General features: G+C 44.0%; 56 protein-coding genes and 2 riboswitches (1 of these 58 running past the window's edge). Of the genes, 48 read left to right on the forward strand and 8 right to left on the reverse strand.

Going from position 1 to position 57,671, the window contains the following annotated elements:
* Positions 1-427: 427 nt before the first annotated feature.
* From prfB to CE058_RS09275, 21 genes are all read left to right on the forward strand, one after another.
* Positions 428-1,541 (forward strand): peptide chain release factor 2 gene (gene prfB / locus CE058_RS09175; protein WP_156185161.1). Its coding sequence is split into 2 segments (ribosomal slippage): positions 428-499 and positions 501-1,541, totalling 1,113 coding nucleotides; the frame shifts between segments, so codons are not numbered across the junction.
* 476 nt (positions 1,542-2,017) lie between these two features.
* A complete protein-coding gene (locus CE058_RS09180; protein WP_163142107.1) occupies positions 2,018-3,067 on the forward strand; it encodes a TRAP transporter substrate-binding protein in 1,050 nt (349 codons plus the stop codon).
* A gap of 66 nt (positions 3,068-3,133) precedes the next feature.
* On the forward strand, positions 3,134-3,667 hold the full coding sequence (locus CE058_RS09185; RefSeq protein WP_009331943.1) for a TRAP transporter small permease: 534 nt from the start codon (positions 3,134-3,136) through the stop codon (positions 3,665-3,667).
* A gap of 23 nt (positions 3,668-3,690) precedes the next feature.
* On the forward strand, positions 3,691-4,956 hold the full coding sequence (locus tag CE058_RS09190) for a TRAP transporter large permease (protein WP_163142110.1): 1,266 nt from the start codon (positions 3,691-3,693) through the stop codon (positions 4,954-4,956).
* 154 nt (positions 4,957-5,110) lie between these two features.
* Positions 5,111-6,139, forward strand: a complete 1,029-nt coding sequence (locus CE058_RS09195) for a TRAP transporter substrate-binding protein (RefSeq protein WP_163142113.1) — start codon at positions 5,111-5,113, stop codon at positions 6,137-6,139.
* A gap of 70 nt (positions 6,140-6,209) precedes the next feature.
* Positions 6,210-6,761 carry a TRAP transporter small permease gene (locus CE058_RS09200; RefSeq protein WP_163142116.1) on the forward strand — a complete coding sequence of 184 codons (552 nt, stop codon included), beginning with the start codon at positions 6,210-6,212 and terminating at the stop codon, positions 6,759-6,761.
* A gap of 30 nt (positions 6,762-6,791) precedes the next feature.
* Positions 6,792-8,066 (forward strand): TRAP transporter large permease, encoded by a 1,275-nt coding sequence (locus tag CE058_RS09205; RefSeq protein ID WP_048009836.1) that lies wholly within the window; start codon positions 6,792-6,794, stop codon positions 8,064-8,066.
* Positions 8,067-8,082: 16 nt separating this feature from the next.
* The gene (locus CE058_RS09210; protein WP_163142120.1) at positions 8,083-9,333 is read left to right on the forward strand and encodes a nickel pincer cofactor-dependent isomerase, group 22; all 1,251 of its coding nucleotides are present in this window, start codon (positions 8,083-8,085) and stop codon (positions 9,331-9,333) included.
* A gap of 57 nt (positions 9,334-9,390) precedes the next feature.
* Positions 9,391-11,601 (forward strand): dihydroxy-acid dehydratase domain-containing protein, encoded by a 2,211-nt coding sequence (locus tag CE058_RS09215; protein WP_163142123.1) that lies wholly within the window; start codon positions 9,391-9,393, stop codon positions 11,599-11,601.
* Positions 11,602-11,664: 63 nt separating this feature from the next.
* Positions 11,665-12,432: an IclR family transcriptional regulator gene (locus CE058_RS09220; protein ID WP_163142126.1), complete on the forward strand. Its 768-nt coding sequence runs from the start codon at positions 11,665-11,667 to the stop codon at positions 12,430-12,432.
* Between the two features lie 149 nt (positions 12,433-12,581).
* Positions 12,582-13,478, forward strand: a complete 897-nt coding sequence (locus CE058_RS09225; RefSeq protein ID WP_163142129.1) for a fumarylacetoacetate hydrolase family protein — start codon at positions 12,582-12,584, stop codon at positions 13,476-13,478.
* 4 nt (positions 13,479-13,482) lie between these two features.
* Entirely contained in the window at positions 13,483-13,782 is a 300-nt protein-coding gene (locus CE058_RS09230) for a UxaA family hydrolase (RefSeq protein ID WP_048009831.1), read from the forward strand.
* Positions 13,730-14,944, forward strand: coding sequence for a UxaA family hydrolase (locus CE058_RS09235; protein WP_263599366.1), 1,215 nt, complete (start codon positions 13,730-13,732; stop codon positions 14,942-14,944). Before CE058_RS09230 ends, CE058_RS09235 begins: the two co-directional genes overlap by 53 nt.
* 374 nt (positions 14,945-15,318) lie before the next feature.
* The gene (gene gucD / locus CE058_RS09240; RefSeq protein WP_163142135.1) at positions 15,319-16,785 is read left to right on the forward strand and encodes an alpha-ketoglutaric semialdehyde dehydrogenase GucD; all 1,467 of its coding nucleotides are present in this window, start codon (positions 15,319-15,321) and stop codon (positions 16,783-16,785) included.
* Between the two features lie 90 nt (positions 16,786-16,875).
* On the forward strand, positions 16,876-18,024 hold the full coding sequence (gene dgoD / locus CE058_RS09245; RefSeq protein ID WP_163142138.1) for a galactonate dehydratase: 1,149 nt from the start codon (positions 16,876-16,878) through the stop codon (positions 18,022-18,024).
* Between the two features lie 16 nt (positions 18,025-18,040).
* Positions 18,041-18,952, forward strand: a complete 912-nt coding sequence (locus CE058_RS09250) for a dihydrodipicolinate synthase family protein (protein WP_163142141.1) — start codon at positions 18,041-18,043, stop codon at positions 18,950-18,952.
* Complete coding sequence (locus CE058_RS09255) at positions 18,949-19,896, forward strand: U32 family peptidase (protein ID WP_163142144.1); 948 nt, start codon at positions 18,949-18,951, stop codon at positions 19,894-19,896. Before CE058_RS09250 ends, CE058_RS09255 begins: the two co-directional genes overlap by 4 nt.
* 67 nt (positions 19,897-19,963) lie before the next feature.
* Positions 19,964-20,923, forward strand: coding sequence for a C-terminal binding protein (locus CE058_RS09260; RefSeq protein ID WP_286167954.1), 960 nt, complete (start codon positions 19,964-19,966; stop codon positions 20,921-20,923).
* A 19-nt stretch (positions 20,924-20,942) separates the two neighbouring features.
* Positions 20,943-21,827 carry a fumarylacetoacetate hydrolase family protein gene (locus CE058_RS09265; RefSeq protein ID WP_163142150.1) on the forward strand — a complete coding sequence of 295 codons (885 nt, stop codon included), beginning with the start codon at positions 20,943-20,945 and terminating at the stop codon, positions 21,825-21,827.
* 5 nt (positions 21,828-21,832) lie between these two features.
* A complete protein-coding gene (locus CE058_RS09270; protein ID WP_163142153.1) occupies positions 21,833-22,789 on the forward strand; it encodes a sugar kinase in 957 nt (318 codons plus the stop codon).
* A gap of 15 nt (positions 22,790-22,804) precedes the next feature.
* Positions 22,805-23,434 carry a bifunctional 4-hydroxy-2-oxoglutarate aldolase/2-dehydro-3-deoxy-phosphogluconate aldolase gene (locus CE058_RS09275; protein WP_163142156.1) on the forward strand — a complete coding sequence of 210 codons (630 nt, stop codon included), beginning with the start codon at positions 22,805-22,807 and terminating at the stop codon, positions 23,432-23,434.
* Positions 23,435-23,532: 98 nt separating this feature from the next.
* Here the strand turns inward: CE058_RS09275 and larC2 are convergent, their stop codons facing one another.
* Complete coding sequence (larC2, locus tag CE058_RS09280) at positions 23,533-23,988, reverse strand: nickel pincer cofactor biosynthesis protein LarC2 (protein ID WP_048009821.1); 456 nt, start codon at positions 23,986-23,988, stop codon at positions 23,533-23,535.
* Between the two features lie 61 nt (positions 23,989-24,049).
* Here larC2 and larB point away from each other — a divergent pair, with 61 nt between their 5' ends.
* From larB to CE058_RS09300, 4 genes are read left to right on the forward strand one after another with little or no spacing between them, the layout of a single operon-like run.
* Positions 24,050-24,790, forward strand: a complete 741-nt coding sequence (gene larB / locus CE058_RS09285) for a nickel pincer cofactor biosynthesis protein LarB (protein WP_163142159.1) — start codon at positions 24,050-24,052, stop codon at positions 24,788-24,790.
* Positions 24,791-24,817: 27 nt separating this feature from the next.
* The gene (larC, locus tag CE058_RS09290; RefSeq protein WP_163142161.1) at positions 24,818-25,540 is read left to right on the forward strand and encodes a nickel pincer cofactor biosynthesis protein LarC; all 723 of its coding nucleotides are present in this window, start codon (positions 24,818-24,820) and stop codon (positions 25,538-25,540) included.
* A 19-nt stretch (positions 25,541-25,559) separates the two neighbouring features.
* Positions 25,560-26,384, forward strand: a complete 825-nt coding sequence (gene larE / locus CE058_RS09295) for an ATP-dependent sacrificial sulfur transferase LarE (RefSeq protein ID WP_163142164.1) — start codon at positions 25,560-25,562, stop codon at positions 26,382-26,384.
* A 60-nt stretch (positions 26,385-26,444) separates the two neighbouring features.
* Positions 26,445-27,068, forward strand: coding sequence for an urease accessory protein UreH (locus CE058_RS09300; RefSeq protein WP_163142167.1), 624 nt, complete (start codon positions 26,445-26,447; stop codon positions 27,066-27,068).
* 173 nt (positions 27,069-27,241) lie between these two features.
* On the opposite strand, the gene CE058_RS09305 is transcribed toward CE058_RS09300, so the two are convergent.
* Together CE058_RS09305 and CE058_RS25065 are read right to left on the reverse strand one after the other, a co-directional pair.
* Complete coding sequence (locus CE058_RS09305) at positions 27,242-27,538, reverse strand: hypothetical protein (RefSeq protein WP_163142170.1); 297 nt, start codon at positions 27,536-27,538, stop codon at positions 27,242-27,244.
* A gap of 36 nt (positions 27,539-27,574) precedes the next feature.
* On the reverse strand, positions 27,575-27,697 hold the full coding sequence (locus tag CE058_RS25065; protein WP_286167956.1) for a hypothetical protein: 123 nt from the start codon (positions 27,695-27,697) through the stop codon (positions 27,575-27,577).
* Between the two features lie 282 nt (positions 27,698-27,979).
* On the opposite strand from CE058_RS25065, the gene CE058_RS09310 reads away from it, so the two are divergent.
* The 7 genes from CE058_RS09310 to CE058_RS09340 all read left to right on the forward strand — a co-directional run bounded on the left by CE058_RS09310 (position 27,980) and on the right by CE058_RS09340 (position 36,138).
* Positions 27,980-28,846: a YitT family protein gene (locus CE058_RS09310; RefSeq protein WP_163142173.1), complete on the forward strand. Its 867-nt coding sequence runs from the start codon at positions 27,980-27,982 to the stop codon at positions 28,844-28,846.
* Positions 28,847-28,897: 51 nt separating this feature from the next.
* Entirely contained in the window at positions 28,898-29,251 is a 354-nt protein-coding gene (gene cccB / locus CE058_RS09315; protein WP_048009814.1) for a cytochrome c551, read from the forward strand.
* A 497-nt stretch (positions 29,252-29,748) separates the two neighbouring features.
* Positions 29,749-30,435, forward strand: a complete 687-nt coding sequence (gene ftsE / locus CE058_RS09320; RefSeq protein ID WP_163142176.1) for a cell division ATP-binding protein FtsE — start codon at positions 29,749-29,751, stop codon at positions 30,433-30,435.
* Positions 30,425-31,318 carry a permease-like cell division protein FtsX gene (gene ftsX / locus CE058_RS09325; protein ID WP_048009812.1) on the forward strand — a complete coding sequence of 298 codons (894 nt, stop codon included), beginning with the start codon at positions 30,425-30,427 and terminating at the stop codon, positions 31,316-31,318. The genes ftsE and ftsX overlap by 11 nt, the downstream gene beginning before the upstream one ends.
* Before the next feature lie 157 nt (positions 31,319-31,475).
* On the forward strand, positions 31,476-32,843 hold the full coding sequence (locus CE058_RS09330) for a murein hydrolase activator EnvC family protein (RefSeq protein WP_163142179.1): 1,368 nt from the start codon (positions 31,476-31,478) through the stop codon (positions 32,841-32,843).
* A gap of 258 nt (positions 32,844-33,101) precedes the next feature.
* Positions 33,102-34,553, forward strand: a complete 1,452-nt coding sequence (locus CE058_RS09335) for a S41 family peptidase (protein WP_163142182.1) — start codon at positions 33,102-33,104, stop codon at positions 34,551-34,553.
* Positions 34,554-34,944: 391 nt separating this feature from the next.
* Positions 34,945-36,138, forward strand: a complete 1,194-nt coding sequence (locus tag CE058_RS09340) for a PDZ domain-containing protein (RefSeq protein ID WP_163142185.1) — start codon at positions 34,945-34,947, stop codon at positions 36,136-36,138.
* A gap of 65 nt (positions 36,139-36,203) precedes the next feature.
* Here the strand turns inward: CE058_RS09340 and CE058_RS09345 are convergent, their stop codons facing one another.
* Complete coding sequence (locus CE058_RS09345; protein ID WP_156185155.1) at positions 36,204-36,365, reverse strand: hypothetical protein; 162 nt, start codon at positions 36,363-36,365, stop codon at positions 36,204-36,206.
* 244 nt (positions 36,366-36,609) lie between these two features.
* Between CE058_RS09345 and CE058_RS09350 the strand changes: the two genes are divergently transcribed.
* Together CE058_RS09350 and CE058_RS09355 are read left to right on the forward strand one after the other, a co-directional pair.
* On the forward strand, positions 36,610-37,713 hold the full coding sequence (locus CE058_RS09350) for an AI-2E family transporter (RefSeq protein WP_163142188.1): 1,104 nt from the start codon (positions 36,610-36,612) through the stop codon (positions 37,711-37,713).
* Between the two features lie 89 nt (positions 37,714-37,802).
* A complete protein-coding gene (locus CE058_RS09355) occupies positions 37,803-38,558 on the forward strand; it encodes an NRDE family protein (protein ID WP_163142191.1) in 756 nt (251 codons plus the stop codon).
* Positions 38,559-38,589: 31 nt separating this feature from the next.
* On the opposite strand, the gene CE058_RS09360 is transcribed toward CE058_RS09355, so the two are convergent.
* Positions 38,590-40,005, reverse strand: a complete 1,416-nt coding sequence (locus tag CE058_RS09360; RefSeq protein ID WP_163142194.1) for a PAS domain-containing sensor histidine kinase — start codon at positions 40,003-40,005, stop codon at positions 38,590-38,592.
* A 123-nt stretch (positions 40,006-40,128) separates the two neighbouring features.
* Positions 40,129-41,553, reverse strand: coding sequence for a MocR-like pyridoxine biosynthesis transcription factor PdxR (gene pdxR / locus CE058_RS09365; protein WP_163142197.1), 1,425 nt, complete (start codon positions 41,551-41,553; stop codon positions 40,129-40,131).
* A 132-nt stretch (positions 41,554-41,685) separates the two neighbouring features.
* On the opposite strand from pdxR, the gene CE058_RS09370 reads away from it, so the two are divergent.
* The 5 genes from CE058_RS09370 (at position 41,686) to CE058_RS09390 (ending at position 47,027) form a co-directional block, all read left to right on the forward strand.
* Positions 41,686-42,600 carry a DMT family transporter gene (locus CE058_RS09370; RefSeq protein WP_163142200.1) on the forward strand — a complete coding sequence of 305 codons (915 nt, stop codon included), beginning with the start codon at positions 41,686-41,688 and terminating at the stop codon, positions 42,598-42,600.
* Between the two features lie 72 nt (positions 42,601-42,672).
* Positions 42,673-42,771, forward strand: a riboswitch (SAM riboswitch).
* A 100-nt stretch (positions 42,772-42,871) separates the two neighbouring features.
* A riboswitch (SAM riboswitch) is annotated at positions 42,872-42,973 on the forward strand.
* A gap of 155 nt (positions 42,974-43,128) precedes the next feature.
* A complete protein-coding gene (locus CE058_RS09375; protein WP_163142203.1) occupies positions 43,129-44,160 on the forward strand; it encodes a methionine ABC transporter ATP-binding protein in 1,032 nt (343 codons plus the stop codon).
* Entirely contained in the window at positions 44,150-44,800 is a 651-nt protein-coding gene (locus CE058_RS09380; protein WP_035329251.1) for a methionine ABC transporter permease, read from the forward strand. Before CE058_RS09375 ends, CE058_RS09380 begins: the two co-directional genes overlap by 11 nt.
* Before the next feature lie 17 nt (positions 44,801-44,817).
* Complete coding sequence (locus tag CE058_RS09385; protein WP_048009805.1) at positions 44,818-45,645, forward strand: MetQ/NlpA family ABC transporter substrate-binding protein; 828 nt, start codon at positions 44,818-44,820, stop codon at positions 45,643-45,645.
* 173 nt (positions 45,646-45,818) lie between these two features.
* A complete protein-coding gene (locus tag CE058_RS09390) occupies positions 45,819-47,027 on the forward strand; it encodes a M20 family metallopeptidase (protein WP_163142206.1) in 1,209 nt (402 codons plus the stop codon).
* Between the two features lie 155 nt (positions 47,028-47,182).
* Here the strand turns inward: CE058_RS09390 and CE058_RS09395 are convergent, their stop codons facing one another.
* The gene (locus CE058_RS09395) at positions 47,183-47,458 is read right to left on the reverse strand and encodes an alpha/beta-type small acid-soluble spore protein (RefSeq protein ID WP_048009343.1); all 276 of its coding nucleotides are present in this window, start codon (positions 47,456-47,458) and stop codon (positions 47,183-47,185) included.
* A gap of 149 nt (positions 47,459-47,607) precedes the next feature.
* Between CE058_RS09395 and CE058_RS09400 the strand changes: the two genes are divergently transcribed.
* From CE058_RS09400 to CE058_RS09440, 9 genes are all read left to right on the forward strand, one after another.
* Positions 47,608-47,844 (forward strand): DUF2198 family protein, encoded by a 237-nt coding sequence (locus CE058_RS09400; protein WP_048009342.1) that lies wholly within the window; start codon positions 47,608-47,610, stop codon positions 47,842-47,844.
* A 393-nt stretch (positions 47,845-48,237) separates the two neighbouring features.
* Positions 48,238-50,217 (forward strand): excinuclease ABC subunit UvrB, encoded by a 1,980-nt coding sequence (gene uvrB / locus CE058_RS09405; protein ID WP_048009341.1) that lies wholly within the window; start codon positions 48,238-48,240, stop codon positions 50,215-50,217.
* 7 nt (positions 50,218-50,224) lie between these two features.
* On the forward strand, positions 50,225-53,101 hold the full coding sequence (gene uvrA / locus CE058_RS09410; protein WP_048009340.1) for an excinuclease ABC subunit UvrA: 2,877 nt from the start codon (positions 50,225-50,227) through the stop codon (positions 53,099-53,101).
* Positions 53,102-53,386: 285 nt separating this feature from the next.
* On the forward strand, positions 53,387-54,100 hold the full coding sequence (locus CE058_RS09415) for a DUF459 domain-containing protein (RefSeq protein ID WP_286167958.1): 714 nt from the start codon (positions 53,387-53,389) through the stop codon (positions 54,098-54,100).
* Between the two features lie 415 nt (positions 54,101-54,515).
* Positions 54,516-54,860: a hypothetical protein gene (locus CE058_RS09420; protein WP_035329260.1), complete on the forward strand. Its 345-nt coding sequence runs from the start codon at positions 54,516-54,518 to the stop codon at positions 54,858-54,860.
* A gap of 360 nt (positions 54,861-55,220) precedes the next feature.
* Entirely contained in the window at positions 55,221-55,535 is a 315-nt protein-coding gene (locus tag CE058_RS09425; protein WP_163142209.1) for a magnetosome magnetite crystal formation protein family, read from the forward strand.
* A 23-nt stretch (positions 55,536-55,558) separates the two neighbouring features.
* On the forward strand, positions 55,559-56,668 hold the full coding sequence (locus tag CE058_RS09430) for a DUF4097 family beta strand repeat-containing protein (protein ID WP_048009338.1): 1,110 nt from the start codon (positions 55,559-55,561) through the stop codon (positions 56,666-56,668).
* Between the two features lie 206 nt (positions 56,669-56,874).
* Positions 56,875-57,069: a PspC domain-containing protein gene (locus CE058_RS09435; protein WP_048009337.1), complete on the forward strand. Its 195-nt coding sequence runs from the start codon at positions 56,875-56,877 to the stop codon at positions 57,067-57,069.
* Between the two features lie 3 nt (positions 57,070-57,072).
* Positions 57,073-57,432, forward strand: coding sequence for a phage holin family protein (locus tag CE058_RS09440; protein ID WP_048009336.1), 360 nt, complete (start codon positions 57,073-57,075; stop codon positions 57,430-57,432).
* A 39-nt stretch (positions 57,433-57,471) separates the two neighbouring features.
* On the opposite strand, the gene CE058_RS09445 is transcribed toward CE058_RS09440, so the two are convergent.
* Positions 57,472-57,671 carry the end of an N-acetylmuramoyl-L-alanine amidase gene (locus CE058_RS09445; protein ID WP_163142212.1) on the reverse strand. It continues 466 nt past the right edge of the window, so 200 of the gene's 666 nt are visible here — the last part of the coding sequence; the start codon falls outside the window, past its right edge; it ends in the stop codon at positions 57,472-57,474.

The following is a 57,671-nucleotide window of genomic DNA, read 5'->3' on the forward strand; positions in this document are numbered from 1 at the left end:
CCACGTCCTGTGGCAACGTCTGCATGACCCGCATCCTGCGGGCCTCAAGCACAAGACGAGCCTCCCGGAAAGGCGTTCTTTGCCTTTTTGGGAGGATTGCCCGAAATGTGGAGGCGACTGCTCAGGGACGACAAGCATAAGACGAGCCCTGCAAGAAGGTGTTCTTTCCTTCTGGAAGGGATTGGCTTATGTCTCGAGTCCCTAGGAGCCGAAACAAGCCAAGCTTGTGACCTCGAGGGGGTAGGCGCTGGAGCTAGACAGTTATCGACGTTAAAAATTTATTTCTCACTTAAAATAAACACCCGAGCCGGCAACAGCTTTGCCGGCTTCTCTCTTTGGAGAAAATTGAGATAAACCTATGTAGAAAATAGAGTTATACAGATAATCAAGCTATAATATGAAAATAATAATTTTTGAGGTGACCAAAATGGAATTAGCAGATATTCGAAATGAACTTGAAAAAACAGCTAAGATTTTAGCGGACTTTAGGGGGTCTCTTTGACTTAGAAAACAAAGAGGCACGCATCGCTGAGCTTGACGATGTCATGCTGCAGCCTGGATTCTGGGATGACCAGCAGGCCGCACAGGTTGTGATCAGCGAATCAAACTCACTGAAAGACCAGGTAGTTGAATTCCACGATTTATACGAAGTGTTTGAGAATCTGGAATTAACTTATGAGCTCGTAAAAGAAGAGAGCGACGCAGAATTGCAGGCCGATCTTGAGGAAGAGCTTAAGGACCTGGTAAAGCGCCTGAACGATTTTGAGCTTCAGCTTCTTTTAAGCGAAGAATATGATAAAAACAATGCCATTCTTGAACTGCATCCAGGTGCAGGCGGAACCGAGTCACAGGACTGGGGCAGCATGCTGCTTCGCATGTACACACGCTGGGCTGAAAAGAAAGGCTTCAAGGTGGAAACCCTTGATTACCTGCCGGGAGATGAAGCGGGGATCAAGAGTGTTACACTTAGCATCAAGGGACATAATGCTTATGGCTACTTGAAGGCGGAAAAAGGGGTGCACCGCCTTGTCAGGATTTCTCCATTTGATTCATCAGGACGCCGCCATACTTCATTCGTTTCCTGTGAAGTGATGCCGGAATTCAATGATGAAATTGAAATCGATATCCGTACCGAAGACCTCAAAATTGACACATACCGTGCAAGCGGCGCCGGCGGTCAGCATATCAACACAACTGACTCTGCAGTCCGCATCACCCACTTGCCGACAAATGTCGTGGTAACCTGCCAGACAGAGCGTTCCCAGATCAAAAACCGTGAACGTGCCATGAAGATGCTCCAAGCAAAGCTTTATCAAAAGAAAATCGAGGAGCAGGAAGCAGAATTGGCTGAAATCCGCGGTGAGCAAAAAGACATCGGCTGGGGAAGCCAGATCCGCTCCTATGTTTTCCACCCATATTCCATGGTGAAAGACCACCGCACCAACACGGAAGTTGGTAACGTCCAGGGAGTTATGGACGGAGATTTGGATATGTTTATTAACGCATACTTGCGGTCAAAATTGATTTTGCCTCAGGATTAATATTTGGAGATAAGAAGCCAATGCCGGCAGAGTGACCGGCATTGGCTTTTTTGTGCAGAATTAAAATATAAAATCTCTACATTCTGCCTCCCCTTCTCCAGCCAGATAAAAAATGCAGAAAATTTTTCATTGAAAATGTTTTGTCAGCATACCATTACATCCTTTCCCCATTTAATACTTCATAGCATCATATACTCCAATCATTTTATTGAAATAGTTTTAATTCCACAACTATTTTTGAATATAAAAAATAGTTTGACAAATAAAATAAGCTGACGTTAAAATACAAATATGTTCATGAATACAGAACTGAGTTTTATAATGTAAAACAAAATGAATTGAAGGAGTGATAAACTTAAAAATATTTAATGGTTTTTTGAAAGCGTTTTTATAAATTAAAAAAGTTTTGTGAGCTTCCAATGATAGCGCATACATAGAGTCACTATCATTTTTAAAAATATTGAGGGGGAAGATTGATGAAGAAGTTGTCTATATTATTTTTGAGTATTTTAATGTTCAGTACGATGGTATTGGCAGCATGCGGAGGAAATTCAAACTCGACCGGCGCTTCTGAAAAAGGGTCCGATGGTGCCAGCGGAGAAGGGGGCAAGCGGACAATCAAAGTTAGTATTGGGGTCAATGACAAGCATCCGGAATATGAGGCATCCCTGAAATTTAAAGAGCTGGTTGAAGCAGAGTCAGATGATTTAACAGTGGAAGTCTATCATTCCGGTCAGATTGCCGATGACCGTTCAGCAATTGAAATGCTTCAGTTCGGTACGCTTGATGTGACCATTCCATCTACTTCACCGCTTGTAAACTTTATACCGGCGTATGGAGTTTTCGATCTTCCGTTCACGGTTCCAAATGAAGAAGTGGCAGATAAGGTTTTGGATGGCCCTTTTGGAGATAAGATGCTTGAAATGGTTGACCAGCAAGGATTAGTTGGTTTGGCCTGGTGGGAAAATGGTTTCCGTAACTTAACAAACGATGTAAAACCAGTTGCGGGTATGGAAGATGTTAAAGGATTGAAAATCCGTACCATGGAAAATGAAATCCACTTAGATGCCTGGAAAGCCCTTGGTGCTAACCCGACTCCAATGGCATTCACTGAATTATTCACAGCTATGCAGCAGGGTACGATCGATGGACAGGAAAACCCATATCCAACAATATTGTTAAGTAAGTATCCTGAAGTTCAAAAGCATATCTCGAATACAAATCATGTGTACACACCTTTTATTTTCTTATTCAGCAAAAAGATTTGGGAAGAGCTTTCTGCTGAACAACAGGATATCATCTCGAAGGCAGCAGTAGAAGCAGGTAAGTTTAACCGTGAGCGTACACGTGAAGTAGCGGACGAATCACTCGAAACGTTAAAGAAAGAAATGACTTTTACAGAAATCGAAGAGGGAGAATTTGAAAAGTTCCAGGAAGCTGTGAAGCCGGTTATTGACAAATACAAAGATAAAATCGGCGCCGAAATTGTAGATGAGTTCCTTGCTGAGGTTGATAAGGCAAAATAAATTTGAAACGAGCAGCCGGTTGTCGCCCGATGGCCGGCCGCTTTTTGAAGAAGAGAGGCGATCAGTTTGCTAAAAGTACTAAGATGGCTGGACGAAAACTTTGAAAAATACATACTATTCGTTTTATCGTCGATCATGGTTTCCGTCATTTTTATACAGGTGTTTATGCGCTATGTGATGTCAAATTCCCTGTCATGGTCTGAAGAGCTTGCGCGGTACTGCTTCATCTGGCTTATCTATATCGGGATCAGCTACGCTGTCAAGCATCATCGCCATATCAAAGTGGATGCCGCACTCATTCTTTTTAAAGATAAAACGAAAATTTATTTTTCACTCATCTCTAATATCCTCTTTTTAGTATTTTGCGTATATGTAGTGTTCTATGGCTACGGTATTGCATCCCAGCTCTTGATGTTTGGCCAGACAACACCTGCACTTCAAATTCCGACAGGCGTTGTATATCTGGCTCCACCGGTTGGCATGGGACTTGCGGGCATCCGATTGATTCAAAATATCATAGGCAATATTATATCGATTAAAAACTTTGATAAAACTCATGAACTGCCTAAAGATGCTGAACAAAATATAAATGTGATCTAGACTTTAAAGGGGGTAGGTTCTGAATGGCAGGGGTATTATTTGGTTCATTTGCCGCATTTCTATTTTTAACTGTTCCAATAGGAATCGCAATCGGGTTAGCCGTATTATTCACCATTTTATATACCGGCAGTATGCCGGTTGAATTCCTGATGAAAGAATTAACCAACTCAGTTGACTCCTTTCCGCTGCTGGCTGTTCCATACTTTATTATCGCTGGCGAAATCATGGGGAAGGGCGGAATATCCAAGCGCCTGTTCAATGTAGCTGATTCAATGGTCGGCAATAAAACGGGCGGGATTGCCATGGCAACGATCATCACTTGTATGTTTTTTGCAGCTATATCCGGTTCCGGTCCGGCAACCGTTGCAGCGATCGGCGGAATTATGATACCGGCCATGGTTCAAAAAGGGTATGATAAACGTTTTGCGACTGCAGTTGTAGCAGCAGCGGGGTCAATTGGCGTTATTATTCCTCCTAGTATTCCAATGGTTATTTACGGTGTTTCCGGCAGTGTTTCAATAGGAGATATGTTTATTGCCGGAATCATTCCAGGGATATTAGTGGGAATTGGGTTAATGGTTTATTCTTACATCCACTCCAAAAAAATGGGCTATACGGGTTCAAATCAAGAAACAACCTTAAAAGGCATCCTAACAGCTCTTTGGCAAGCTAAATGGGCCCTCATGATTCCGGTTGTTATTTTAGGGGGCATATATGGCGGTATCTTTACACCAACTGAAGCAGCGGTTGTTGCTGTTGTATTTGGCTTAATCGTCAGTGTGTTCGTATATAAAGAATTGAAGCTCAAAGATTTGCCGCAGATTTTCGTTGATTCTGCCTTAACGACTGCATCAGTATTGGTAATTGTTGGAGCAGCTACAGCATTTGGCCGGTTATTGACACTTGAACAAATACCCAATCAAATTGCTGAAGCCATGATTTCCATTTCGAGCGAGCCGCTTATCATCATGATGCTCATTACCTTATTGCTCTTAATTGTAGGGTGTTTCATGGACACGATTGCAGCAATTATCATTTTAACGCCAATCCTCCTGCCGGTTGCCCTTCAAATCGGGTACGATCCGATTCATTTCGGGATTATTATGATCGTAAACCTGGCAATTGGGTTCATAACACCGCCGCTTGGTGTAAACCTGTTTGTAGGTGCAGGGATTTCAGGGCTGTCACTGGAACAGTTATCAAAGGCAATTGTGCCATTTTTCTTTGCAATGGTATTCACACTGCTGATCATTATTGTCATTCCGCAGATTTCACTCTTGTTCTTATAAACGGCCAAATCAGTGCTCTGCGGATATTAAACAGCAATTTTTATAAAGAGAATGGCTGTTTCCTTTTTGTGTATATTACAAAACTCGATTTTATATTATAGAACAATGAACAGCTTTAGAGATTTGCAGCAAAATTAACAAAGGGGAGATGAAGATGAAAAACAAGAAGTTATTTGGATTGGCAGCCACAGCGCTTGCAAGCTTCTTAATCCTCACTGGCTGCGGCGGGGAGGAAGCAGGAGGCGGAAATGGAGGGGGAAAGAAAAAGGTAATCAAGGTAGCCCATTACTTTGCTGAGGACCATCCCCAAAACGTGGCATTGAAAGAAAAGTTCAAAACAATAGTAGAAGAAGAAACGAACGGCGAGCTGGAAGTTCAGCTTTACCCGAACAGTACATTGGGTGCCGAGAAAGAATTCTATGATGGTGTCCGAAACGGGACAATCGAAATGGGAATTCCGGGTTTGATCATGCAGGCTGACATTCCGAAAATGGCCGCCCCGGAATGGCCATTCTTATTTAAAGATTTTGAACATGCAAAAAAGGTATTGAATGGGCCGATTGGCGATGAATTGACAGAAGACCTTGAATCTGAACATGGTGTAAAGCCCCTTGCCTGGAGTGCAAATGGATTTAGGATGATTTCCTCAAACAAAACGATTGATAGTTTAGAAGATCTTGATGGACTCCGCCTGAGAATGCCGAATATACCAAACTATATTGAGCTGGGAAAATTACTTGGCGCTAATGTGACTCCTCTTCCAATCTCTGAAGTATTCACAGCGATGGAGCAAAAAGTAGTTGATGGCCAGGACAACCCAATTGCTACAGTTAGGGCATCCGGCTGGTATGAGGTGCAAAGCGATATTTTGGAATCAAAGCATATGTTCAGCCCTAACTTATATATTATCAACAGTAATTTTTGGAACGGTTTGACGGAAGAGCAGCAGAAAATTATCGAAAAGGCTTCAAAAGAAGCTGCAGATTATGAATTTGACCTCCTTGAGAAGAGCTATGAAGAAGATAAGAAATTTCTCGAAGACAATGGCTTAAAGTTTACAGCTCCTTCAGAAGAGTTTTCAGCTGAGATGGAAGAAGCAGCACAGCCTTTGTATGAAGACATTTACAGTGAATTTGATTGGGCGAAGGATTTAGCTGATCGCATCCGTGCGGAAGCAGAGTAGCAGGAAGAAGAAGCCCGGAGGATATAACCCTGTTATTCCTCCGAGCTTAAATTGCAGGGAGGAGAAAGCTGTGTTTAGCAAAATTAACTCTTTTTCTACCAAACTATTAAACATTGCGATTGCCTTTTCACTGGCAGCCATGTCCCTCTCCGTCTTTGGAAATGTTGTTTTGAGATATGTATTCAATTCAGGTCTTACCTGGTCTGAAGAAATGTCCCGCTACTTTTTTGTCTGGATGGTCTTTCTGGGGGCCATTGCTGCATTAAAGGATAAAATGCACCTTGGCGTGGACATCGTTGTCAATGCCTTGCCAAAGGGACTCCAAAAAGCTGCCTTTCTGATCAGTAATGCAATAGTCCTTTACCTGCTATGGCTGATCTTGGAGGGAAGCTGGAAAATGACTCTTCTCAATATGAACAGTACCGGTCCGGCGACAGGCATGCCCCTTTCCTTTTTATATGGGATAGGTGTTCTGTCCAGCATTTGGATGATGATTATCATAATAGCAAGCCTCTTTAAGGCTATCCGGGGAAAATCTGATAACCTGACGATCGTTCAATCCTCTGATGATGTCTTAGCAGAAGTTAACACTGACCAGGAAGAGAAAATCATTGCAAAATAACAGCGTAGGGAAAGGAGGGGAATTTTCGCCATGATTGGAGTATTTTTAGGGTCGCTGTTTGGGTCACTGACATTAGGGGTGCCAATTGCATTTGCCCTGCTTGCCAGCGCGGTTATGCTGATGTTTGCCATGGGGACGTTTGATAGCCAGATCGTTGCCCAGAACCTGATCAATGGAGCTAACAACTTTTCATTAATGGCTATCCCGTTTTTTGTTTTAGCTGGAGAACTGATGAATGCAGGAGGAATCTCCAAGCGCATCGTAGACTTTTCCATGGCGCTGGTAGGGCACATTCGTGGCGGCCTTGGTTTTGTAGCCATTATTGCCAGTATTCTTTTTGCAGGGTTATCGGGTTCCGCTGTTGCAGATACAGCAGCACTTGGGGCAATTTTAATTCCAATGATGATCGCAAAAGGTTATAACGTAAACACCTCAACAGGCATCATCTGTGCATCAGGTATTATAGCTCCTGTTATACCGCCAAGCATTCCCATGATTTTATTTGGGGTAACCGCGGGTGTATCCATTACAGATTTATTCATGGGCGGCATCATTCCCGGAATAATGATGGGAGTCGGGCTCATGATTGGCTGGTTCTTTATGTCAAGGAAGGATACAAGTGAGCTTCCCCCGCGAAAATCAGCCAAAGAAATTTGGAAAGCAATTCAGGATGCCAGTTTTGCTTTAATGCTTCCAGTCATCATTATTGGCGGTCTGCGGGGCGGCGTTTTTACCCCTACTGAAGCTGCCGTTGTAGCTGCATTTTATGCCTTGTTTGTTGGCTTATTCATTTACCGTGAGCTGAAGCTGGAAGAGCTGTATCAGGTTTTAATTGCTTCAGCAAAAACAACGAGTGTTGTGATGTTTGTGGCCGCTGCTGCCATGGTATCAGCCTGGCTTATTACGGTCGCAAATGTTCCTGCAGAGATTGCGGGCTACATGGGATCATTAGTTGAAAGTCCTCTGATCTTAATGATGGTCATAATGATTTTCCTGCTGCTGATTGGCCTTGTGATGGATCTGACACCGGCTATTCTTATTTTCACACCAGTGCTGCTGCCGCTTGTTAAGATGGCCGGAATCGATCCAGTCTACTTCGGAATTGTCATGGTTATCAATCTATGTATTGGATTGATTACACCTCCGGTGGGCACTGTTTTATATGTTGGCTGCGGAATCAGCAAAATCAGCCTGGTTGAGTTGACGAAAGGAATTTGGCCATTCCTGGTTGTTCATGTCATTGTGCTTCTTCTATTGATCCTATTCCCGGAAATTATTACAGTGCCGCTTGCATGGCTGAATTAATGAAGGAGAAAAGGTAATGGACATTATTAAAGAAATCTTAAAGGATATTCCTATTCCCGGAATGGTAAAAGTAAGACAGAATTTCCGCGCACCCCAGCTGGAAGATGTGGCGGATGCGGTACGGAAAACCCTGAATGACACCAATGTGCTGGCCAGAATTAATCAAGGAGATTCCGTGGCGATTGCGGTTGGAAGCAGGGGACTGGCAGATTTGCCTGTTCTGGTTCGTGAAACGGTCAGAGAAATTAAACGTGTCGGAGGGCAGCCGTTTATCGTACCTGCAATGGGAAGCCATGGCGGTGCTACCTCGGAAGGCCAGATTGATGTGCTTCACCAATTGGGTGTAACGGAAGGTGCTGTTGAGGCACCGATTAAATCCTCCATGGAAGTTGTCAAGATTGGCGAGCTTCCAAATGGGCTTCCGGTCTATATTGACCGAAACGCCTATGAAGCTGACAAGATTGTTGTCATTAACAGGGTCAAACCTCATACAGCATTCCGCGGACCGGTTGAAAGCGGCCTTATGAAAATGATTACCATCGGGCTCGGAAAACAAAAAGGGGCGGAAGCCGCTCATGCCTTTAGTTTTAAATATATGGCAGAGCATGTGCCGGAAATGGCCAAAATTTCATTATCAGAAGCTCCAATCATTTTCGGCCTTGCCTCTCTCGAAAATGCTTATGACAAGATTGCAAAGGTTGTTGCAGTTCCGGCAGAAGACCTGGAGACAGTGGAGCCGGAACTTCTGAAAGCGGCCAAATCTTTAATGCCAAAAATTCACTTTGATGAGTTTGATGTCCTGATTGTCGACGAGCTTGGAAAAGATATTTCAGGTGACGGGATGGACCCGAATATTACAGGGAATTTCGCTACGCCATATGCAACCGGCGGACCGGATATAAAAAGAACCGTGGTGCTGGGCTTAACCGAAAAAACGCATGGAAATGCGAATGGCATCGGCATGGCAGACATGACTACGAAAGCGGTCGTAGATGAAATTATATGGGAAAAAGGCTATGCAAATGCTCTGACCAGCACCGTCATCGAAGTCATAAAGCTTCCAATGGTGCTTGAAACAAAGGAGCTTGCTGTCAAGGCTGCGATTAAAACCTGCAATGCCTTTGACTTAAACAAGGTAAAAGCTGTTCGAATCAAGAATACATTAGACATCGGAGAAATCTGGATCTCAGAGAGTTTGATTGAGGAAGCGAAACAAAACAGCAATTTAGAAATTATTTCCGATCTCCAGGAATTGGTGCTCGATTAATCAGAAGATTATCTGCAAAAAACTATTCTTGCAGATTGATAGATAAGGAGTGTTCATATGACACATTTATACCCGCTTATAGATAATCCTGTAAATCCATACCGTGACAATGTGCAGGGAAAAGCAAATGAACCGATTACGGTAGCTGGACTGCTGGACCGGGCAAAACAGACACTTGGTTCTTCCTATGAAGGAGGAAAGCCGGATTGGACACTCGAGGAAATTTACAACCGCCTTGAAGTAAATGCTCCGCGAATTGCCATTATCGGAGGTTCATCTGACCATCCCGCTCACATCATGGACTATCAGACCTCTGCACGTGCAGCCATCCGCATCTGGCAGAATGGCGGGGTTCCCTTTTATTTTTCCACCCCGGTTATGTGTGATGGCACTGCCCAAAGCAATCAGGGGATGAGCTATTCCCTTCAAAGCAGGAACGCTGTTGCCCAAATGGTCGTTAATCAGCTGGAAGCACATAGTTATCATGGTGCATTCGTCATTCAAGGCTGTGATAAGCAGCCGCTGGGCGTTGTCAGTGCGCTGGCACATGTTGATCGGGTAAGACGCAGCCGCGGCGAAGCTCCATTTTTTGCAACATTTGCCCCTGCACATGTTCTCGAAGGCGGATCGATTCCGGACGATGTAATCGCAGAGCTTGAAGAGCTGGCGAAAAAAGCTGAATTGAATGGAGCGGCTGATGTGGCGGCTGATTTGCGTGACACAATGGCATATATTTTGCAATGTTCATCAAATACAGCGTTCCAGGGTGTGTTCGAGCGTGCATATGAGCGGGGCATCTTAACAAAGGAACAGCATAAGTATTTTGAAATGAGGCTGGCAGTTGCGACATGTGATGGACAGGGAGGGGTTTGTGCCTTTAATGGAACTGGAAATAGCTCCAGGCATCTTGTAGCTGGACTGGGCCTTGTTCATCCGGCGGTGGAGCTTCTGACAGATCCGCCGACACAAAGGCAGATCAATTCGGTTCTTGACAGCTTTGCCACTATGATTAATGAAGAAAAGTATGGCGTTTCCAATATTGTGGCTGCCAATATCAAGAATGCGATCCGCATTCATAGTGCATCCGGCGGTTCTACTAACCTGATGATGCATATTGTTGCGGGCATGCTCTATGGCGGATACAATTTTAGTCTATGGGATTTGGACCGCATACATCATGAGCATCCTATTCCGGATTTGTTTGACTACAGTCTGACAGAAGGCCGTGATATTTACTCGCTCGCCATGCAGTGCTGCAGCGGAACGAGCAGGGGAATGGAAACGCTGTTTTACGAATTGCTTGAACATGGTGTACCGATGGATCAGGATGCGCCAACAGTTGCTGCCAGAACCTGGAGAGAGCGTCTTGCCATCACAAGAAGCCTCCAGGCATTAAATGTAAAAGAAAATCCTGTTATATTATCTGCTGAAGCACCGCGCAGGGCATTTAGCGGAGTGGATGTTCTGCAGGGCAATTTCTTTGAAAGCGCAGTGGTAAAAATCAGCGGAATGCCGACACCGCAGCTTGATCAATTCGATGATAAGCTGGCATTTGTTCTTTATTTTGAGAATGAAGATGATGCAAACAGAAGCCTGCTTGACTCGAATCTGCTTAACGATATTAAAAAGGATAAGCTATTTGACCATAACCTGCTGCTTGAAACACTGAAATATAACAACAGTGCGGAATGGGAACTTTTAAAAGAAGAATCATATGAAAAGCTATTTGACGAGATGGCTGAAAAAGGCATATTGAAAATTTCAGTTGTCATTGCCGGTCAGGGTCCGGTAGCCTTTGGAATGCCGGAAATGTTTACACCTATGCAGCATATTAATGCCAACCGGGTCATGAAAAAGGTCGCAACCATTATCAGTGACGGGCGCTATTCCGGCGTTACATACGGTGCTGCAATTGGACATATGACACCGGAAGGATATGAGGGCGGCGGCATTGGCTTCCTTCAGACAGGTGATGTTGTACATCTTCAGCTTCGGGGCCGGCGCATTGATTTTGTAGACAAAACCCAGCTTTTCGCAGGGAAGGTTGTCCATTCCTTTACTGACAGCTTAAAAGCAGATCGCCAATCTCTTGTGGAGGAGAGAAAGCAGCGAATGAAGGCACGCCAGAAACTGGTTGCAGCAAGCAATCGCATGTATGGCCATACGGATGCTGCAAACGGAGTGGTTCCGCTGGCTGTAGCCGAGGATGCAGTTCTGGATTATGAGACAGATGTTTTGCTTCAAGAAGCAGGCACTGTTGCAAATTAAAGAGGCAGGCTCGTCAAAATTCCTGTAAAATTAGGCTAAATAGAACTAGGAGAGTGAGCGGAAATGCCTATTATCCAATCAGTGGAACGTGCATTAAAAATTATGGATTTATTTGACGAGCGGGAAAGAGAATTATCCATTACAGAAATCAGCAAAAGAATGAATCTGCATAAAAGCACGGTTCATTCTCTGCTGAAGACTTTGCAGGAACAGAGATACATCTCCCAAAATGAGGAAAATGGAAAGTATCGTCTGGGGCTTAAGCTTTTCGAACGGGGCAATATGGTCCTGAGTAATCTTGATTTGCGGAAAGTTGCCAGAAAGCATCTTGAAAGGCTATCCGCCATGACGAACTTAACGGTCCATCTGGTCATTCTCGACGGACAGGAAGGTGTTTATATCGATAAGGTTGAAGGAAGCGGAGTAACGGTTCTTTACTCCCGCATCGGACGCCGGGTTCCCGTTCATACAAGCGCGGTAGGCAAATCGCTCATTTCAACGAAAACAGATGCCGAACTGGACCAGTTTCTTGAAAACTATCAGTACACAAAACAAACACCAAAATCAATCTCATCGAAAGAAGAACTGCTCTCGGAGATTGCTCATGTCCGCACCGCAGGCTATTCAGTGGATAATGAAGAAAACGAACCGGGCATTGTCTGTTATGCTGTTCCGATCAAAGACTATTCCGGTGAGGTAATAGCTGGGATAAGCATGTCCATGCCTGCTGCTAAAGTAACGGATGAAGTCCGTGAACACCACGTGGGACTCCTGAAAGAGTGCAGCACCAGCATATCGCAGGACCTCGGGTATGAGTACCAAAAAATTTAGGTGAGTAAAAGATTATCATTCCTTGCCGGCCGGGAGCCTGCTGAGAAGGGTTCCCAATGGTTGGCTTAATGCTGAAGGCATAGCTCTAATGCATGCGAAATTAATTAAAAATTTTAAAAATGGCAAATAGTCATTCAGGAGGAGTTAACATGAGAATTATCCGCTATCTAAAAGGAAATGAAAAACAACTGGCAGCTGTAACGAATGAGAATGAAGCAGCCGACCTTCCATTCAGCGATTTTATGTCACTGATTGCTAAAGCACGTGAAGATAACAAAACAGCGTTTGATATTGTAAAACAAATAGCCGATGAATCAGAAAAACTGCCGCTGGAAAATCTTCAGTTAACCACTCCAATTGATGCTCCGGAAGTTTGGGCTTCAGGTGTAACCTATAAAAAAAGCAGGGAAGCGCGAAACTATGAAGCCACACAAGGAAAGCTTGACAGAGAAACGTTCTATGACAAAGTCTACGATGCGGTGCGTCCGGAAATCTTTTTCAAGTCAACATCTGCAAGAACGGTAGGTCCCAATGATCCTGTATATCTTCGATCCGATTCCAACTGGCAAATCCCGGAGCCTGAGCTGGGGCTTGTCATTGATAAAGATGGCAAGGTGCTTGGCTATACGGCTGGAAATGATATGAGCTGCCGGGATATAGAAGGGGAAAATCCGCTGTACCTGCCGCAGGCAAAGGTTTGGAAGAATTCCTGCTCCATAGGGCCGGCTATTGTATTGGCCGAGACTGTTTCAGATCCTTATGAATTTCAGATTATTTGCCGCATCTACCGGGATGAAGAGCTTGTATTTTATGGAGATGCCGAAGTCAGCCAGCTGAAGCGCACCCTGGATGAGCTGGTCCAATACCTGGTGCTGGATAACCAAATCTTTGACGGAACGGTCCTTCTGACAGGAACCTGCGTAGTGCCGCCAAACGAATTTACTTTAGCGGAAAATGACCGGATTGAAATTGAAATTCCTGGCATTGGCATCCTTAATAACCCGGTTGTCCAAAGCCAGCAAGTAGGGCAGACAGCTAAGGGGTGAGCTGATGAGTGAATACAAGACACTTTTTTTAAATGAAAAGGATAGTGTAGCTGTAGCTCTTTCCGATATACCTGCGGGAGCGGAAGTGATTGTTAAAACAGAGGGCATCGAAAAAACAGTCAGAATTCTTGAGCCTATCCGTTTTGGCCATAAATTTGCAGTCCGGGCCATTCCCCAGGGAGACGACATTATTAAATATGGTGAGGTAATCGGGGCGGCAGTCGCCCCGATCGATGCCGGAGAACATGTGCATGTTCATAACCTTGAAGGCAAAAGAGGAAGGGGTGACAAGATTGTTCAATGAAAAACTTCAGTTTTGGGGTTACCGCCGTCCTGATGGCCGTGTTGGAGTAAGAAACCATGTGCTGATCCTGCCTACGATTACTTGTGCAACGCAAACGGCACAGCGGGTAACGGAGCTTGTAAGCGGAACGGTTACATTCATACACCAGCATGGCTGTGCACAGGTTGGAACCGATTATGACCAGACGGCCAGAACATATGCCGGCATGGGAATGAACCCAAATGTTTACGGTGTGATTGTTCTCGGCTTAGGCTGTGAAACCCATCAGGCACACCGTATCGGCGACGAAATTGCCAAATGCGGCAAGCCGGTCGAGACCGTATCGATACAGGAACATGGCGGCACACTTCAAACCATTGCCGAGGTGGCTAAAATTGCGGTGAAAATGGTTCAGGATGCATCTATGGTGCAGCGTGAGCTATGTGATTTCAGCGAATTGATTGTCGGTACAGAATGCGGGGGCTCGGATGCATGCTCCGGCCTTTCGGCAAACCCGGCTGTCGGGCGTACAAGCGACATGCTGGTTGAACAGGGCGGCACCGCCATTTTAGCTGAAACAACTGAATTAATCGGTGCAGAGCATTTGCTGGCCAACCGTGCAGCTAATGATTCGGTCGCAAAAAAAGCGTATGCCGTCATTAAAATGATGGAAAACCGCTCCATCCAGATGGGTGTTGATATCCGTACCGGCAATCCAAGCCCGGGCAACATTGAAGGCGGATTGAGCTCTCTTGAAGAAAAGTCGCTTGGAGCTGCAACAAAGTCAGGCACGACACGTTTGGAAGAAGTGATTGACTATGCAGAAAGGCCAACCAAAAAAGGGCTGGTCTGGATGGATACCCCGGGCCATGATATTGAACAGCTAACGGGTATGGTTGCAGGCGGAGCACAAATCGTTCTTTTCACCAGCGGGCGCGGAACACCAACCGGATCGCCGATTGCCCCTGTTATTAAAATCTCGACAAACACACCAATGTTCGAACGCATGAACGAAAACATGGATCTTGATGCCGGAACTATCGTTGACGGCAAAGAAACAGTCGGAGAAGTCGGCGGACGGATCATGAAGGAAATCCAGGCTGTCGCAAATGGCAAATTAACAAAAGCAGAAATATTGAAGCAGCACGACTTCGGAATTTGGCGTATTGGTCCAACATTTTAATAAAAGGTTCTGCAGTTACCGGCTGAAATTAGAAAAAAATCGGCTAAATGAACGAAATTACAAGATTTTCTGACTCCAATTAGCGGGCAGGGTAACATTTACCGGCCATTTTTAGAAAAATACCGGCCAAACCAGGGCATTTACCGGCCGAATTTAGAAAAATACCGGCCAAACCACCGGATTTACCGGCCAACGGTATTCTGCAGAAACTCAAATTTGGTTCATCTTTGCAGGGTTATTTCAGCATCCAAAGACCCGCAGACCCAAATGCGCCGAACGTCGGACCGCCACCAGTTGGAACAGCCCATGAAGCAGATATCAGCAGGCAAGTTTATAGGAGCTAAAAAAGCCTATTAAAAAGGAGAGATTATAGCATGAAAACGACAATCGAAACAAAAACATACAGCAACTTCATTAATAACGAATGGAAAGAATCCGCATCCGGAAATGTTATTGAAAGCATTAACCCTGCTACAAAGGAAGCAGTCGGCTACGTTCAAAAATCGACTGAAGAAGAGCTGAACCAGTCTGTAGAGGCGGCATTCAATGCGAAGAAAGTATGGCGCAAGCTTGGCCAGGCAGCAAGAGGACAGCTATTATTCCAGACAGCAAACATCCTTGAGTCTAGACTGGATGAAATTGCGGAAAGCATGACAAGGGAAATGGGAAAGACCCTTCCTGAAGCAAAAGGAGAAACAGCCCGAGGCATCGCCATCCTCCGTTATTATGCAGGAGAAGGAATGCGCAAAGAGGGGGACGTGATTCCATCAACTGATAAAGATGCCCTTATGTTCACAAAGCGTGCTCCCCTTGGAGTTGTAGGTGTTATCACTCCCTGGAACTTCCCGGTTGCGATTCCAATCTGGAAAATTGCGCCTGCCCTTGTGTACGGAAATACAGTTGTATTCAAGCCTGCGAGCGAAGCGGCTGTCACTGCTGCTAAGGTGGTCGAGTGCTTTGCAGAGGCCGGGTTCCCTGAAGGTGTCTTAAATTTTGTAACGGGTTCAGGCTCTGAAATCGGCCAGGGATTGATCGATCATCCTAAATTGAATGCCATTACTTTTACAGGGTCAGAAAGTGTCGGACAAAGCGTAGCGAAAGCAGCTGCTGCGCGCGGAATCAAATTCCAGCTTGAAATGGGCGGAAAGAACCCTGTTATTGTTGCGAAAAATGCCAATCTTGACCAGGCTGTTGAAGCGGTCATCAGCGGCGGATTCCGCTCATCTGGACAAAAATGTACGGCTTCAAGCCGCGTTATCGTAGAAGCCGATGTTTATAACGAATTCAAGCAAAAGCTTATCGTAGCTTCTGAAAAAATCACAGTCGGAAACGGCCTTGAAGAAGGCATCTGGATGGGGCCTTGTGCAAGTGAAAGCCAATTCAACACATTCAATAAGTACGTTGAAATCGGTAAAAATGAAGGAGCCAGACTGGTTCATGGCGGCGAAGTACTGACAGGCGGAGAATATGATAAAGGCTTTTTCGTAAAACCGGCGATTTTTGAAGAAGTGACACCAGACATGACGATTGCACAGGAAGAGATTTTCGGGCCAGTGATTGCTCTTATTAGAGCCGTTGACCTGGAAGAGGCAATTGAAGTGGCGAACAATACGAAATATGGCTTGAGCGCATCGATCTTCACTTCCGATATCAGCTCCATTCTGGAATTCATTGATGAAATCGAAGCAGGTCTTGTCCGTATCAATGCTGAAAGTGCCGGTGTAGAGCTGCAGGCGCCATTCGGCGGCATGAAAGCCTCAAGCACAGGCTCACGCGAACAGGGTGAAGCTGCAAAAGAATTCTATACAGCCATTAAAACAGTTTTCATAAAGGGCTCTTAAACCGGCTAATTGAGGAAAACCATTCAAATCTAAAAAGGAGATTTCCAAAATAGAAATCTCCTTTTTATAAAAAAGTTGCGAGGTGCCCATATGAAAATTACGAAACTTTCATTATATAAAGTTCCGCCGCGCTGGCTGTTTTTAAAGATTGAAACAGATGAAGGCATCTCCGGCTGGGGAGAGCCTGTTGTCGAAGGGCGCGCTGAAACCGTGAAGGCAGCTGTCAATGAACTATCAGATTATATCATTGGCCGCAATCCCAATGACATTGAAGATATATGGCAAACATTGTACCGTGGCGGTTTTTACCGTGGCGGCCCAATTTTGATGAGTGCGATCTCCGGGATCGAGCAGGCGCTCTGGGATATTAAAGGCAAGTATTACAGTATACCAGTCTATGAAATGCTCGGGGGCAAAGCGCGCCAGAAGATTAAAGTGTATTCCTGGATCGGAGGGGACCGGCCGGCTGAAGTTGCTGCGGAAGCAAAAGTAAAGCAGGAACAGGGCTTTCAAGCGATTAAGATGAATGCCTCTGAAGAAATGAACTACATAGACAGCTTTTCAAAAGTGGAAGCGGTTATTGAGCGTGTGGCTTCCATTCGTGAGGCACTCGGCAAGGACTTCGGCATAGGGGTTGATTTTCATGGCCGCGTTCATAAAACCATGGCCAAAACATTAGTGAAAGAGCTGGAGCCATATCGCCCCATGTTCATTGAAGAACCGGTGCTTCCGGAAAATAATGAGGCTCTGCGTGAGATTGCCCTGCATACAACCTGTCCAATTGCCACCGGTGAAAGGATGTATACACGCTGGGGATTCAAGCAGCTTCTGCAGGACGGATATGTAGATATTATCCAGCCTGACCTTTCGCACACAGGCGGTATTCTGGAAGGAAAGAAAATTGCCGCAATGGCTGAGGCGTATGATGTGTCGATTGCACCGCATTGTCCTCTTGGACCAATGACACTGGCATCTTCGGTTCATCTGGATGCTTCTACTCCAAATTTCATCATCCAGGAACAAAGCCTGGGCATTCACTATAACCAGGGAATGGACATTCTCGATTATATTAATAATCCTGAAGTATTCGCCTATAAAGATGGCTATGTAAACATTCCGGATCAGCCTGGACTAGGTATAGAGATTAACGAGGAAAAAGTAAAGCAGGCAGCGGAAGCCGGACATGATTGGAAAAATCCTATTTGGCGCCATGAAGATGGCAGCATTGCTGAATGGTAAATGAGGAGGAAATCGAATGAGCTTTCATGGAATTATTCCCCCGGTTGTCACTTTATTTGATGAAGCGGGAAATTTGGATTTGGAGCTGAATAGAAGGTATCTTGATAAGCTGATTTCTCAGAATATTCATGGGATATTGCTGATGGGCAGCTCAGGTGAGTTTTCTTCTCTTTCCATCGAAGAGCGGAAGCTTTATGTCAGGGAAATGATTAAACATATCCATGGGCGCGTAAAAGTTATGGTTGGTGTGGGCCATACAGCTCTTAAGGAAGTCCTTGAACTGACTTCTTATGCAGAGGAACAGGGAGCAGATGGTGTGCTTGTTGTCAGCCCTTACTATTGGAAGCTTTCAGATGATCAGCTTTATCGCTTTTATTCAACTGTTGCCAGTCATACAGAGCTCCCCGTGTTTATTTACAATATCCCGCAATTAACCGGCCAAAATTTGCCGGTTGAGCTAATCGTCAAATTGGCCAAAGACTATCCGAACATTTCTGGCATTAAAGAAACTGTCGGTGATTTTGGCCATATCCGGCAGGTAATTACAGAATTGAAAAAGGTCCGTCCTGAATTCCTTGTTTTCTCAGCCTTTGACGAGCATATGCTCCCGGCCCTGATGATTGGCGCCGCTGGCAGCATCAATGGCAGTGCTGTATTTGCTCCAGAAGTCTCAGTGGATTTATATGAATCTTATCAAAGAGGGGATTTAGCCGAAGCCCGGACTAACCACCAGCAGATCTCCAAGCTGATGGATGTTTATACGTATTGCCCGACCTTTTTTACAACGATGAAAGAAGCTGTTCATCAGCGCTGGTTTGAAACAGCAGCAGGGCATCGTGTTCCGTTTGATGTATACCCTGCCGATTTACGTGAAAATGTTCGAAGTTTATTAAAAACTATTGAAACGAAAGAAGGCGTCCAATTATGAAAGAATCCCGCGAATTGCTTGAACAATTAGGCTACCCATCCAGCGATTTTCAAGAATTGCCGACATCGTCAAAAAGATTCCCCGACGGTGCACAATATCGGGTTGAGATTCCAAGCGTTGAAGGGCCTGAAGCGTTAAAAGCCACGCTTGAAGAAATCGATCGCCTTGGCTTGACGATTCACCGTGTCTCACAGGGAAGCGGAATTATGCTTCAAACAGATGAGGAAATCAAAGAAATGTGCGAGCTGACTGCAGAGCGCGGAATGGAGCTGAGCTTATTCGTTGGTCCGCGAGGTACATGGGATATCAGTGCTGCTCCGTTTACATCGGGGGGCAAATCACAGGCGCTTCGCCACGAGGGAGCGGATCAGCTTGTTTATGCCATGGAGGATTTAAAGCGCGGTGCTGAACTGGGCTTGAGAGGCGCACTTGTAGCTGATGAAGGACTTCTTCTATTAACAAAAGAAATGAAGAAAAAGGGCCAGCTCCCGGAAGACTTCGTTGTAAAGGTATCAGTGCAAATGGGCTCGGCAAACCCTGTTTCAGTAAAACTGATGCAAGATATCGGAGCAGATACGTATAATGTACCTTCCGCCTTACCGCTCGCAAAGCTTGCTGCCATCCGCCAGGCCATTGATATTCCGATTGATTTGTACGTGGAGGTTCCGGATAATTTCGGCGGTTTCCTGCGCTACTACGAAATCCCGGAAATCATTCGGGTGCTCGCTCCCGTTTATATTAAATTTGGCCTTCGCAATCACCCGGATGTGTATCCTTCCGGAAAGCAATGGGAAAGCACGAATATCTCACTCGTCAAAGAGCGTGTACGACGTGCTTCTATTGGTATTCAAATGATTGAACGCTACTATCCGGAAGCTGTTACTTCAAAGCTTGGTGCAGAAGGGCTTGGGGTTCCGAAGGCTGAAAAAACGCTAGCTAAATAATTTTCAATCCCTGAACGGTTCCAATCCGTTCCAGGGATTTCTTACTATTATTCCAGGGGTGAAAAGAATGGCATTTAAAGTACTTTTAACAGACTATGAATTTGAAAATCTCAAATATGAGGAAGACGTATTTAAAGAAAGCGGCCTTGATATTGAATTCGTCAAAGCGCAGTGCAAAACGGAAGATGAGGTGGCCGAGCAGGCCAAACATGCTGACGCCATTTTAAATCAATACGCACCAATCTCCAGACGTGTAATAGAATCCCTTGAAAATGCCAAGGTGATTTCCCGCTATGGTGTTGGTGTGAACACGATTGATTTAGATGCAGCCAATGAAAAAGGCATTACCGTAGCTAACGTTCCTGATTATGGGATGGAAGAGGTATCAAACCATGCGCTGGCTCTTCTTTTATCATGGGCCCGTAAAGTGACTCTATTAAATAATGAAGTGAAAAAAGGAAACTGGGATTTCAAAGCCTGTGTCCCTATTCACCGTTTTAACAGCCAAACAGTAGGGGTTCTTGGATTCGGGCGCATTCCAAGAAGGTTTATTGAAAAGGTAAAGCCTCTTGGCTTTAAATTGGCTGCATATGATCCATTTGTTTCCGCAGAGGATATGGCATCTGCCGGAGTGAAGAAAATGGAGCTGGATGAAATCATAAGGGAAGCCGACTATTTATCGGTACATGTTCCGCTTATTAAGGATACCTTCCATTTATTAAATGCAGACCGATTTAGCCAAATGAAGAAAAATGCTGTCATCATTAACACTGCACGAGGTCCGATCATTGATGAAAAGGCCCTGATAGAAGCACTTGAAAATGGCATTATAGCAGGTGCCGCTCTCGATGTAGCCGAAGAAGAGCCAATTAGCATCGATAGCCCGCTTCTTCATATGGATAATGTCATTATTACTCCGCACAGCGCCTGGTATTCAGAGGAAGCCATGGTGGAGCTAAGGCAAAAGGCCGCGAAAAATATCGTACAGGTTTTAAAAGGTGAAAAAACACCTTATGCCTTATCGTAAGAAAGGATGAATGCTGAATATGAAACTAGCTGCTTTCACGATTAATTCTCAACAGCATATTGGTGTTGTCCAGGGAGAGAAAGCCATCAGCTTAACATTACTTGCCGGACATCAATTTCCTTCGTGCCTGAAAACCTTTATAGAAAGAAGTGAAGAACTGCTGCCGCTTGCTGAAAAGCTTATTAGCCAGGGTACCAATGAGGAGGCTGTTTTCTCAATATCCGATGTGAAAATCCTTCCGCCGATGCAGGCTCCGGAAAAAATCATTTGTGTTGGCTTGAATTATATTGATCATTGCAGAGAAACCGGAATGAAGCCGCCTGCTTCACCGGTGATCTTTTCAAAATATGCGAATGCCATTGCCGGCCATCATGATGCTGTAGAGCTCCCGATTAATTCACATGAAGTAGATTTTGAGGCAGAGCTTGCTGTTGTCATTGGAAAGGAAGCTAAGCGGGTAACGGAAGAAGAGGCAAATGATTATGTTTTTGGCTACACGATCATGAATGATATTAGCGCACGCGATTTGCAATTTAAGGACGGACAATGGTCCCGGGGTAAAACAGCCGACACCTTTGCGCCAACAGGACCAGTGATCGTGACAAAGGATGAAACAGGGGATCCGCATAGTCTATCAATCTCACTCGAACTCAACGGGGAAATTATGCAAGATTCCAATACAAGCAACCTGATATTCACCATACCGCAGATTATTTCCTTTTTATCGCAGTCTATGACGCTAAGACCGGGTGACTTAATTGCAACAGGAACGCCTCCAGGAGTTGGAATGGGCCGGGATCCAAAGGTGTGGCTGAAAGACGGTGACAAAATGAGTATTACCATTGAAAATATTGGAACACTATCCAATTCCGTAAAAGGTGATTCACAGAAGAAAGAGGGCTGATAGACATGGATGTAGTAACAATCGGGGAAACGATGGCTCTTTTTACACCGAATGAGGAGGGCATGCTTCGCCATGCCCATTCTTTTTCTATGAAATTTGGCGGGGCAGAGTCCAATGTCGCCATCGGATTGAGCCGTCTCGGACATCGTTCGAGATGGATCAGCCGTCTTGGGGAGGATGAATTTGGTGATGCAATGCTGTCATTCATCCGCGGCGAAGGAGTGGATGTTTCCTATGTGACGCGCGATCAAGATGCGCCGACAGGCGTATTTTTTAAAGAGTTCAGGCGCATGAATGACACACGTGTCTATTATTATAGAAAAGATTCTGCGGCCAGCAGAATGAATGCCGACTGGCTTTTGGATGAGTCCATTTTAGATGCTGAGTACCTTCATCTTACAGGCATTACGCCAGGGCTCAGCCCCTCATGCAGGGAAATGCTTGAAAAAGCAATCCGGATAGCAAAAGGAAATGGAACGAAAATCGTTTTTGATCCAAACCTCCGTTTGAAAATTTGGCGTGATGAAGCAGAAGCACGTCAATTTTTGAAAAAATATGCTTCTGAAAGTGATATAGTTCTTCCGGGCATTTCCGAAGCAGAGTTTCTGTTCGGCGCATTATCACCTGAGGAATATGTGGAGAACTTTCATGATCTTGGGATTGAAACAGTCATTATGAAATTGGGAAAAGAAGGATCGCTGATTTCATCTTCAACGGGTTTGGTGAAGAAAATTCCAGGCTTTATGGTTGAGCGGGTAATTGACCCGGTTGGAGCGGGTGATGCATTTGCTGCAGGTGTTCTTTCAGGACTGCTGGACGGAAAAATGCTTGAAGAAGCAGTACTGCAGGGCAACGCTATGGGAGCAATGGTAACAATGGTGAATGGCGATGCAGAAGGCTTGCCAACTCGATCTGATCTTGTGTCCTTTATGAATGGCAATCTGGAAGATGTTACGAGATAAAAAGGAGGAAAATCAGTGAGCAAGTTAGAAGAGTTAAAGAAGAGCAAGATTGTTGCTGTTATTCGCGGTGCAAGCCAGGATCAGATTTTGCCCATTGCTCATGCGCTGCTGGCCGGCGGTGTCAGCACATTTGAGATAACAGTTGAAACACCAAAGGTTTGCTCGTTAATAGAAAAAGTAAGAGAAGAGTTTGGAAACCAGGCAATCGTAGGGGCAGGGACTGTGCTGGATCCTGAAACAGCGCGTGCAGTCATTATGTCTGGAGCGGAGTTTATCTTTTCGCCAATCGTTCATGCGGAAACCATTAAACTGGCAAAACGTTACGGTGTACTCAGTATCCCTGGTGCCCTCACCCCAACTGAAATCCTGACAGCCTATGAAAATGGCGGAGATCTGATAAAGGTGTTCCCAGCCGATGTCATGGGTGTCTCTTATTTCAAAAGCCTGCAGGGGCCGCTTCCGCATATTCCGCTGATGCCAACCGGGGGTATTGATGTCAAAAATATCCGGGAATATTTAAAAGCGGGGGCAGTTGCCGCAGGAGTAGGCAGTTCGTTAGTAAATGCAAAAAATCTAAATTCGGATGAGGATTATTTGAAACTGACTGAAAAGGCAAAGGAATTTTCTGAATTAATAAATTCTTGAATCGTTGGCAGTTTCGGAAGCTAATTCAAGTCAAAAGGACCTGCCATTTGGATAGGTGGAGGTCCTTTTGCCAGATTGTTGGATTAGTTGATTTGGATTTATTTCAGCTGCTTCCAAACCTCTTGAAAAACCAATTTTAATGGTATTCCGTATTGCTCAGATATAGCTTTGCAATCACTGAATTCCGGGGCTTGCTGAACAATTTCACCTTGCATCAGCCCCTCTTTAACAGAGACGGTCCCCCATGGTGTTTCAACCTTTCGAAATTTTCGGCCAAGACGATTTACAGAAAGTGGGTAGTATCGCACGCCCAATGTGGTGGTTTCTCTAAAAATGATATTCATCATCTCGGATTTTTTCTTATTTTCACACAAAACCTGGAGCATGGTACCCGGCCGATTTTTCTTCATGTAAATCGGTATATAAAAGACATCATTGGCCCCGGATTGAAACAATAAGTCCATAACATGTCCCAGCCATTCTCCAGGAATGTCGTCCAGATTTACTTCAATTTTGATCATGTCATGATCAGTATGCTCTTGGCCATGCTGCATTTTTTACGAGCCTCCTTAAGCTGGTATAAATTTTAGATGAAGAAAAGAAAGGAAGAAATGAATGCAATCTTATACTACACATATTTTAGCACAATTAAAAAATGGCCATCTTTCAATTGAGGAAGCTGAGGAACAATTGAAGGGCTTTACAGATTACGGATTTGCCAAAGTGGACGATGAGCGTGAATTCAGACAAGGATTTCCTGAGGTTATCTTTGGGGCAGGTAAAACCACAGAACAAATTTTACATATATTTAAGCATTTGGTTTATAAGGGGAATACCGTTTTAGCTACAAGGGTTGACCCAAAATCTGCAGAAGAAGTATGCAGGCAGGTGGATGGAGCTGTATATGATTCATCCGGCAGAACACTTTTGTATAAGCCCGAGGATTATGAACTGAAGACGGAGAAGAAAATTGGGGTTATATGTGCAGGGACTTCTGACATTCCTGTGGCCCGGGAGGCAGAAGTGACGATTGAAGCTATGGGACACCATTTCGAAAGTTTTTATGATATTGGAGTAGCGGGGATTCATCGTTTATTTGCGCAAATTGACGAGATTAAAAAGTGTGATGTGTTGATTGTTGTAGCGGGAATGGAAGGTGCACTTCCCAGTGTAGTCGGGGGATTGGTATCCACTCCTGTTATAGCGGTTCCGACCAGCATAGGATATGGTGCACACTTAAATGGCATTACATCTTTGTTAAGCATGCTTAACACATGTGCTTCCGGCGTAACGGTGGTGAATATAGACAATGGATTTGGTGCAGGCTATTCAGCTTCTTTGATGCTAAGAGTCTAAACATAAAAACAAAGCGGGGTAAATGTAATGAACATATTATTTATAGATTGCGGTATTTCCGGCATTGCCGGAGATATGTCTCTGGCAGCCTTCACAGAATTGGGCGTTGATTTATCAATTGTAGAAAGAAAGCTTAAATCTGTAATTAAGGAAGAGTTTTCGCTAGGGACAAAAAAGGTTGTAAAGAAGGGGATCTCCAGTACGGAATTAGTCATTCAAACAGAAGAAGAAAAACACTCACACCGCCACTATACACACATAAAAAAAGCAATTGAAGAATCTGACCTTGAAGAGGCAGAAAAGGAAACGGCCTTAAAAATGTTTGAAACGATAGGGTCAGCAGAGGCAAAAATACATGACAGCACTCTCGAAAAGGTGCATTTCCACGAAGTTGGAGGTGTAGACTCGATGATTGATATTATAGGTACCGCAATTGCTTACAATACATTAAACATTGAAAAGGTAGTCTGCACTCCGGTTGCTGCAGGAAATGGATATATCAAAATTGCTCATGGCCTTTATCCTGTGCCAGCCCCGGCAACATTGGAAATTCTAAAAGATATTCCATTGCGGAAAACTGACATTCAAAGTGAATTGACGACACCTACTGGTGCTGCCATTGTCCGTACCCTGGCTAATGAGTTCGGGAACATGCCTTCCATGAAAGTTCAGAAAATAGGATATGGCGCAGGGTCAAAGGATTTCAAATCCCACCCAAATGTTGTCAGGTTTGTGATCGGAGAACAATAACAGGAGGGGAAGTGTCCAAATGAATATACATAACAGTTTAGTCAAAGAACAAAAGCTAAAGGAAATACTTTCAGAGATGGAACGGATTATTATTGCATTTTCAGGAGGGGTAGATAGTACCTACTTATTAAAGGTGGCTTTAGATACATTAGGAAAAGAAAATGTGCTTGCTATTACAGCTGACTCGGAATCTTTTCCTCCTTCTGAGCTGGAAGAAACTATTCGAATCGCCAATGCCATTGATGCCCCGCATCAAATTATTAAGATGTCAGAACTCTCCATTCCCGGATATTCGGAAAATGATTCAAACAGATGCTATTACTGTAAAAAGGGACTGTTTGAAAATTTGTATCCAATTATGATTGAAAAAGGTTATCATAACTTGACTTTTGGTCTCATTAAAGATGATTTAGGAGAACATCGGCCTGGTGTGAAGGCTGCTATTGAAAAAAATGTAAGAGGCCCTCTTGCCGAGGCTGATATTACGAAAGACGATATCAGGATCCGTTCCAAGGAGCTGGGACTTGATACATGGGACAAACCCTCACTAGCATGTTTATCCTCCAGAATAGCATATGGTGAAAAAATCACAATTGAGAAGTTGAGGAAAGTTGATGAGGCCGAGCAGTTTATTAAGGGATTTGGAATCAAGCAGGTCCGTGTCAGAGTTCACAATGAAATTGCAAGAATCGAAGTTGATCCGTCAGATATGAATGAACTCTTAAAGTATCATAAAGAAATCTCTGAGCAATTAAAATTGATTGGATTTAAATATACAGCTATGGACCTGGCCGGGTATAAAAGCGGAAGTATGAATAAATTGCTGGAAGGAACATCTATATAATGAATGAACTTAACTGTATTGGAGAGGGAAAAACGGAATTTTGCCGCTGGGGGAATTTAGATGCTTGAGAGCGGATTGCTTTCTATATTATTGCTTGGTTTCACATTAGGAATAAAACATTCAACAGAGCCCGATCACATTATCGCGGTTTCAACAATTGCAAGCCAGACAAAGCGCTTGGTTCGCTCTTCGCTCTCAGGTGTTTTCTGGGGGCTGGGCCACACGTTAATGCTCCTGATATTTGGGGTAACGGTTATAGCACTTAATCAGCATGTTCCTGGCCCTCTTGCTCTTTCTCTTGAATTGGCAGTGGGCATAATGCTTATATATCTTGGCTTTACTGGCTTTAAGGACAATAAACAGCAAAGGCCGAACACAAAGCATTATCATAAGAAGTCTTTTATCATTGGAGGGATTCATGGTCTGGCTGGCAGTGCAGCTTTAGTTCTATTAACAACTGCACAGGCTCAAACAGAGCTGCAAGCTTTTCTTTTTATCCTCATTTTTGGGGCAGGAACAATTATTGGAATGCTTCTCTTTACTACTGTTCTTGGGTTGCCCTTTTTAATCACTTCTCAAGCTCAAAAGAAAATACACTCAAATCTTATAAGGATCTCTTCAGCAGCAAGTGTACTATATGGGGTTTATTATATTTTTGAGGTTGGCAGTGATTTATTTCTTTAGAAGTTTAGGTCGCAGGGTAATTAGCAAGTGATGAGTAGGTTATTAGTATGTTTAACGATCGAGATTGGGTTCGCCTCAGGATTAAATGCAAGAAAGCCTACGCTGGCATATTACCGGCATAGGCTAATTTTTTATGGGATTTTAACTGAGCTAGCCGGTGAATGGGGAGTGCTCTAGGAGTGGATACGCTTTTTGAGCTGGTTAATTTCAGTTTCATGGACTCCGCTTTTTTTACTAAGGTGTTCTATATCAATTTTTGTACCCATCAATGTATCCGAAATTACATGGAAAGTCTCTTCATGATGATCCAGCTTAGTTTCAATATGCTTAAAATGGCTTCTGAATTCAGTAGCATTATTTTCGATTTGTTCAGAAAGTACTTCAATTCTATTTTCCACATTCCCAAGCCTGTTCTCAACATTCTCCATTCTGCTTTCCACATTCCCAAGCCTGTTCTCAACATTCTCCATTCTGCTTTCAACATTCTCAAGCCTGTTCTCAACATTTCAAAGTCTGCTTTTAACATCAGAGATTTCATGGTCAATCGAATCAAACCTCTTATCAATTGAATCAAACCTCTTTGAATGGTCCTTCAATGTACTTAAAATTTCATTAAGAATCTTCTCCAATTTTCTCACCTCCTTTTCGACATTATACCACATGCCGCTGCATTTCATGCTGATGAGAAGGCGGCCTGGAAGTATTCTTCCACAATGTTCATAAACATTTCACACATTAATATTGCATGATAAATTGAACGCTTTTATCGCAACATAATGAAAAGGCAGAGCAGAGTCCTTTAATACGGCAGTTCAATGGCATTTACAGGCCTCAAACTCCATGCTATACTCACTGACGGTAAAAATGGAATATCGTATTCTGCATAGATCTGGACACCGGAGGGAGAAGAAATGGGCAAATATAAAAGAGGATATATTTATAGTACAAAAGCGGAGAGATTGCTGGAGTATTTATACGTTTTGATAGGGTCGGGCATTGTTGCGATCGCGTTTAATGTGTTTTTGCTGCCCAACCGGATTGCATCAGGCGGGGTAAGCGGGATCAGTACAATCCTGGATGCAGTTGTTGGCTGGGAGCCAGCTTATGTACAGTGGGCATTTAATATACCGCTCTTTATTGCTGGTGTGCTGCTGCTTGGAAAACAATTTGGAGCCAAGACTCTGGCCGGGACAATTTTCCTGCCGTTTGTTGTGTTCCTGACAAAGGAATATGAGCCATGGACATCTGATCCGCTGCTCGCATCGCTGTTTGGCGGAATTGGCGTCGGTCTTGGTTTAGGAATTGTTTTCAGGGGTAAAGCATCAACAGGAGGGACAGACCTTGCAGCACAGATTATTAACAAGTATACAGGTTTGTCTCTTGGCACTTGTGTTGCGATAATCGATGGATTGATCGTATTGTCGGCTGCGATTATTTTTGACATAGAGCAGGGGCTGTATGCCTTAATTGCTTTATATGTAACAAGTAAAACAATTGATCTGATCCAGCTTGGTTTCAGCCGGACAAAGATGGCTTTAATCATTACTGAAAATCAAAGTGAAGTTCGTGAAGGAATTTTGAATAAAATTGACCGCGGTGTGACAAAACTATCAGCATACGGTGGTTATACCGACCATGAACGTCCGGTCCTGATGTGTGTAGTGGATCAGACAGAGTTCACAAAATTGAAACAACTGGTTCAAACCATTGATCCTACTGCATTTATCATTGTTACGGATGCTTCCGAGGTGTTGGGCGAGGGTTTCAAACGAGCGTAGTGTTGGTATAATATAGCTGTACTTAGTATTTTTTCCTGAGGGGGAATTATAGTGAAAAAGAAGCTATTAGCACTACTAATGGGTACATCTTTAGTTCTTGCAGCCTGCGGCGGAGGAGACGATGCTGCTGAAGACAAGGACACTTCTACAAACGGCGGCGGCGAAACAACAACGGATACGGCTGACGCTGGCGATGCACAAAAGCTTTATGAACAGAAATGTTCAAGCTGCCACGGTGCAAATCTTGAAGGCGGTGTAGGACCTGCGCTTGATAAAATCGGTGCAAACCTATCACAGGAAGATATTGAAAACACAATAGCTAACGGTAAAGGAGCAATGCCTAAAGGATTGCTTCAGGGAGAAGAAGCTTCTGCTGTAGCGTCTTGGCTGGCAGGCAAGAAATAAGAGGATTCAAATGAAAACGTTCTGTTTACCAGGGCGTTTTTATTTTTTTCGCTAAGCGTTTTACGGCTTAATATAGACACCGCTTATCCACCAAGCTGCGTCAAAACCTAAGTTAAACTCCCCGTATTGAACAAAAGCTGCAATAACCAATCTCAAATCCAGGATAGCTTCACAGAATTTATGACAAATATCGAGTAAATGCAATATGAAAAAAGAAGGAAAAATCAGTCGATTTTGAAAATAAAACACTAGGATATTAAAGAAATTAAGGAAAAAAGTAACAATAGTATCAGGTTTGAAAAGAAACTGTAATAATTTTTTCCGTTATTTTGACAACTTATGATGTTATAATGGGTTGTGTGAGAATTTTAGATGGCTAATTAGGCAGTATTTACAAGTATTTTGTCATCCTCTATGTCGAAAGGATGTCGTTTTTTAGCGAAACAAGCCGTCGGTTATTTAAATTCTTAATACACACTAGATGCTAGGTGATATATATGATCGAAATGAAAGACGTATATAAGAGATACCCCAATGGCGTTACAGCTGCCAGCGGGATAGATACTCATATTAAGCAAGGTGAGTTTGTTTATGTAGTAGGGCCGAGTGGTGCCGGGAAATCCACTTTTATCAAAATGATGTACCGGGAAGAAAAGCCTTCGAGCGGAACGATAACCATTGACGGAGTGAATCTGGCTACATTGAAGAATGCAAAGGTGCCGCTAATGCGCCGTAAAATCGGTGTCGTTTTCCAGGACTTTAAGCTCCTCCCGACACTGACAGTTTATGAGAATGTCGCTTTTGCTCTTGAGGTTATTGAAGAGCATCCGAAGAATATTAAAAAACAAGTTATGGAAACATTGGATCTTGTAGGTTTAAAACATAAGGCAAGGATGCTTCCGACCGAACTGTCAGGCGGGGAGCAGCAGCGTGTTTCCATCGCCAGATCAATCGTAAACTCTCCAAAGGTCGTGATAGCGGACGAGCCTACAGGAAACCTTGACCCGGATACCTCATGGGAAATCATGAACATCTTCGATGAAATCAACACGAGAGGAACGACTGTGGTCATGGCAACTCATAATAAAGAAATTGTTAACACGATTAAGCACCGCGTTATTGCCATTGAAGGCGGAAGAATTGTGCGTGACGAGCAAAGAGGTGATTACGGCTATGAAAGCTAGAACATTGGGCCGGCACTTCCGCGAAAGTTTTAAAAGTCTCGGGCGAAACGGCTGGATGACATTTGCTTCTGCAAGTGCGGTCACAGTAACCCTCATTTTAGTTGGCGTATTTTTCGTCATTATGATGAATCTCAACAAGGTGGCTACAACCATTGAAGAGGACGTGGAAATCCGCGTTCACATCGATGTTGCTGCAAATGAGCAGGATCAGGAAGTTTTACGGCAAAAAATCGAAGGAATACCCGAAGTCAAAACAGTTGAATACTCAACTAAGGAAAAAGAGCTTGATAGTTTAATAAACAGCCTTGGTGAAGAAGGCGAAGCCTTCAAACTGTTCGAACAGGATAATCCGCTGAACGATGTATTTATCGTAAAGACGAAAAACCCGGCAGACACAATGAAAGCTGCAAAGCAGATTGAGAAAATGGAATATGCGGCAAAAGTAAAATATGGGCAGGGGCAGGTTGAAAAACTATTCAACTTTATCAATGCCGGACGAAACGTTGGCCTTGTGCTGATTATCGGCTTATTATTCACTGCCATGTTCCTGATTTCCAATACCATTAAGATTACGATTATGTCACGAAGAAAAGAAATTGAGATTATGAGATTGGTAGGAGCAACCAACTCGTTCATCAGGTGGCCATTCTTCCTTGAAGGTTTATGGCTTGGGCTGCTAGGATCCATTATTCCTATTGCGCTTGTTTCATCAGCATACTATTACGCCTATGATTATTTGGCGCCAAAGCTTGAAGGACATTTTGTCAAGCTGCTGGAGTTTAGTCCGTTTGTCTATCAGATTTCCGGGCTTCTTATCCTGATGGGTGCCCTCATTGGTGTATGGGGAAGCTTAATGTCAGTCAGAAAGTTCCTGAAAGTATAAACAAGCTTAGAAGGCCCTGCGGTGGGGGGAACCTGTCCAGGCGCCTTCAAGCTTCATTATATTAGACGATTCAGAAAAGCTAAATGTTTCAGACTTGGATGAAATATAGAACGATTAACCTGTACATATGGTGTTCATTGAAAGGAGAAATCGGAAATTGAAGAAATCCATCATCACATTATCATTAGCTGCCGTTCTGGGTTTTGGCAGCATAACAGTTGGGATGCCTATTGAGAAGGCGTCTGCAGCAAATAAACTAAACGATCTAAACAGCCAGCAGGAAAAAATTAACCAGCAGCGTTCCGGAGTAGAATCGAAGTTAAACGATACAGATAAAAAGATCAGCGAAAACCAGAGCGAGCAGCAATCTGTACAAAGTGAGATTGAGCGTCTGGATAAAGCGATCAGTGATGCTTTAGCTAAAATTGAAGAAAAGAATCAAGAAATTGCAGATACAAAAAAGGAAATTGAGAAACTTGAAGCAGAAATTAAAGTATTAGTAGAGCGCATCAAAAAGCGTAATGAACTATTAAAAGACCGTGCACGCAACTACCAGGAAACTGGCGGAATGGTGAGCTATATTGATGTTTTAATGGGTGCGCAGAGCTTTGGAGATTTTGTTGAACGGGTTGGAGCAGTTGCAACAATCGTAGAAGCTGACCAGGAAATTTTACAAGCGCATCAGGCGGATAAAGACGAGCTTGAGAAAAAACAGAATCAGGTAAAAGAAGAGCTAGCCTCTTTAGAAAAAATGCGTGCAGAGCTTGAAGGCATGAAAAAGAGCTTAAACGCACAAAAAGCAGAGAAAGATAAATTACTTGCATCTCTAAAGCATAAAGAAGAGGAAATGCATGCTCATAAGCTCGAATTATCCGAAGAAAATGAGATTCTTGCAGCTCAGGAAGCAGCGATTCAAAAAGCGATCAAGCTAGAGCAGGAAAGACAAGCAGAAGCAGCAAGACAAGCAGAGGCAGCAAAACAAGCTGAACTGGCAAGACAAAAGGCTGCAGCAGAAGCGGCTAAGAAGAGCTCTTCATCAACTGGAAGCAGTTCATCAGCCGGAAGCAGCTCCTCATCTGACAGCGGATCTTCAAGCAGCCCGCAGGTATCTGCACCTTCTGTAGCAAGCGGTGCCTGGACAAGACCTGCATCAGGAAGACTTTCTTCCGGTTTCGGCAGCCGTTCATTAGGCGATCATTTTGGAGTAGATATTGCTTCAGGCGGCACAGTTCCGATCGTGGCGGCAGCCGATGGTGTTGTCATCCGTTCATATTACTCCAGCAGCTACGGAAATGCGATTTTCATTGCTCACTCTGTAGGCGGACAAACGTATACTACCGTATATGCTCACATGAGAAGCCGTTCCGTCGGCTCTGGCCAGACAGTTTCTAAAGGCCAGCAAATCGGTATCATGGGTAATACTGGACAATCTTACGGTCAGCATCTGCACTTTGAACTTCACAGAGGTTCTTGGAATGCAGCAAAATCAAATGCGATTAATCCTGTAGGCATTGTGCCTCTATAAAAATAGCGTAGAGTGGAAGGAGCATAGCTTCTTCCACTTTTCTTTTACCCGAAAAGAGGGTCTTTAATCCTATTAGACGTCTGTTTTTAAAATACTCTCAAGCAAAAGAAATCATAACTCGTCCATACCAAACATAGGATGAAATAAGCGAAGACATCCCGCTCCCTTTGCGGGTTGTTTTTATTTATTTAAAAGTCGGGGAAGAACGCAGACGCTGAAAATATACAGGAACGCAGCAAACTGGAAAGGGAGATGACGATGAGCAGAAGATGGATCGCCGTGCTGATGACGGGATCATTGCTGACAGGGGCTGGCGGTACATATGCAGGCATGCAGTGGCTGGCAAAGGAAGCTCCGCAGATAGGAGCCCCAAATCAATTACTGGATTCCAAGGAAAACGGAAAACAGTTAGATCAAGAGAAGGTTGAAAAGATGGAAACAGCCTATCAGCTGATTTTGAATAGCTATGTGGAAAAAGTAGAGGAGAAACAGCTCGTGGAGGGAGCCATCCAGGGCATGCTTGCAACCCTCGAAGACCCATACTCCGTTTATATGGATGAAGAAACGGCAAAACAATTCAGTGATACATTGGAATCTTCTTTTGAAGGAATCGGTGCGGAAGTCAGCATGGTGGACGGAAAAATCATCATTGTTGCGCCTTTTAAGGACTCACCGGCGGAAAAAGCGGGGCTAAAGCCAAAAGATGAAATCTTAAAAGTGGACGGGGAAAGTGTGAAGGGTCTTGATTTATATAAAGCGACCATGAAGATCCGCGGTAAAAAAGGCACAAAGGTAAAGCTTGAAGTTGCGCGCCAGGGATTAAAGGAGCCTTTAAAGGTGGAAGTAAAAAGAGATGAAATTCCTCAAATTACTGTTTACTCAGAAATCAAGAAGGAAAGAGGAAAAGAGGTTGGGTATCTGGAGATTACCTCCTTTTCCGAAGACACATCCAAAGAATTTGCGAAGCAGCTGAGTGAAATGGAACAGGAAGGGATCGAAGGGCTTGTCATTGATGTCCGCGGAAATCCCGGCGGTCTCCTGACCTCTGTTCAGGAAATCCTGAAGGAATTGGTTACGGCTGACAAACCATATTTGCAGATTGAGAAGCGGAATGGGGAGAAGATGAGGTATTTCTCCACACTTGAAAAGCCAAAAAGCTATCCGATTGCCGTTCTTGTGGATAAAGGAAGTGCCTCTGCATCAGAGATTCTGGCCGGCGCATTAAAGGAAGCGGAGGGTTATGCCATTATCGGTGAGAAATCATTTGGAAAAGGGACTGTTCAGCAGCCTGTTCCGATGGGTGACGGCAGCAATATCAAGCTCACTTTATTTAAATGGCTGACGCCAGACGGAAACTGGATTCATAATAAAGGAATCAAGCCTACTCTTGAGGTGAAACAGCCGGATATCTATCAGACTCATCCTTTGCAGGTGGAGAAGCCTTTGGAGATTGATATGAATAATGAAATGGTGAAGAATGCACAGGAAATTCTGGCCGGACTCGGATATGCCCCGGGCAGGACAGATGGCTATTTCAATGATTCCACTGAAGCAGCAGTGAAAGTCTTTCAGCAGCAAAAAGAGCTTGAAGCAACCGGCCGGATAGACAAGAAAACCGCTGCAGCGCTTGAACAGGCCGCCATCGAAGAAATGAAAAAAGAGCAGAACGATTTGCAGCTGCAGACGGCTTTGAGATATATAGCCAAATAGTGACAGGCACCACCCGAATTTTGCCGATTGAAGCAGGAGGAATTTTCCTTCTGCTATTTTTTATTTAAAGCGAGATTGTAATAGGTTTTGCAAGGTGCTTTTGGTAGAATATAGAGTAATAGAGTTTTCTGTTGCTGCATAATTTATGAGAATTTATCGCAGTCTAACGGGCAGTAAGACCCTCACTTCAAGACGCAGAAAATCAAAGAAGGATAGAGGGTCAAACTGCCCGTAAAGGCCCGAAAAGAGGAACAAAGATTAAAAACGCCACATCCTGTGGCAACGTCTTTGTGACCCACTTCCTGTGGGCCTCAACTAACAATCAGTGGGGGATAAAGGAACCCCCCCACTGATTGAATTTTCACTTTATTAATAGAGGCTGGTGGCAATTTTGATAGAGGAGTGGATTTTTGAGTTTTTAAAAGGAACGGGAAAGCTGCTGTTAAATCCGGTATTTTATTACCTGTTTTTTGTGGCAGCCTTTTTAGGTATTTCCCGTGTAAAGCGAGAGCGAAAGGACTTTTCGGTCCGTGCTGAAAATGCTTATTTTGAGCTAAGGCAGCTTCTTCCGCTGGGGATTTTGGCAGGTCTTGCCGTAAGCGTGGTGATGGTGGGAGCGGGACTTGTCCTGCCAATGGAGACGATTGTGTTTACCGCTGCACTTACGTTCCTGTGGAGCTTAACGGCAAAAGTGAGATGGATGGCGCCAGTTTATACGCTGGGCTTTGCCTTTTTCGCCACAATGTTTGCTTTTGAACAGCGGTGGCCATTGCCGTCATTCGCCCAGTCGGCATCAGATCTTGATTCATCCATCTTTCCATCCATCGCTGTTCTCCTTGCTCTTCTGGTGATTGCAGAAGGCTTCCTGATTATAAGAAACGGCCGAAAAGGGACATCTCCCAGGCTGGTAAAGAGTAAGCGGGGTCAAACCATCGGCATTCATGAATCCAAAAGAATCTGGATGGTTCCTGTATTTCTGCTGATACCGGGTCAGGCGCTGCAGCTGCCGTTTGAGTGGTGGCCAATGATACCGATTGGCGATGAAACGTATTCACTCATTCTCGTCCCGTTTTCAATCGGGTTTCATCAGAGAATCCAAGGTACGCTTCCTAAAGAGGCAACAGCCCTGCTTGGACAAAGAGTCAGCGTGTTTGGCATACTTTTATTGCTGATTTCAGCTGCAGGCTACTGGTATCCGCTTGCTGCTGTGGGTGCAGCTGCACTTGCGATCATCGGGCGAGAATTCATCTCGCTCCGCCAGAGAATGGCAGAGGATCAGGCGCCGTTTTACTTTTCCAAGCGCAATCAGGGAATCATGGTACTCGGCGTAGTTCCCGATTCACCTGCTGATAAAATGTCTCTTGGAGTGGGAGAGGTTGTTACAAAAGTCAATGGCGTGAAAATCCATGATGAGAAAGGCTTCTACGAGGCCCTGCAAAAGAACGGCGCTCACTGCAAGCTCGAGGTCTTTGATGTGAACGGACAGGTTCGTTTCGTTCAGCGTGCTCTTTATGAAGGTGACCATCATGAACTGGGGCTGCTGTTTGTGCAGGATGAGAAGAAGTGGGATAGTGAAGCGGTTTAATTGTTAATAAGTGTTTAGTCTTATAAAACTTATGGGAAAGAATAGAGGGCTGCTGAGCGGCTCTTTTATTTTTCGGGCTCTGTTAATTTTCTGAGCAGGTCTTTAACAGCATTGTGGATGAGTAGAATATCGTTAAGAATTTGTTCTTTTATCTTTATATTAGTACAGCGCTGCATTTCGTCTATCAGCAGATTGAGTTCTTTCTTAAAAATGTCTAATGTGGTCATATGTCTGTTCACTCCTGGAATTTATATAGTTCTTTATACCCTGTTTTATGTAGGTTATAAACCAAAAAATGTTATTTTTGCAAGTGATATTCCCTGATGTGGAAATTTGATGGTCCAGAAGAAATTTCCCGTCTTTTCCGAAACCTTTTCCATCCCTATTCGTAAAAGAAGTAGCATCTTCGTAGGAGCAAACACGCGAATATGGTATCCTTTAGTTAATCTATTCAAAGAAAAAGGTGACATTGTGGCAAAGAAAAAATTGCAGTACTGGACTTTGCAATTGCTGATTATCTTAACCATTATCTATGTATCAACAAAAATTTCTTTTCTGTTTGAACCGGTTGGCATCTTTGTATCTACTCTATTTTTCCCAATCATTATATCAGGGTTTCTGTATTTCCTATTGAATCCGCTGGTCAGATTGCTGCAGCGCTATAAGGTGCCAAGGACGGCAGCTATTTTAATCATTTATGCAGCTGTTATCGGTTTAGTGATGCTGGTGATTGGCAACATTGCTCCGCTTATCAGCAGACAGATTACTGAATTATTCAATGATCTGCCGGGATATGCGAAAACGACAAGAGACTTTGTTACTTCAATGTCTAACACTGAAGAGTTTAAATGGTTTTTGACGCAGGACTACATATTGCTTGAAGAAATTGAAGCTCGCATTATGGAATATGCCAATACCCTCCCAAGCCGTGTGACGCAGGGGGTAGCAGGAATTGTCAGTCTGGTCACCAATATTGCGATCACAATTGTAACGGTGCCATTCCTGCTGTTTTATATGTTTAAGGATGGAGATAAGTTCCCGGCTGCTGTTTCGAAGTTTCTTCCTGCTTCTTACAGGGAAGAGGGAGTTAAAACGCTTAAGGAAACAGGCGAAACCCTTTCTTCTTACATTCAGGGGCAGATTACTGTGGCGCTGTTTGTAGGGACACTATCATTTATCGGTTATTTAATCATTGATCTGCCTTATGCGCTGGTTATGGCGCTGATTGTGGCCATCACGAATATCATTCCTTATGTCGGACCATTTCTTGGCGGTGCCCCTGCCGTAATCGTCGCACTTTTTGACTCGCCGACTAAAGCCTTACTGGTTGTCGTAGTCATTGTGATTGCCCAGCAGATAGAGGGGAATGTGCTGTCACCGCTGATTCTGGGAAAAACCTTAAACACTCATCCGGCGACCATCATTATCCTATTGCTGGTTGCAGGCAATCTTGCAGGAATTCTTGGCATGATCCTGGCGATTCCTACCTATGCTGTGACCAAAACGATTGTTTTAAATACAATACGGTTTTTAAGGGCGAGGAAAGCAGCTCGGCTCGAGGAGACGGTTACGTGAAGATGGGGAAGGCTCCTTTGCAGAAAGGGGCTTTTTGCTGTATTTGCATGTAAAATTATAATGAAAATAAAACGAAAGCAGTGATCCCCATGTGTCTAATCCTTTTTGCATACAAAGTCCATCCGAAATATAAGCTGATTGTTGCAGCCAATCGCGACGAATTTTACGAGCGTCCGACTGCACCTGCACATTTTTGGGAGGACCATCCCCACATTCTTGCCGGACGTGATTTAAGGAAAATGGGAACGTGGATGGGTGTCACTAGAAATGGCAGATTTGCAGCTCTGACAAATTACCGAGATCCAAATGAAGTGACAGAAGGCAAGAGGTCAAGAGGAGATCTGGTGGCGGATTTTTTGAAGAGCAGTGCTTCGCCTGCTGACTTTATGAACAGGGCATCTGAACATCGCGTCAGCTATCCCGGCTACAATCTGCTGGCGGGCAATTTGGAGGAACTCTTTTATTATTCGAACGTGGAGGATAGGGTAGAGCTGCTTCAGCCGGGGATATACGGGGTCAGCAATCATGTACTCGATACAGAATGGCCAAAGGTGAGAAAAGGGAAGGAGGGCTTATCTGCTCTCTTAGATAATGCAGAGGAAAACTTAACAGAAGACCTGTTCACGCTTCTCCAGAATGCAGACCCCGCCCCGGATGATAGGCTTCCGAAAACAGGAGTTTCTCTTGAATGGGAACGGATTTTGTCTCCATTATTTATCAAAAGCGATGGCTATGGAACCAGGAGTTCAACTGTGCTGCTGATGTCAAAGGATGAGATTTTTTACAAGGAAAGGGTTCATATTGGGGAGGATAGGCAGGAACAGGAGTTTATCTTTAAAAAATAAGAAGCCAGCTCAGTCATCTGGCTTCTTTTATTCAGGCAAGCGGCAGTGTAATCCGGACTGTTGTGCCTTCATTTTCCCTGCTGTGGATGTATAGGTTTCCGCCGTGGTTTTTAATGATTTTTTTGCAGATCATGATGCCAAGGCCTGTCCCTTTTTCTTTTGTGCTGTAAAACGGCTCTCCCAATTTGGCGAGGCGTTCTTCCGGTATGCCGATTCCTTCATCCTCGACAGTTATGATGACAGAATGGTCCTCCTGGCGGATATCGACGTTTATTTTGCCGCCCCTTGGCATGGCTTCCATCGAGTTCTTAATGATGTTAATCAGCACCTGCTTAATTTTATCTTTTTCACAATTCACAAAGAACTCTCCGGGTGCCTGAGTTAATTCGATCAGGACATTTTCCATGACTGCCTGGCTGTTTAAAAGAGTAATCACACTTTTTACTACGTTTGTCAGGCAGGTTTTTTCCATTTCGGTTATTTGAGGCTTGGCTAGAACGAGCAGGTCATTGACGATGCCTTCAATCCGCTCCAGCTCATTTAGAATGACCTCTGCGAAATTGTCTTTATGTTCTTCATATAATAGCTGTGTAAAGCCTTTTATGGCTGTTAGCGGGTTGCGGATCTCATGGGCAATGCCTGCCGCAAGCTGGCCGACCACTGAAAGTTTCTCAGCATTCTGCAGCTTTTCTTCAGTCTTCTTTTGTCCGGTTACATCTTTGATAATGATCTGGTAGACTTTTCTGTTCTTGAAAGTGGTTGGAATAAGCTGGACTTCGGCTTTTCTTAATTGTCCGTCAGTCCGGATCAGATTAAGCTCAAAATTCACGCTCAGCTTTGTTTGCAGAAAATCATCGAGGGTGGAATGTTCTGAAGGAGGAGTGTAGTCGTGGAGGGAGGTGCCGATCATCTCTTTGATGCTCGTGTACCCGAAGAGCTTCTTCCCTTCATTATTGATATAGGTCCAAATCCCCTTTTGAGTCACCATTCCGATCGTATCCTTGGAGTACTCCACCAGAAAACGGTACTTCTCCTGTGTTTCAAGAATTTCCTCTTCCATGATAATTCTCTGTGTCATATCCCGGATAATGCAAATCGTTTCTTTATCGTCATTAATGACTGAAAAATTAGCTTCCAGCCACAAATAATGTCCTTCCTTATGCCTGAAACGAAAAGTCTCCCGATTATGCGGAAGCTGTTCGAGCTCGGCCAGTGCATCTCTTAGAAGATCCCGGTCATTTGGATGGCAGTATGAGTAAAGGCTGCTCCGGTAAAAATCCTGCGGTGAATACCCCAGTGTGGGCAGGCAGGAAGGGGAGACATATAAAGCAATGCCTTCTTTTGTCACTCTTGCAATCACGTCGCTGGAATGCTGAATGGCCAGCTGCAGATTCCTCGCTTCGACTTTGTCCACGAATAAATCTGCCGGATTCTCGGTCATAATCATTTTGTCCCTCCTTTTTTTGAAAAATGACACTTTTCCATCATTATACAATACATATTTAGATTGACATATAGGATAAATTTCACTCTATGCCAATAGAAAAAGATACCTTGTTAGGTACTATAATCACAGGAGCTTTCTTATTTCCTCTCCAAGGATGAATATCCCTTCCTCCAGTTCCCCGAGCGGGGCATAAGCATACGAAATTCGTATATAATGATTCGGTCCGTCACTGTATATGCTGCCTGGATTCATCAGCAGCTTTCTTGAAATAGCCTGCCGATAGAGACTTCGGATTGGAATATTGGACGGTACTTTCAGCCATATAAAAAAACCTCCTTCTGGAGAATTCCATTCTGCTATCCCGGACAAGTGAGCTTCTAATGCATCCAGGGCAGTATTACGGCGAATTCTTAACTTCTCACGTACACTTTCCATATGTTTTTGATAGAGGCCGGTGGACAGCCATTTTTCAGCTACCCTTTGTGAAAGTGAACTTGAACCATAGTCAGTCTGCATTTTAAGATCGGCAAGCCGGTCAATAACAGGTTCAGGTGCTGCTATCCAGCCTATTCGAAGTCCTGGACTCAATGTTTTTGACAAGCTTCCCATATAAAGGACCTGGCCATTTTTGTCCATTGCTTTTAATGGTGGCGGAGGCTTTTCATCAAGCCATAGTTCCCGGTAAATATCGTCTTCCACAATTGGCAGCTGTTCTATTCTGCACACATCAAGCAGTTCCCTCCTTCTTTTCTCTTTCATTAAAATTCCAGTGGGATTATGAAAGGAAGGAATCGTGTATAAAATGGACTTCCCTTTTTCGTATTTCTTCAAAGAGATGCTTTTAGTGATAATTCCCTCCTTATCCATTGGCAATCCCTTTAAATTCATGCCTGAAGACCGGAAAAGCTGTAAAGAATACAGGTAAGAGGGCTTTTCCAGAAATACGGGTGCCCCTCTTTGCACAAGTCCGAGTGAGACAAGCTGCAGTGCCTGCAGCCCTCCCGAAACAATAAGTATGGAGGAAGGAGATGTGAAGATTCCGGATGTTGCCAAATACTCACATACTGCCTGTCTTAATGGGAAATACCCCTTTGGTTCCTCATAACCGAGCTCACTCAATTCATCAGCAGCTTCCTTTAGAACTTTCTGCATTGTTTGTACAGGGAAAATTTCTGGGGAAAGCTCTCCTTTGCTGAGCTGTATAAAAGCAGGGTCCATTTCTAAGTCATTAATTTCCTGAACGATTTTTTCGCTGGCTCTGTGTATCCCTGTATCAATATACTCGCTCCAGCTGGCAGACTGCCTTGAAGCGAGCAGAGTCCATGTATTATTAATAACCTTAGTGCCAACCCCCGTTTTCCCCTCTATTAATCCATCTGCTGCAAGTTCTTCCAGAGCAGTGATAATGGTGCTTCGGTTTACTCCAAACTCTTCAGCCAGTTTCCGCTGGCTTGGAATTTTACTTCCGATTGGCCATTCGCCTTTGGAAATCTTTCCTTTAATCGTTTCCATAACTTGCTGATATTTTGGCAATTGTGGTGTATCCATCCATATAACCGCCTTTATGAAAATTGGCTGGCAAAATTCTTTTCTAATTGGTTGAGGACATTGTATCAGTTATTGTTTATCCTGAAAAGCAGCACAAATAATGGCTGGGAAATGCTGATAAGGGGGATAAAGTTGGCAAATAAAAAATTTAGGATTATCGGGGCGCATAGTTCTATTATCATTCTCTGGGCATCCGCATTCCCGGGAATCCGGGCTGGGCTTGAATCATACTCCCCGGAACACCTTGCCCTTTTCAGGCTTTTAATTGGCTCCGCTGCACTTGGTGTCCTCGCACTTGTGACGAAGATGCGCATTCAGGAAATAAGGGACCTTCCTGCCATTTTTATGCTGGGGTTCCTTGGTTTTACGGTTTATCATACAGCACTGAATATGGGGGAAAAAACAGTAAGCGCCGGACCGGCAAGCTTGATTGTATCAATGACTCCAATCTTTTCGGCTGCTTTGGCTGCTTTATTTTTAAGGGAAAGGTTTGGAAGAGTAAGGTGGACTGGTTCCGCTGTCAGTTTTGCGGGTGCCGCACTAATTTCGCTTGGTACAGGAGGCGGGTTTGAAATCCAAACCGGTATTTTATTCGTCCTCCTTGCTTCCATTTCAGAAAGCATCTATTTCGTGTTTCAGACTAAATATTTAAATAAATACGGATTTTTGTCATTTACATCGTATACGGTATGGGCAGGGACTGCTTTTATGCTGGTTTATCTTCCCGGGCTTGGAAATGAGATCTTTCATGCTTCGGCCGAATCCACTTTAAGTGTCCTCTATTTGGGGATTTTTCCGACGTTAATTCCATATATTGCCCTGGCTTTTCTTGCATCGATAGGGGGGGCGTCTGAAGCGGTGAGCTCTCTTTATCTGACTCCAGTAATGGCGTTTGTTATTGCGTGGGTTTGGCTGGGGGAGGTGCCGGCTATGTTATCCATTGTGGGTGGGTTGATCGCTCTAGCAGGTGTGGTGATTATTCACCGAAAAGATAGCTCTAAAGAAGTTACAGAAATTTATGGAAATGGATCAAGTGAAAATATTTGAAAAATATGATTGACATCCTTTTCTTTAAGGTGGTAAAGTAATAAACATATTAACAACCGCATAGTAAAAATCTTCTTATCAAGAGAGGTTGAGGGACTGGCCCTATGACACCTCGGCAGCGGACAGCGTGTACCGTGCCAAATCCAGCAAGCATTGCTTGAAAGATAAGGAGAGGACCATTGATAAATGCTGCCCTCTTCTTTCTTTAGAAGAGGGTTTTTGTTTTATGCGGAATACAACATCAAGATTCTATTCATAAACATATGAATAATTCTTATCGAGAGAAGCAGAGGGACCTGGCCCAATGAAGCTTCGGTAGCAGGCAGACTGCACTGTGCCAAATCCAGCAGGCGAATAGCCTGGAAGATAAGGAGAGGATTTCAAAAAACCTCTTCTGGCGGAAGGGGTAAATTTCAGGGTGTAATTCTTAGTTTTCGCATAGGAATAATAGATAATAAATATGATAGGAACCTTTACCAGTTCACCAAAGTTTATAGGTGCCTGTCACCAACAAAGGAGAGATGCTGCATGATAGAGTTTCAGAATTTAAAGAAGGTCTATGAAAGCAGAGGTCAGCAGGTAGCTGCTCTGGATGGAATAGATTTAAAGATTAATAAGGGTGAGATTTTCGGTGTGATCGGCTTCAGCGGTGCGGGAAAGAGTTCTTTGATCCGCTGTGTCAATTGGCTGGAGAAGCCGACTTCAGGAAAGGTCATTGTAAGTGGCCATGATCTGACGGCTTTATCCGTAAGAGAAATTCGTGAAGTGAAACGAAACATCGGGATGGTCTTTCAGCATTTTAATCTTTTAAACTCCAAAACCGTGTTTGCCAATGTGGCGATGCCGCTCACACTGGCTAAGATCCCTAAAGATGAAATCAAAAAGCGTGTCCATGAACTATTAGAATTCGTGGGGCTTGCCGACAAGGCGAACAGTTATCCCGATCAGCTGTCAGGCGGGCAAAAGCAGCGGATTGGAATCGCCAGGGCGCTGGCAACTCAGCCTTCCATTCTATTATGTGATGAAGCAACTTCAGCTCTGGATCCTCAGACCACCAGCTCAATCCTGCAGCTGCTGAAAAAAATAAATAAAGAATACAACATTACCATTCTGATCATTACTCATGAAATGTCTGTAATCAGGGAGATCTGTGACCGTGTCGCTGTCATAGAGGCAGGAAAAATTATTGAAGAAGGAACCGTCTTCAATGTCTTTTCTTCACCAAGTACCCCAACAGCGAAAAACTTTGTCAGCACGGTTATGAATGATCAAATACCTGACTCCATTAAGAAAGTAATTGAAAAACAGCAGGGGCTTCAAAAGGTATTCAGAATCAATTTTGTCGGAAACTCTGCCGGACAGCCGCTGCTCTCGCAGGTTGCCAAAAAGTTTAATATCGATTTCAACGTCCTGTTTGGAAATATTACTGAACTGCAGGGAACACCATTTGGCAACCTGATTGTCGAATTCCAGGGACCGGACAGTGAAATCAGGCGTGCTATTCAGTACATCAGCCAGGAAAAAGTTTCAATAAAGGAAGTGACATCACGTGCTAGTTAACCAGGAAAAAATCATCGAAGCCTTAATCGAAACGGTCCAAATGGTGGCATTCTCCTTGCTGTTTTCAGCTCTTATCGGACTGCCGCTTGGCATTTTGCTTGTTGTGACAAGGAAAGGGCATCTGCTGGAAAACACCGTTGTTTTTAACATCATAAACAGCATTATTAATATTTTCAGATCAGTCCCATTCATCATTTTAATGGTAGCGATCATCCCAATCACCAGAATGATTGTCGGAACATCGATTGGAACTGCAGCAGCCGTAGTGCCGCTCGTCTTTTATGCAGGACCATATATTGCGAGATTAATAGAAAATTCATTGCTTGAGGTTGATCCGGGAGTCATTGAAGCGGCAGAAGCAATGGGAGCGACACCGGGACAGATTATCCTTAAATTCCTGATTCCGGAAGCACTCAGTTCGCTGGTATTAGGCTTCACAATTGCGACAATCGGTCTGGTCGGAGCATCAGCCATGGCCGGGGCAGTCGGAGGGGGCGGCCTTGGTGACCTTGCCATTACATATGGTTATCAGAGATTTGATACAACCGTCATGCTGATTACCGTTGCAATCTTAGTGGTCATGGTTCAAGGCCTGCAGTCATTCGGAAATATCTTATCCAAAAAAATCAGAAGAAGATAACTAGGAGGAAACACATCATGAAAAAACTATTATTATCATTCATTATTTTAGCATTGGCTGTATTCACTGCGGCATGCTCAAGCACAACTGGCGGAGAAGAAACAAAGAAGGTTAAATTGGGCGTCAGCGGATCAGATACACGCATCTGGGACTTTATTGCCGAAAAGGCTGAAAAGGAAGGCATTGAAATTGAGGTTGTGACATTTTCTGATTATGTACAGCCAAACGTTGCCCTTGCAGAAGGTGATCTTGATGTAAATGCATTCCAGACAGTCGCTTATTTCGACACTTTTATTAAAGAGCATAATATGGATCTTACACCGATTGCGACAACTGTTTTAGCACCAATGGGTCTTTATTCTGAGAAAGTAAAATCTGTAGAAGACATTCCGGAAGGCGGCAAAATCGCCATTCCAAATGATGCTTCTAATGGCGGAAGAGCGCTTCTTTTACTGGAGGAAGCCGGATTGATCAAATTATCCGAGGACTATGACGGAAACCTGGATTTGAATAAAATCGTTGAAAATCCGAAAAACCTTGAATTTGTAGAAATGGTATCAGCGCAGACGCCGCGTGCCCTTCCGGATGTCTCTGCTTCAGTCATCAATAACGGTATTGCTGTAGATGCAGGCTTTAACCCAACTAAGGATTCAGTTTTTATTGAAAGCGAAACCGCTACTCCGTATGTAAATATCATTGCTGTCCGAACAGAAGACAAAGATAACAAAACGCTTAAGAGAATTGCAGAACTTTACCAGGAAGATGATGTAGCTGATTTCATCACGAAAGAATATGACGGAAGCATGATCCCGACTTTCATTCCATTAAGTGATATTGGCTGGTAATTAATTTATCGCAGTCTAACGGGCAGTAAGACCCCCACCAATCGGGTTCGTAGTGTCGATTGATCGAAGCGCTAGCGGAGATCTTAGCGACACTAGAACGCGACTAACAATCAGTGGGGGATAAGGAAAACCCCCACTGATTGAAGTTTCACTTTATAAAAGGAGGAACAATGATGACGGCACCTGTAAAAGCACTATCCGAACTGAAAGAAGTAATCAAGAAGAATGTTGATGATAACAAGGAACTTTACCTTTCCGCAAGCCACCAGATCCATGCAAACCCGGAAATAGGGAATGAGGAGTTTTTTGCCTCGGGCTTGCTTTCAGGCATTCTTGAGCAGGAAGGATTTGATGTAGAGCGGGCAGTGGCCGGTCATGAAACAGCTTTCCTGGCCCGGAAAAAATCCGCTAAGCCGGGGCCGTCCATTGCTTTCCTTGCAGAATACGATGCCCTTCCCGGGCTGGGCCATGGATGCGGCCACAATATTATCGGCACGACAAGTGTGGCAGCAGCCATTGCATTGAGCAAGGTAATTGAAGAGATCGGAGGAGAAGCAGTAGTATTGGGGACCCCGGCGGAAGAAGGCGGGCCAAATGGGAGTGCAAAAGGAAGCTTTGTGAAGCATGGATTGCTTGAAGGCATTGATGCTGCCCTTATGGTTCATCCGTCAAACCATACCCGCCTGACCAGTTCATCACTTGCTGTGGATCCACTTGACTTCGAGTTTATCGGAAAACCTGCTCATGCGGCAGCTTCACCGGAGGAAGGAATCAATGCTCTCGATGCAGTCATTCAGCTGTTCAACGGAATAAATGCTCTCCGTCAGCAATTGAAGGATGATGTGCGAATCCATGGAATTATTACACATGGAGGGGATGCACCAAATATTATTCCTGAATATGCAAAAGCCAGATTCTTCATCCGTGCTTCAGCCAGAACAAGCTTAAATGAGGTAACACGGAAGGTTAAAGCTGTCGCAGAAGGCGCCGCACTGGCAACAGGAGCCAAGCTGAATGTGATTGCTTTTCAAAACCAAGTAGATAACCTGCTGTTAAACAAGACATATGACCAGGTGTTTAAAGAAGTGATTGAAGACTTGGGAGAAATCGTAGTGGAAGGGGACCGGGATGGAATCGGTTCGACGGATGCCGGCAACATCAGCCAGGTGGTGCCAGCCATTCACCCTTATATTAAAATTGGTGCGGATGATCTTGTTGCCCATACAGTTCCGTTCCGGGAAGCCGCCGCATCTGCAAAAGGTGATGAAGCGCTGATAACAGGAGCAAAGGGGCTGGCTCTCACAGCATTCAAGCTGGTAACGGACCCGGAACTGCTTAAATCCATTAAACAGGAATTTCTAGAGCGAAAAGCTGCTGAATAAGAACAAAAGCTATCCTTTTGCGGATAGCTTTTCCTCTTTTTTGTGAGTGTTTTCCTCATATTTGAGGGTTGTTTCCCTAGTTTGCTGAGTCTTTTCCTCAAATCAAGTGTTCGTTTCCCTAATTTCAACATCCTTTTCCCGAATTTCACATTTGCCTACTGTTCCTTCATCCGTTCCTGTGCCATCCGGATAAGTTCCTTCACCATGCTGCCGCCAATCTTTCCGCCAACAGTGCCTGCCTGTTTGGATGTAAGCCGGCCATTATAACCTTGCTTCAAAGGCACACCTGCCTCCTCAGCAATTTCATATTTCACTGCGTCAGGATTTTCTCTGTCAACATGATATCCCTGGTTTGCCATTACCTGATTTTTCAGCTGGTCCAATGCACCTCTTGATTCCGGTACTAGCGGGCGTCTTTTTCTTCTGGCCATGATGCATTCCTCCATAATAAGTTCTTTTTCTTATTATGTGAAAGAACGTTTGGATTAACACTGAAAAAACTTGTACATCCTCCGGTGAAAAGCTATTCTAATGGTAGAAACCTTGAATTTTTGTGAAAAATCAAAAGAAGGTGTTTTAAATGGCATTAAAATACTTGTCAGCTCTTCTGCTTCCTGGACTGCTGGTATTGTTTTTTACGAGAGTCAGCTATAATCGTGTGATCGGGCTGGTGCTGACGGTGGGGCTTATTGCTGCTTCTGTATATAAAGGCTACACCAATTCATTTGCCTTAATCGTTTTAGACGCACTTTCACTGACTGTCGGGTTTTGGTATGCCCAAAAATTGAAGCCGAAAATCAAGCCAAGTGCGGAATAAATTTTGCAGAGCCTGTCGAACAAACCTATCGACAGGTTTTTTATTTAATGAGTTAAAACTGTAATTAGGCATACGTCATATAAGCTTATAATGAAGTTCAATCAAACGTTTGATTAAACTCAAGGCAATCAATCAAACGTTTGATTAACCTTTCTTCGACAATCCCCTCAATAATTCGGCATATTTCCCAAGCAATATTTTCTTGGTAAAAACACAAAAACGAATATCCGTTCGCATATTATTGGTTTGTTTTAGGCTCTTTGTGGTAGAATGATGATATGAGTTTTGAGTAAAAAACTGACAAATCAGCGGTGCATCCCGGATCTTAAATTATTTCAATGCTGGTTTGTGATTAATAAATAGATAAAAGTAATTTGAACGGGAGGCTTTTAGGTGAAGGATCAATTTGAATTAGTCTCAAAATATTCCCCACAGGGCGACCAGCCGGGGGCAATCAAAGAAATAGTGAAGGGAATCAATTCCGGCAAGAAACACCAGACACTTCTGGGTGCGACAGGAACGGGTAAGACCTTCACGATTTCGAATGTCATAAAAGAAGTAAACAAGCCAACGCTTGTTATTGCCCATAATAAAACACTCGCAGGACAGCTATACAGTGAATTTAAGGACTTTTTTCCAAACAATGCGGTTGAGTATTTTGTCAGCTATTATGACTACTATCAGCCTGAGGCGTATGTACCTTCTACAGATACTTTTATTGAAAAAGATGCAAGTATCAATGATGAAATAGATAAGCTTCGCCACTCGGCGACTTCCTCCCTGTTTGAGCGGAATGATGTCATTATTATTGCCAGTGTCTCCTGCATATATGGTTTGGGTTCACCTGAAGAATACCGTGAAATGGTGCTGTCCCTCAGAACCGGAATGGAGATTGAGAGGAACCAGCTTCTTCACAGGCTCGTTGACATCCAGTACGAGCGCAATGATATCGACTTCCAGCGCGGTACCTTCCGTGTACGCGGAGATGTAGTCGAGATTTTCCCGGCATCACGGGATGAGCATTGTATCCGTGTGGAATTTTTCGGAGACGAGATAGACCGGATCCGTGAAGTGGATGCCCTTACAGGTGAAATAATGGGTGAACGTGAACATGTTGCGATTTTTCCGGCATCCCACTTCGTAACGCGTGAAGAAAAAATGCGGATCGCCATCCAGAACATTGAAAAAGAGCTGGAAGTGCGCCTTGCTGAATTAAGAGAAAACGATAAGCTTCTTGAAGCACAGCGCCTCGAGCAGCGGACCCGCTATGACCTTGAAATGATGAGGGAGATGGGTTTTTGTTCCGGAATCGAAAACTACTCCCGTCATCTTACGTTAAGACCTCCTGGTTCAACACCGTATACCCTTCTGGATTACTTTCCGGAAGACTTTTTGATTGTGATTGATGAATCGCACGTAACTCTGCCGCAAATCCGCGGTATGTTCAATGGTGACCAGGCAAGAAAATCTGTGCTTGTGGACCATGGTTTCCGTTTGCCTTCAGCGATGGATAACAGGCCGCTTACGTTTACCGAATTCGAAAAGCATGTGAAGCAGGCTGTTTTTGTTTCGGCAACACCCGGCCCTTATGAGCTTGAGCATACACCTGAAATGATTGAGCAAATTATCCGTCCAACCGGTCTGCTTGATCCTACAATTGATGTCCGTCCAATCGAAGGTCAAATTGATGATCTCATTGGCGAAATCCAGGATCGTGTTGAGAAAAACGAACGTGTTCTTGTTACCACTTTAACGAAGAAAATGTCTGAGGATTTAACAGACTATTTAAAGGAAATCGGCATTAAAGTCCAGTACCTGCACTCTGAGGTAAAAACGCTTGAGCGGATTGAGATTATCCGGGAGCTTCGTCTTGGCAAGTACGATGTGCTGGTCGGGATTAACCTTCTGCGGGAGGGACTGGATATTCCTGAAGTATCCCTTGTTACCATACTGGACGCTGATAAAGAAGGCTTCCTCCGTTCAGAACGTTCACTCATCCAGACGATTGGGCGTGCAGCACGTAATGCAAACGGCCATGTCATCATGTATGCAGACCGGATTACGGACAGCATGGAAAAAGCCATCAGTGAAACAAAGCGCCGCCGTTCCATTCAGGAGGAGTACAATGAGAAGCATGGCATCACGCCAATGACTATCCAGAAGGATATTCGCGATTCGATCCGTGCAACCCATGCGGCAGAAGAGCAGGAAGAATACCAGCCGTCAGCAAAGCTCGGCAAGCTGAACAAGAAAGAGCGCGAGAAGCTGATCGGCGATATGGAAAAAGAAATGAAGGAAGCGGCAAAATCCCTCAATTTCGAAAGGGCTGCCGAGCTTCGTGATTTAATATTAGAGCTGAAAGCGGAAGGATGACGAAAAAATGGCGATGGATAAACTGATTGTAAAGGGTGCCAGAGCCCATAATCTGAAAAATATAGATGTCACCATTCCAAGAGATAAGCTTGTCGTCCTGACCGGACTTTCAGGTTCAGGAAAGTCCTCTCTGGCCTTTGATACAATTTACGCAGAAGGTCAGCGGCGCTATGTGGAATCATTATCTGCTTACGCACGGCAATTCCTCGGTCAGATGGATAAGCCTGATGTGGATGCGATCGAAGGACTGTCTCCGGCAATCTCGATTGACCAAAAGACAACAAGCCGAAATCCTCGTTCCACAGTGGGAACAGTGACAGAAATTTATGATTATCTGCGATTATTGTTTGCACGGGTGGGGCGTCCCACCTGTCCGATTCACAATATCGAAATCTCTTCACAGACCATAGAACAAATGGTTGACCGGATTATGGAATACCCTGAGAGAACAAAGCTCCAGGTTATGGCTCCCCTTGTTTCCGGCCGAAAAGGGACACATGTAAAAGTGTTCGAGGATGTGAAAAAGCAGGGATTCGTCCGTGTCCGTGTCGACGGAGAAATGATGGATCTCGGTGAAGAGATTGAGCTGGAAAAAAACAAAAAGCATTCAATAGAAGTAGTAATCGACCGCATTGTCGTAAAAGAAGGCGTAGCCCCAAGGCTTGCAGATTCATTGGAAACTGCTTTGAATCTGGGCAATGGCAAGGTGCTTGTGGACGTCATTGGGGAAGAAGAACTGCTGTTCAGCGAGAACCATGCCTGCCCCCAATGCGGGTTTTCAATCGGTGAGCTTGAACCAAGAATGTTCTCATTTAATAGTCCATTTGGTGCCTGTTCGGAATGTGATGGATTGGGCTCTAAGCTTGAGGTTGATGTTGATCTGGTAATACCCAATAAGGATCTTTCATTAAAACAGAATGCCATTGCGCCATGGGAACCGACAAGCTCTCAATATTATCCTCAGCTGCTTGAGGCCGTCTGCAATCATTATGGGATTGATATGGATGTGCCGGTTAAGGATATCCCTGAACACTTGCTTGAGAAGGTTTTATACGGATCAGCCAAGGACAGTATCTATTTCCGATATGAAAACGACTTTGGCCAGGTAAGGGAGAATTATATTCGTTTTGAAGGTGTCATCCGCAATGTGGAGCGCCGCTATAAAGAAACAAGCTCTGATTATATCCGGGAGCAAATGGAGAAATACATGGCCCAGCATCCATGTCCTACCTGCAAAGGCTACCGCCTGAAGCCGGAAACACTTGCGGTCCTTGTATCCGGAAAGCATATTGGCCATGTAACAGAATATTCGATTGAGGAAGCATTCAGCTTCTTTGAGAATCTTACACTGTCTGAAAAAGAAATGAAGATTGCCAATCTTATTTTCCGTGAGATTAAGGAAAGGCTTGGGTTCCTCATCAATGTCGGGCTTGATTACCTGACATTAAGCAGGGCAGCGGGAACTTTATCAGGCGGTGAAGCCCAGCGTATTCGCCTGGCTACACAAATCGGCTCGCGCCTGACGGGTGTACTCTACATTCTGGACGAGCCTTCCATTGGTCTCCATCAGCGTGATAATGACCGGTTGATTGATACGCTCAAAAATATGCGTGATATCGGCAACACCCTGATCGTGGTGGAACACGATGAAGATACAATGGTGGCAGCCGACTATTTAATTGATGTGGGCCCGGGAGCGGGAGTTCATGGAGGACAGATCGTCTCAGCGGGTACGCCTCAGGAGGTAATGGACGATCCAAACTCCCTCACAGGGCAATATCTGTCAGGCAAGAAGTTCATTCCGCTTCCAATTGAGCGCCGCAAGAACGACGGACGCTTTATCGAAATTAAAGGGGCTAAAGAAAACAATCTTAAAAATGTGAATGTTAAGTTCCCGCTCGGCACCTTTATTTCTGTTACGGGTGTTTCCGGTTCAGGAAAAAGTACGTTAATCAATGAAATTCTTCATAAAGGGCTTGCCCAGAAGCTTCATAGAGCCAAAGCTAAGCCGGGTGAGCATAAGGAGATAAAAGGTATTGATCACCTGGATAAAGTCATTGATATTGACCAGTCTCCAATCGGGCGGACACCCCGTTCCAATCCGGCAACCTATACAGGAGTGTTTGATGATATTCGCGATGTATTTGCTTCAACCAATGAAGCAAAAGTTCGGGGCTATAAAAAGGGGCGATTCAGCTTCAATGTAAAAGGTGGACGATGTGAAGCATGCCGCGGAGACGGAATCATTAAGATTGAAATGCACTTCCTGCCTGATGTGTATGTGCCATGTGAAGTTTGTCATGGCAAGCGCTATAACAGGGAAACACTTGAAGTTAAATACAAAGGGAAGAATATTTCGGAGATTCTCGATATGACAGTGGAAGATGCACTGGAGTTTTTCGAAAATATTCCTAAGATCCGCCGCAAACTGCAGACGATATATGATGTTGGCCTGGGATACATTACATTGGGGCAGCCTGCGACAACTTTGTCCGGCGGTGAAGCGCAGCGTGTTAAGCTTGCTTCTGAATTGCACCGCCGTTCAACGGGCCGCTCCCTATATATTCTTGATGAACCGACAACAGGTCTTCATGTGGATGATATCTCAAGACTGCTAGTGGTCCTTCAGCGTCTGGTTGAAAATGGAGATACCGTACTGGTTATCGAGCATAATCTCGATGTCATCAAGGCCGCTGATTATATCGTCGACCTTGGGCCTGAGGGTGGAGATAAGGGCGGCACCATTTTAGCCGCAGGTACGCCGGAAAAAATTGCGGAAGTTCCGGAATCCTATACAGGCAAATATCTTAAGCCGATTTTGGAAAGAGACCGTCAGAGAATGAAACAGCAAATAAAAGAAAAAGAGGGCGTGACAAACGCTTAGTTACAGGAGCAGTACCTTTTTGGTACTGCTTCTTTTAATAATAAGGAAGTATAATTTTAACTTTGAGTACTGTCTAGCTCCACAAGGAACGCTTCGACAGCATCATCATCGCACGACTAAAAGCGTTAGCTTTTAGGAGGAGCGCCTACCCCCTCGAGGTGTCGGGGGTGGGCAAGGCGCTTGCGCTTTTCTTTTGGAAATGAGATTAAACAACTGGGATGCGGGGTAAAGAACATGCGTCTGCAGCAGCCCTTAATTATCTCAACCAAGAAAGGAACTTACACTATGAAAAATAAAATTTACCTTTTAGCAGGCATTATCCTGTTAGGGATCGGCATCTATCTTTCCATCACATTCCTTGGAGATGAGAAAAAAACGGAAAGCAGCCAAATGATTGTTGCTTTTGGGGATTCACTTACCTTTGGATATGGAGATGAAACAGAAGCGGGCTATATTGGGAGGCTGCAGAGCAAGCTGGATAAGGAATATCAGGATAAGAATTACCGCATAACAAATCATGGAGTGTATGGCTATAAATCTTCTGATGTCCTTCAGCAAATGCTCAAACCGAAAGTGGCAGAGGATATCAAAAATGCAGATATGTTCATTGTATATATTGGCACAAACGATTTGCTGAAAAGCAATGGCGGTGATCTGTATCCGCTCCATCACGAAAATCTTGTTGAAGCTAAGGACATATATGAAGATAAACTGAATGGTATCCTGGAAACACTCGAAACTGCCAACAGTGATGCACCTGTTATCCTGATTGGACTATACAATCCTTATCCTGACGGCGACCGGATTGAAAAGTATATTGACCATTGGAACAAATCCATCAGAAAAAAAGCGGCAGAAGATAAACATATCACCTACATTTCCACCAATGAACTGTTCAAGGGAAAAAACAAAAAACAATACTTCGCTGATTCCCTTCATCCAAACGGAAAGGGTTATGAGCTGATTGCTGAAAAAATTATAGATAATTACTCATTTTAAGTTCTTGGTTATGTCTTATAAAAATTGCTTCTGCGTAGACTTTGTTTTCTTATATGCTGTGAAAACGCTAATATGATATTTTTGTGTGTTGATTGGAGCGGAAGGTGCGAGATCCTCGAAAATGCTGCCGCATTTCCTTCGTGCGGTGATTATTCGTGGATGCTTATTCAAAGTCCTGCGGGAGTAGCGGGACAGGTGAGACCCCGCAGACGCAGAGCGTCGAGGAGGCTCACCGCCTGCCCCGCGGGTTTGCTGAGTGCCTGCAGCGGAAATCAACACTCCCACATCAACAGGCAATATCTCCTCCTTTTAATTGATAACACAATGTAATGTTCCAGCAAAATCTGTGTAACCAAGCAGCGTTATACTCCTATATAAGGGAAACTATTGTCTGGAAACAGAAGGGGAGGTCATTATGGAGGATTATTTAGCGAAGTCACTGGAAGAATGGAAAGAAGATATTTCTGAAGTTTTGGACCAGATTAATAATGAATACGAGGATGTAAAAAAAGAGCTGAAAGTATATTCCTACAAATACGGGATTACAAAGCAGGTTATCCAATCTACTGTGAACGAAGAGATCATTGATAATATCCGTGAAATGTATCATAAGCCTTTTGAAGAGAAGTATAACGAATTGAAAGAGTACATACGTGATCTAGATGAAAAACGAAAGGTTTTCCAGATGTTTGTCAATAAGATCGACGAAGTGAAAAAGAAGGAAGCGCCGCGCACCGACCTGGCAGCTGCCTATAAATAGCCAAAAAACCGTCTTTGAATAAAAGGCGGTTTTTTTAAAAGATAAGAAAGTATATAATTTTTGAACTTTGATAACTGTCTAGCTCCAGCGCCTACCCCCTCGAGGTCACAAGCCAATCCTCCCAAAAAGGCAAAGAACGCCTTTCCGGGAGGCTCGTCTTGTGCTTGTCGGGGGTGGACAAGGCGCTTGCGCTTTTCTTATAGAAAAGGCTATGAGACTTGAGGCCATGGAGCCCATCAGCCTGCAGATGTATTTTTAAGAATATGGAGGAAAATGCTCCGTTGATTTTCTATAATGAAGAGGAAGCTGAAACTTTTACCGCGCCAGTTCCGTATTACACAGATAAAGGAGCTGAGAACATTGGAAACAAGAAAGGTTCTATCTGCTTTAAGTTATTTTAGCATTATGTTCGCAGGATTTATTTTTCCGCTTATTGTATTTTTTGCTTCAGAAGACAGGGAAGTGAAGCGGCATGCAAAGAGTGCATTCTTATCACATTTGATCCCGCTGGTTCCTGTTCCATTCATTGTTTTTGCAGCGGTAACTCAGTTTACAGTATATGATCAGGAAATTCCGGTATTTTTTCTTGCAGCTGTCGGCATCACAATCATTCTGCTATTAATTGTATTTATATGGAATATCATTAAAGGGGTAAAAGTCCTGATACAGGAATAGAACTAATAGAGGAGGGCCAGAAAATGAAAGAGGAACGTAAACGTATTTTGAAAATGGTCGAGGATGGAAAGCTTACAGTTGATGAAGCTTTAACTCTGCTGGAACAGCTTGAGCAAACAAATCAGACGATGGAACAGAAGCAGGAGGACTTAATTAAGGAGCTATCTGCTGAAGTAAAGTTTGAAGAAGCTAAAAAAGGTGAGCCATATAGCTCAAAGCATCAAAGTGCCAAGGAGAAAATCATTGATTTTGTAGATTCAGCATTTAAGAAAGTGAAGGATCTGGATCTTGATTTTAATTTTGGGAAAAGTGTTGAAATCTCTCATATATTTCAGCATGCAGACGCATACTTAAAAGATCTGGACATTGATGTTGCCAATGGAACAGTTAAGGTAATTCCGTGGGAGCAAAGTGATGTGCGTGTTGAATGCAAGGCCAAGGTCTATCGTGTGGATAATCAGGATGAAGCACGCAGAAATTTCCTGAAGGATGTTATTTTTGCCATTGAAGGGCAAAGGCTGAGGTTTTCCACTCAGCAGAAGTGGATGAAGCTTGAAGCAGTCATCTATATTCCAAAGTCTGAATATGAAAATGTGAAAATCCGCATGTTTAATGGGCCGATTGAAAGCCAAAACTTATCAGTGGAAAACTTTAAAGCGAAAACGGCTAATGGAAAAATAACGGTTAGTGATTTGAACAGCCGTAATGTGGAGGCTGAGACAGCCAATGGGCAGATTACCATTCAAAAAAGCCGCATCGATCATGTGGAAGCCGAAACATTAAATGGCGCCATTCTGGCTGATGGAGACTTCAAAAAAGCTGAACTGCAATCCTTTAATGGAAATGTAACGTGCAGGGCAGAAAATGAGCGCTGCGAATGGATTGAAGCGAAGGCAGCGACGGGCAGCATCGATCTGTTTGTTCCGGATTTCGCTGCTGTCAGCGGAGAGCTTCGCACCAATCTGGGCAGTTTCCATCCTGACATTGAGGGTATTGAAGTAATAGAAGAAAAGAGCGAAGTGATTCAGAAAATGATGCGTTTTAAATCTGTAAAAGAAAGCGGCAGCGGACTTAAGCTGCGGGCTGACTCAAAGACAGGTGCCATCACAATCAAGCGGTCAACTGCCTGGTAAAATGGGGTGGAAAGGGCGCCTTCCGCTTTTCTTGATAGAATGTATCATTTCTGAAGCTGGATTACTGTCTAGCTCCAGGCGCCATCGGCTCGAGGTCATAAGCCAATCCGGCCAAAAGGTTAAAGAACAACCTTTCAGCCGGCTTGTCTTATGCTTGTCGCCGATAAGCGGGCGCCTTCCGCTTTTCTTGATAGGAGGGATTTTTAATGAACAAATTAATTCGCTCCCGCAGCAACCGGAAATTAGCGGGAGTATTGGGCGGCTTATCAAAATCGATCGGAATAGACGCTACCATACTCAGGGTGATTTTCATTGTTTTATTATTTACAACTGGCGTTTTTCCGATGACACTCGTTTATGCCCTGCTTGTGTTTGTGCTTCCTAATGAAGAGGGGCTGTAGGACATGAGATGGATCCTGGGAATCTTGATAAATGCGGTCCTGTTTGTAGCGATCGCAGGTTTTTTCAAGGATTCGTTTTACTTGTCGGGATTTGGGGCTGCCGTTGGTGCCAGCTTCATGCTTTCTATCCTGAACATTCTTGTGAAGCCAATCCTGATTATTTTAACTCTTCCCGTAACTGTTTTAACGCTCGGTTTGTTCCTGTTCGTCATCAATGCTGTCACGCTTATGATAACGGATGGATTTATGGGTGATTCTTTTGAAATTGCCGGGTTTGGCACAGCGATTCTGGTATCGGTGATTATGTCTATCGTTAACCTGATCATTCAAAAAGCAATCCTGGAACCGGCGAGGGAAAAATAAATGCGTTAAAAAGCCAGCATCCATAATGCTGGCTTTTTCCTATTCAATAATCGTGGCATTAAAGCCATCCTTCTGCAGATTTCCGGCAAGCTTCTCTGCAAGCTGCTTTTCGGAAAAGGCAATTTGAACTTTGTATTGTTTGATTCTATCATGCTTTCTTAAGCCGTATTGTTCGGCAATTGCTTTTGCAATAGCCTGTGCACATCGTTTTCGGTAAATGGGGGTCCGGAGAAGGGAGG

Source organism: Bacillus sp. 22-7 (assembly GCF_010628845.1).
GTDB classification, from domain to species: Bacteria; Bacillota; Bacilli; order Bacillales; family Cytobacillaceae; genus Cytobacillus; species Cytobacillus firmus_B.

Coding starts and splice junctions, on each gene's coding strand:
- CE058_RS09180 (WP_163142107.1), top strand. CDS start 2,018: ATGAAGAAGTTGTCTATATTATTTTTGAGTATTTTAATGTTCAGTACG.
- CE058_RS09190 (WP_163142110.1), top strand. CDS start 3,691: ATGGCAGGGGTATTATTTGGTTCATTTGCCGCATTTCTATTTTTAACT.
- CE058_RS09195 (WP_163142113.1), top strand. CDS start 5,111: ATGAAAAACAAGAAGTTATTTGGATTGGCAGCCACAGCGCTTGCAAGC.
- CE058_RS09205 (WP_048009836.1), top strand. CDS start 6,792: ATGATTGGAGTATTTTTAGGGTCGCTGTTTGGGTCACTGACATTAGGG.
- CE058_RS09210 (WP_163142120.1), top strand. CDS start 8,083: ATGGACATTATTAAAGAAATCTTAAAGGATATTCCTATTCCCGGAATG.
- CE058_RS09215 (WP_163142123.1), top strand. CDS start 9,391: ATGACACATTTATACCCGCTTATAGATAATCCTGTAAATCCATACCGT.
- CE058_RS09220 (WP_163142126.1), top strand. CDS start 11,665: ATGCCTATTATCCAATCAGTGGAACGTGCATTAAAAATTATGGATTTA.
- CE058_RS09225 (WP_163142129.1), top strand. CDS start 12,582: ATGAGAATTATCCGCTATCTAAAAGGAAATGAAAAACAACTGGCAGCT.
- CE058_RS09230 (WP_048009831.1), top strand. CDS start 13,483: ATGAGTGAATACAAGACACTTTTTTTAAATGAAAAGGATAGTGTAGCT.
- CE058_RS09235 (WP_263599366.1), top strand. CDS start 13,730: ATGTTCATAACCTTGAAGGCAAAAGAGGAAGGGGTGACAAGATTGTTC.
- gucD (WP_163142135.1), top strand. CDS start 15,319: ATGAAAACGACAATCGAAACAAAAACATACAGCAACTTCATTAATAAC.
- dgoD (WP_163142138.1), top strand. CDS start 16,876: ATGAAAATTACGAAACTTTCATTATATAAAGTTCCGCCGCGCTGGCTG.
- CE058_RS09250 (WP_163142141.1), top strand. CDS start 18,041: ATGAGCTTTCATGGAATTATTCCCCCGGTTGTCACTTTATTTGATGAA.
- CE058_RS09255 (WP_163142144.1), top strand. CDS start 18,949: ATGAAAGAATCCCGCGAATTGCTTGAACAATTAGGCTACCCATCCAGC.
- CE058_RS09260 (WP_286167954.1), top strand. CDS start 19,964: ATGGCATTTAAAGTACTTTTAACAGACTATGAATTTGAAAATCTCAAA.
- CE058_RS09265 (WP_163142150.1), top strand. CDS start 20,943: ATGAAACTAGCTGCTTTCACGATTAATTCTCAACAGCATATTGGTGTT.
- CE058_RS09270 (WP_163142153.1), top strand. CDS start 21,833: ATGGATGTAGTAACAATCGGGGAAACGATGGCTCTTTTTACACCGAAT.
- larC2 (WP_048009821.1), bottom strand. CDS start 23,988: ATGCAGCATGGCCAAGAGCATACTGATCATGACATGATCAAAATTGAA.
- larB (WP_163142159.1), top strand. CDS start 24,050: ATGCAATCTTATACTACACATATTTTAGCACAATTAAAAAATGGCCAT.
- larC (WP_163142161.1), top strand. CDS start 24,818: ATGAACATATTATTTATAGATTGCGGTATTTCCGGCATTGCCGGAGAT.
- larE (WP_163142164.1), top strand. CDS start 25,560: ATGAATATACATAACAGTTTAGTCAAAGAACAAAAGCTAAAGGAAATA.
- CE058_RS09300 (WP_163142167.1), top strand. CDS start 26,445: ATGCTTGAGAGCGGATTGCTTTCTATATTATTGCTTGGTTTCACATTA.
- CE058_RS09305 (WP_163142170.1), bottom strand. CDS start 27,538: ATGGAGAATGTTGAGAACAGGCTTGGGAATGTGGAAAGCAGAATGGAG.
- CE058_RS09310 (WP_163142173.1), top strand. CDS start 27,980: ATGGGCAAATATAAAAGAGGATATATTTATAGTACAAAAGCGGAGAGA.
- ftsE (WP_163142176.1), top strand. CDS start 29,749: ATGATCGAAATGAAAGACGTATATAAGAGATACCCCAATGGCGTTACA.
- ftsX (WP_048009812.1), top strand. CDS start 30,425: ATGAAAGCTAGAACATTGGGCCGGCACTTCCGCGAAAGTTTTAAAAGT.
- CE058_RS09335 (WP_163142182.1), top strand. CDS start 33,102: ATGAGCAGAAGATGGATCGCCGTGCTGATGACGGGATCATTGCTGACA.
- CE058_RS09345 (WP_156185155.1), bottom strand. CDS start 36,365: ATGACCACATTAGACATTTTTAAGAAAGAACTCAATCTGCTGATAGAC.
- CE058_RS09355 (WP_163142191.1), top strand. CDS start 37,803: ATGTGTCTAATCCTTTTTGCATACAAAGTCCATCCGAAATATAAGCTG.
- CE058_RS09360 (WP_163142194.1), bottom strand. CDS start 40,005: ATGATTATGACCGAGAATCCGGCAGATTTATTCGTGGACAAAGTCGAA.
- pdxR (WP_163142197.1), bottom strand. CDS start 41,553: ATGGATACACCACAATTGCCAAAATATCAGCAAGTTATGGAAACGATT.
- CE058_RS09375 (WP_163142203.1), top strand. CDS start 43,129: ATGATAGAGTTTCAGAATTTAAAGAAGGTCTATGAAAGCAGAGGTCAG.
- CE058_RS09385 (WP_048009805.1), top strand. CDS start 44,818: ATGAAAAAACTATTATTATCATTCATTATTTTAGCATTGGCTGTATTC.
- CE058_RS09390 (WP_163142206.1), top strand. CDS start 45,819: ATGACGGCACCTGTAAAAGCACTATCCGAACTGAAAGAAGTAATCAAG.
- CE058_RS09395 (WP_048009343.1), bottom strand. CDS start 47,458: ATGGCCAGAAGAAAAAGACGCCCGCTAGTACCGGAATCAAGAGGTGCA.
- CE058_RS09400 (WP_048009342.1), top strand. CDS start 47,608: ATGGCATTAAAATACTTGTCAGCTCTTCTGCTTCCTGGACTGCTGGTA.
- uvrA (WP_048009340.1), top strand. CDS start 50,225: ATGGCGATGGATAAACTGATTGTAAAGGGTGCCAGAGCCCATAATCTG.
- CE058_RS09415 (WP_286167958.1), top strand. CDS start 53,387: ATGAAAAATAAAATTTACCTTTTAGCAGGCATTATCCTGTTAGGGATC.
- CE058_RS09420 (WP_035329260.1), top strand. CDS start 54,516: ATGGAGGATTATTTAGCGAAGTCACTGGAAGAATGGAAAGAAGATATT.
- CE058_RS09430 (WP_048009338.1), top strand. CDS start 55,559: ATGAAAGAGGAACGTAAACGTATTTTGAAAATGGTCGAGGATGGAAAG.
- CE058_RS09435 (WP_048009337.1), top strand. CDS start 56,875: ATGAACAAATTAATTCGCTCCCGCAGCAACCGGAAATTAGCGGGAGTA.
- CE058_RS09440 (WP_048009336.1), top strand. CDS start 57,073: ATGAGATGGATCCTGGGAATCTTGATAAATGCGGTCCTGTTTGTAGCG.